The sequence below is a fragment of the Cellvibrio sp. UBA7671 genome (assembly GCA_002483145.1).
GTDB classification, from domain to species: Bacteria; Pseudomonadota; Gammaproteobacteria; order Pseudomonadales; family Cellvibrionaceae; genus Cellvibrio; species Cellvibrio fibrivorans.
In genome coordinates, this window is the sequence record DLHJ01000013.1 from 115343 (window position 1) to 173013 (window position 57671).

At 47.7% G+C, this 57671-nt stretch carries 47 protein-coding genes (2 of these 47 running past the window's edge); 21 read left to right on the plus strand and 26 right to left on the minus strand.

The genetic code is table 11. The annotated features are described in order from the left end of the window. The 9 genes from B4E62_RS11055 to glnA all read right to left on the minus strand — a co-directional run. Positions 1-765 carry the 5' portion of an efflux RND transporter periplasmic adaptor subunit gene (locus tag B4E62_RS11055; RefSeq protein WP_331352103.1) on the minus strand. The gene continues 486 nt to the left of window position 1, outside the view, so 765 of the gene's 1251 nt are visible here — the first part of the coding sequence; the start codon lies at positions 763-765; its stop codon lies beyond the left edge, outside the window. 185 nt (positions 766-950) lie between these two features. Continuing rightward, complete coding sequence (locus B4E62_RS11060; RefSeq protein WP_331352104.1) at positions 951-1988, minus strand: metal-dependent hydrolase; 1038 nt, start codon at positions 1986-1988, stop codon at positions 951-953. Position 1989: 1 nt separating this feature from the next. Further along, positions 1990-3795: a DNA helicase RecQ gene (gene recQ / locus B4E62_RS11065; RefSeq protein WP_331352105.1), complete on the minus strand. Its 1806-nt coding sequence runs from the start codon at positions 3793-3795 to the stop codon at positions 1990-1992. A gap of 229 nt (positions 3796-4024) precedes the next feature. Further along, the gene (locus B4E62_RS11070) at positions 4025-5050 is read right to left on the minus strand and encodes an alpha/beta hydrolase (protein WP_331352106.1); all 1026 of its coding nucleotides are present in this window, start codon (positions 5048-5050) and stop codon (positions 4025-4027) included. A 183-nt stretch (positions 5051-5233) separates the two neighbouring features. Next, on the minus strand, positions 5234-6724 hold the full coding sequence (locus tag B4E62_RS11075; RefSeq protein WP_310074369.1) for a methyl-accepting chemotaxis protein: 1491 nt from the start codon (positions 6722-6724) through the stop codon (positions 5234-5236). A gap of 347 nt (positions 6725-7071) precedes the next feature. Then, positions 7072-8508 (minus strand): nitrogen regulation protein NR(I), encoded by a 1437-nt coding sequence (gene glnG / locus B4E62_RS11080; RefSeq protein WP_310074367.1) that lies wholly within the window; start codon positions 8506-8508, stop codon positions 7072-7074. Next, a complete protein-coding gene (gene glnL, locus B4E62_RS11085; protein ID WP_331352107.1) occupies positions 8495-9568 on the minus strand; it encodes a nitrogen regulation protein NR(II) in 1074 nt (357 codons plus the stop codon). The genes glnG and glnL overlap by 14 nt, the downstream gene beginning before the upstream one ends. Before the next feature lie 153 nt (positions 9569-9721). Beyond that, positions 9722-10264, minus strand: coding sequence for a DUF4124 domain-containing protein (locus B4E62_RS11090; RefSeq protein WP_331352108.1), 543 nt, complete (start codon positions 10262-10264; stop codon positions 9722-9724). A 135-nt stretch (positions 10265-10399) separates the two neighbouring features. Then, a complete protein-coding gene (gene glnA, locus B4E62_RS11095) occupies positions 10400-11800 on the minus strand; it encodes a type I glutamate--ammonia ligase (RefSeq protein ID WP_310074360.1) in 1401 nt (466 codons plus the stop codon). A gap of 582 nt (positions 11801-12382) precedes the next feature. Between glnA and B4E62_RS11100 the strand changes: the two genes are divergently transcribed. From B4E62_RS11100 to B4E62_RS11120, 5 genes are all read left to right on the plus strand, one after another. Continuing rightward, positions 12383-13591: a cation:proton antiporter gene (locus tag B4E62_RS11100; RefSeq protein WP_331352109.1), complete on the plus strand. Its 1209-nt coding sequence runs from the start codon at positions 12383-12385 to the stop codon at positions 13589-13591. Between the two features lie 208 nt (positions 13592-13799). Further along, positions 13800-15278 carry a tRNA uracil 4-sulfurtransferase ThiI gene (gene thiI, locus B4E62_RS11105; protein WP_310074352.1) on the plus strand — a complete coding sequence of 493 codons (1479 nt, stop codon included), beginning with the start codon at positions 13800-13802 and terminating at the stop codon, positions 15276-15278. Further along, positions 15275-16333 carry an acyltransferase gene (locus B4E62_RS11110; protein ID WP_331352110.1) on the plus strand — a complete coding sequence of 353 codons (1059 nt, stop codon included), beginning with the start codon at positions 15275-15277 and terminating at the stop codon, positions 16331-16333. The genes thiI and B4E62_RS11110 overlap by 4 nt, the downstream gene beginning before the upstream one ends. A 161-nt stretch (positions 16334-16494) precedes the next feature. After that, entirely contained in the window at positions 16495-18321 is a 1827-nt protein-coding gene (typA, locus tag B4E62_RS11115; protein WP_310074346.1) for a translational GTPase TypA, read from the plus strand. A gap of 112 nt (positions 18322-18433) precedes the next feature. Continuing rightward, a complete protein-coding gene (locus B4E62_RS11120) occupies positions 18434-19093 on the plus strand; it encodes a hypothetical protein (RefSeq protein WP_310074343.1) in 660 nt (219 codons plus the stop codon). Positions 19094-19141: 48 nt separating this feature from the next. Here B4E62_RS11120 and B4E62_RS11125 read toward each other — a convergent pair whose 3' ends face one another. The 3 genes from B4E62_RS11125 to hemH all read right to left on the minus strand — a co-directional run bounded on the left by B4E62_RS11125 (position 19142) and on the right by hemH (position 21908). Beyond that, positions 19142-19846: a PEP-CTERM sorting domain-containing protein gene (locus B4E62_RS11125; RefSeq protein ID WP_331352111.1), complete on the minus strand. Its 705-nt coding sequence runs from the start codon at positions 19844-19846 to the stop codon at positions 19142-19144. A gap of 289 nt (positions 19847-20135) precedes the next feature. Then, a complete protein-coding gene (locus tag B4E62_RS11130) occupies positions 20136-20681 on the minus strand; it encodes an outer membrane beta-barrel protein (protein WP_310074336.1) in 546 nt (181 codons plus the stop codon). Positions 20682-20888: 207 nt separating this feature from the next. Then, entirely contained in the window at positions 20889-21908 is a 1020-nt protein-coding gene (gene hemH, locus B4E62_RS11135; RefSeq protein ID WP_331352112.1) for a ferrochelatase, read from the minus strand. 157 nt (positions 21909-22065) lie between these two features. Between hemH and B4E62_RS11140 the strand changes: the two genes are divergently transcribed. Then, positions 22066-22446, plus strand: a complete 381-nt coding sequence (locus B4E62_RS11140; RefSeq protein ID WP_331352113.1) for a DUF393 domain-containing protein — start codon at positions 22066-22068, stop codon at positions 22444-22446. After that, positions 22443-22727 carry a DUF6482 family protein gene (locus B4E62_RS11145; RefSeq protein WP_331352114.1) on the plus strand — a complete coding sequence of 95 codons (285 nt, stop codon included), beginning with the start codon at positions 22443-22445 and terminating at the stop codon, positions 22725-22727. The genes B4E62_RS11140 and B4E62_RS11145 overlap by 4 nt, the downstream gene beginning before the upstream one ends. A 7-nt stretch (positions 22728-22734) precedes the next feature. On the opposite strand, the gene B4E62_RS11150 is transcribed toward B4E62_RS11145, so the two are convergent. The 3 genes from B4E62_RS11150 to B4E62_RS11160 form a co-directional block, all read right to left on the minus strand. Then, positions 22735-23145 (minus strand): gamma-glutamylcyclotransferase family protein, encoded by a 411-nt coding sequence (locus B4E62_RS11150; RefSeq protein ID WP_331352115.1) that lies wholly within the window; start codon positions 23143-23145, stop codon positions 22735-22737. A gap of 19 nt (positions 23146-23164) precedes the next feature. Next, positions 23165-24289 carry a PQQ-dependent sugar dehydrogenase gene (locus B4E62_RS11155; RefSeq protein ID WP_331352116.1) on the minus strand — a complete coding sequence of 375 codons (1125 nt, stop codon included), beginning with the start codon at positions 24287-24289 and terminating at the stop codon, positions 23165-23167. A 73-nt stretch (positions 24290-24362) separates the two neighbouring features. Further along, complete coding sequence (locus tag B4E62_RS11160) at positions 24363-25088, minus strand: YafY family protein (RefSeq protein WP_310074321.1); 726 nt, start codon at positions 25086-25088, stop codon at positions 24363-24365. A 241-nt stretch (positions 25089-25329) separates the two neighbouring features. Here B4E62_RS11160 and pip point away from each other — a divergent pair, with 241 nt between their 5' ends. From pip to B4E62_RS11180, 4 genes are all read left to right on the plus strand, one after another. Then, positions 25330-26301, plus strand: a complete 972-nt coding sequence (gene pip / locus B4E62_RS11165) for a prolyl aminopeptidase (RefSeq protein WP_331352117.1) — start codon at positions 25330-25332, stop codon at positions 26299-26301. Positions 26302-26533: 232 nt separating this feature from the next. Further along, positions 26534-27718 (plus strand): AraC family transcriptional regulator, encoded by a 1185-nt coding sequence (locus B4E62_RS11170; protein ID WP_331352118.1) that lies wholly within the window; start codon positions 26534-26536, stop codon positions 27716-27718. 32 nt (positions 27719-27750) lie between these two features. Continuing rightward, entirely contained in the window at positions 27751-28191 is a 441-nt protein-coding gene (dtd, locus tag B4E62_RS11175) for a D-aminoacyl-tRNA deacylase (protein ID WP_331352119.1), read from the plus strand. Between the two features lie 47 nt (positions 28192-28238). Next, on the plus strand, positions 28239-28658 hold the full coding sequence (locus B4E62_RS11180; RefSeq protein WP_331352120.1) for a GNAT family N-acetyltransferase: 420 nt from the start codon (positions 28239-28241) through the stop codon (positions 28656-28658). Between the two features lie 40 nt (positions 28659-28698). On the opposite strand, the gene B4E62_RS11185 is transcribed toward B4E62_RS11180, so the two are convergent. From B4E62_RS11185 to B4E62_RS11210, 6 genes are all read right to left on the minus strand, one after another. Then, a complete protein-coding gene (locus tag B4E62_RS11185; RefSeq protein WP_331352121.1) occupies positions 28699-29967 on the minus strand; it encodes a mechanosensitive ion channel family protein in 1269 nt (422 codons plus the stop codon). 145 nt (positions 29968-30112) lie between these two features. After that, positions 30113-30907 carry a gluconate 5-dehydrogenase gene (locus B4E62_RS11190; protein ID WP_331352122.1) on the minus strand — a complete coding sequence of 265 codons (795 nt, stop codon included), beginning with the start codon at positions 30905-30907 and terminating at the stop codon, positions 30113-30115. Between the two features lie 88 nt (positions 30908-30995). Next, a complete protein-coding gene (gene kduI, locus B4E62_RS11195) occupies positions 30996-31835 on the minus strand; it encodes a 5-dehydro-4-deoxy-D-glucuronate isomerase (RefSeq protein ID WP_331352123.1) in 840 nt (279 codons plus the stop codon). Between the two features lie 114 nt (positions 31836-31949). After that, on the minus strand, positions 31950-34457 hold the full coding sequence (locus B4E62_RS11200) for a glycoside hydrolase family 88 protein (protein WP_331352124.1): 2508 nt from the start codon (positions 34455-34457) through the stop codon (positions 31950-31952). A 118-nt stretch (positions 34458-34575) separates the two neighbouring features. Then, the gene (locus B4E62_RS11205; protein ID WP_331352125.1) at positions 34576-37293 is read right to left on the minus strand and encodes a TonB-dependent receptor; all 2718 of its coding nucleotides are present in this window, start codon (positions 37291-37293) and stop codon (positions 34576-34578) included. A 301-nt stretch (positions 37294-37594) separates the two neighbouring features. After that, a complete protein-coding gene (locus B4E62_RS11210) occupies positions 37595-39058 on the minus strand; it encodes a glycoside hydrolase family 28 protein (protein WP_331352126.1) in 1464 nt (487 codons plus the stop codon). 701 nt (positions 39059-39759) lie between these two features. Between B4E62_RS11210 and B4E62_RS11215 the strand changes: the two genes are divergently transcribed. The 5 genes from B4E62_RS11215 to B4E62_RS11235 all read left to right on the plus strand — a co-directional run bounded on the left by B4E62_RS11215 (position 39760) and on the right by B4E62_RS11235 (position 44997). Next, positions 39760-41280: an altronate dehydratase family protein gene (locus B4E62_RS11215; protein ID WP_331352127.1), complete on the plus strand. Its 1521-nt coding sequence runs from the start codon at positions 39760-39762 to the stop codon at positions 41278-41280. Between the two features lie 343 nt (positions 41281-41623). Further along, the gene (locus B4E62_RS11220; protein ID WP_331352128.1) at positions 41624-42781 is read left to right on the plus strand and encodes a Re/Si-specific NAD(P)(+) transhydrogenase subunit alpha; all 1158 of its coding nucleotides are present in this window, start codon (positions 41624-41626) and stop codon (positions 42779-42781) included. 13 nt (positions 42782-42794) lie between these two features. Then, positions 42795-43094 (plus strand): proton-translocating transhydrogenase family protein, encoded by a 300-nt coding sequence (locus tag B4E62_RS11225; RefSeq protein WP_310074280.1) that lies wholly within the window; start codon positions 42795-42797, stop codon positions 43092-43094. Between the two features lie 2 nt (positions 43095-43096). Further along, on the plus strand, positions 43097-44503 hold the full coding sequence (locus B4E62_RS11230; protein ID WP_331352129.1) for an NAD(P)(+) transhydrogenase (Re/Si-specific) subunit beta: 1407 nt from the start codon (positions 43097-43099) through the stop codon (positions 44501-44503). Positions 44504-44601: 98 nt separating this feature from the next. Next, positions 44602-44997 (plus strand): VOC family protein, encoded by a 396-nt coding sequence (locus B4E62_RS11235; RefSeq protein ID WP_310074274.1) that lies wholly within the window; start codon positions 44602-44604, stop codon positions 44995-44997. 166 nt (positions 44998-45163) lie between these two features. Here the strand turns inward: B4E62_RS11235 and B4E62_RS11240 are convergent, their stop codons facing one another. Beyond that, the gene (locus B4E62_RS11240) at positions 45164-46105 is read right to left on the minus strand and encodes a sugar kinase (protein WP_331352130.1); all 942 of its coding nucleotides are present in this window, start codon (positions 46103-46105) and stop codon (positions 45164-45166) included. A 293-nt stretch (positions 46106-46398) separates the two neighbouring features. Here B4E62_RS11240 and B4E62_RS11245 point away from each other — a divergent pair, with 293 nt between their 5' ends. Together B4E62_RS11245 and B4E62_RS11250 are read left to right on the plus strand one after the other, a co-directional pair. Then, the gene (locus B4E62_RS11245) at positions 46399-47874 is read left to right on the plus strand and encodes a mannitol dehydrogenase family protein (RefSeq protein WP_331352131.1); all 1476 of its coding nucleotides are present in this window, start codon (positions 46399-46401) and stop codon (positions 47872-47874) included. A gap of 159 nt (positions 47875-48033) precedes the next feature. Next, on the plus strand, positions 48034-49137 hold the full coding sequence (locus tag B4E62_RS11250) for a pectinesterase family protein (RefSeq protein ID WP_331352132.1): 1104 nt from the start codon (positions 48034-48036) through the stop codon (positions 49135-49137). Between the two features lie 30 nt (positions 49138-49167). Here the strand turns inward: B4E62_RS11250 and B4E62_RS11255 are convergent, their stop codons facing one another. The 4 genes from B4E62_RS11255 to B4E62_RS11270 form a co-directional block, all read right to left on the minus strand. Further along, positions 49168-49695 (minus strand): hypothetical protein, encoded by a 528-nt coding sequence (locus B4E62_RS11255; protein ID WP_331352133.1) that lies wholly within the window; start codon positions 49693-49695, stop codon positions 49168-49170. Between the two features lie 128 nt (positions 49696-49823). Further along, the gene (locus tag B4E62_RS11260; protein WP_331352134.1) at positions 49824-52319 is read right to left on the minus strand and encodes an FtsX-like permease family protein; all 2496 of its coding nucleotides are present in this window, start codon (positions 52317-52319) and stop codon (positions 49824-49826) included. 24 nt (positions 52320-52343) lie between these two features. Further along, entirely contained in the window at positions 52344-53027 is a 684-nt protein-coding gene (locus tag B4E62_RS11265; RefSeq protein ID WP_331352135.1) for an ABC transporter ATP-binding protein, read from the minus strand. A 32-nt stretch (positions 53028-53059) separates the two neighbouring features. Continuing rightward, the gene (locus tag B4E62_RS11270) at positions 53060-54310 is read right to left on the minus strand and encodes an efflux RND transporter periplasmic adaptor subunit (RefSeq protein ID WP_331352136.1); all 1251 of its coding nucleotides are present in this window, start codon (positions 54308-54310) and stop codon (positions 53060-53062) included. A gap of 291 nt (positions 54311-54601) precedes the next feature. Here B4E62_RS11270 and B4E62_RS11275 point away from each other — a divergent pair, with 291 nt between their 5' ends. From B4E62_RS11275 to B4E62_RS11285, 3 genes are all read left to right on the plus strand, one after another. Beyond that, positions 54602-55999: a sigma-54 dependent transcriptional regulator gene (locus B4E62_RS11275; RefSeq protein ID WP_331352137.1), complete on the plus strand. Its 1398-nt coding sequence runs from the start codon at positions 54602-54604 to the stop codon at positions 55997-55999. Continuing rightward, entirely contained in the window at positions 55989-57368 is a 1380-nt protein-coding gene (locus B4E62_RS11280) for a sensor histidine kinase (RefSeq protein ID WP_331352138.1), read from the plus strand. Before B4E62_RS11275 ends, B4E62_RS11280 begins: the two co-directional genes overlap by 11 nt. Positions 57369-57574: 206 nt before the next feature. Continuing rightward, positions 57575-57671 carry the 5' portion of a PEP-CTERM sorting domain-containing protein gene (locus B4E62_RS11285; RefSeq protein ID WP_331352139.1) on the plus strand. It continues 527 nt past the right edge of the window, so 97 of the gene's 624 nt are visible here — the first part of the coding sequence; it begins with the start codon at positions 57575-57577; its stop codon lies beyond the right edge, outside the window.

Consider the following 57671-nt stretch of genomic DNA (forward strand, 5'->3'; position numbering starts at 1 on the left):
CATCATTACCCGCTGGCCGGACACCAGTGGCAATTCCAACACAACGCTGTCCATACTCGCTTCAATGCGTAAATCATTTACCTGCTGCTGGATAATCGCCACGCGCTGTTTGTGTTGGTTCAAACGCGCCTTGTGCGCATTGCGCTGCGCAATTAACGACTCTTCCATTTTTCCGAGCTGTTGTTGGTGCGTGTGCAAACGCTGTTGGGATTGATCCATGGCGAGGCGGGTGCGGTTGTAATCCAAACGCGATACAGCGCCGGTTTTAATCAGATCAGCGCGCGCCGTAAACTCCAGCTGGCTGGTTTCATAATCGAGTTGTGCATTGAGCAGATCGGATTTTTGTTGTTGCAGGCTGGATGCCAAGGCAACATCGGCTGCGGTAAGCTCTGCTTCCAGCGCCGCTAATTCCCATTGCGCTTCCGCGAGTTGCTGAATCAATCGTGGATTATTTAACTCCACAATCAAATCACCTTTTTTCACGCTGTGCCCGGGTTTCACTGCACGTTTTACCAGTGTGCCTTCCACACTCGCCGAGAGCCACTCGATGTTGTCTGGCACCAACACACCCGTGCCGCGCACCGACACGGTAAATTTTCCGCGTTTGACTTCATCAAACACCAGGGTATTGGCATCGACACTCATATCGGCCTGAGCGAGATACCACAAATAGTAAATGGCAGAGATAACAATCAGCGCCGCTAACGCCAGTAGCAAATTGCGTTTACGCAGGCGCGGCTTTTTTCGCTCGATACTGACGTCCATTGCTGTTCCGTTTCTAATATTGATAAAACGGATAGAGCAGCTTCCATGCCATTTTTTAAGTGACTGTTTTTTCTACATTATTTATTTTTTGTCGCGGAGCAATCCCGAAATCGGGAGGCGAGCCTGTAACACCAATCCCGATTTCGGGACTCGGAATCATTCAAATGAACGATATAAAAAATATGTTATTTACTTCCTAAAAATTCCACGAGTGATTGATCAGTTTTACCTAACAACCGTTGTGGAAACCATTGCAAACTCTGCTCGCTCTTAATGGCAGGAATACGTTGTTCAGGTGTGATAAAAATTATTCTTTCATTATTTTTATCGATGCTGTGTTTGGCAACATCAAAGGTAAAGGTGTAATAGGGTTCAACCCCCATGCGTAAATCCGCGATACTGATCACCCCGTTTTGTTGTTCCATTTTGAAATAACCGTGACTAAACCAGGCGATGCGGTTAACTTCCCAATTGCTCCTGACCACTTGGTAAATTTCCTGACCACGTGGGTATTCCACAAAACGGATTCCGGTATCGCTATCGAGCAGCGAATAAAAACCTTCGGCATAGCCTTTGGGGGTAATAGCCACAACACGCCATAACAAACTATTAAAAGGCGCTGCTGTCACCAGTCGTTGTTGCACTGACAAACCTTGCGCTGCGAGGGATTTATCGGCGAGCGTGCCAACATAAAATTGCATCGCAAGACCCCACAGTAAATACACACTGCTAGCTGCAAGGCCAAATGTGTTCCAGCGCAATCCGGCTAGTTGTTTGCGCGCAAGCGCTATGCCCGTGCCGATTAACAGCGGTAAGGTATAGAGCGGATCGATGACAAATACGCTGCCAATCCCAAAGGGATAATCACTAAACGGCAGTGCGAGTTGGGTGCCGTAAATCGTCATGGTATCAAGTAGCGGGTGAGTAACTAGTACCAGCCATACGGCGAGCCACCAGTATTTAAATAAATGCATTTCACGCGCGAGCTTCGCGGTAATCCATGCAAACAAAGGCGCGACCAAGGTGAGGTAAAACAGCGCGTGGCTTTCTGTGCGATGTAGTGTCATATCGCGTATTGGATCGCCGTGATTAATCAGCACATCCAGATCGGGCAAGGTGCCGACTACCGCGCCCATGACTGCCGCTTTCCAGAGCGCTGTTTTGCGCCCCATCACCGCAACACCAACAGCGGCACCTAGCGCAATTTGTGAAAGTGAGTCCATTTTATTCCTCGTATTCCGCGGCGCGAATTACTGCTAAAAACTCATCGCCAAAACGTTTTAATTTGCTATCGCCAACGCCGGTAATACTGCGCAATTGTTCCGGGGTAAGCGGGCGGAACTCCAGCATTTCGCGCAAAGTGGCATCGTGAAAAATAACGTAGGGAGGTACACCCTGTTCTTCGGCGAGGCGTTTGCGACAGGAGCGCAATGCATTCCATAAGCCTTGATCTTCCGCTTCGATATTCTGGCCAAGGTTTGCACGGCGCGGTGTATTGGCAACGGCCTTAAGCTCGCGACGCAAACTGATTTTTTCTTCACCGCGCAAGTACGTACGGCAGGATTCATTTAATACCAAGCCGCCAAAACCATCGACATTCACATCGAGCAAGCCGCGTGCAACCAATTGGCGGAAAATCGATTTCCACTCATCTGCACTTACATTTTTGCCGATGCCGTAAGTGGTTAATTTGTGATGATCAAACGACAGGATTTTTTCATTGTTGCTGCCGCGCAACACATCGATTACATGCCCAGCGCCAAAACGCTGGCCGGTACGATACACACAGGAGAGTGCCATTTGCACTGCCTCGGTCGCATCCCACGTCTGCGGCGGCGAAATGCAGCAGTCGCAATTACCGCAGGGCTGCGCGAGCGTATCGCCAAAATAGCGCAATAAACTCTGGCGACGGCAACTGGTAATTTCACACAAGCCGAGCATCGCATTTAAACGCTGCTGTTCATTGCGTTTAAATTCTTCACTGCCTTCGCTCTGCGCCATCATCTGCCGCAGTTTTACGACGTCTTCCAAACCATAAAGCAGTAACGTTGTGGCCGGTTCACCATCGCGCCCTGCGCGACCGGTTTCCTGATAATAGGCTTCAATACTTTTAGGCAGATCCAAGTGCACGACAAAACGTACATCGGGTTTATCGATGCCCATCCCAAACGCGATAGTCGCCACCATAATAATGTTGTCTTCGCGTAAAAACCGCTCCTGGTTTTTTTGGCGCACATTGGCAGGCAAGCCAGCGTGATAGGGCAGCGCGGTAAAATTTTCACTGCTCAACCACTCGGAGATCTGCTCCACTTTATTGCGCGACAGGCAATACACAATGCCGGAATTGCCCGCTTGCTCCTCGCGCAAGAAACGCATCAACTGGATTTTGGGATTATTCTTTTGCGCGATACGGTATTGGATGTTCGGGCGATCAAAACCATTGATAAATTGCTGCGCATTTTCAAGTTGCAGGCGCGCGATAATTTCATCGCGCGTGCGCACATCCGCGGTTGCCGTTAAGGCAATGCGCGGCACCTGTGGAAATTCGCGGTGCAGCAATTCCAGCTTTAAATAATCGGAGCGGAAATCGTGCCCCCATTGCGATACGCAGTGGGCTTCATCAATCGCAAACAGGGAAATTTTTATTTGGTGAAATAGTTCTAGGGTGCGCGGCTGGATCAATCGCTCGGGCGCAACGTAGAGCATATCCAATTCGCCACGCTGCAAAGCTAATTCGGTTTGCCACATTTCTTGCGGTGAAAGCGACGAATTTAAAAACCCGGCGCGCACCCCCAATTCACGCAGCGCACTCACTTGGTCTTGCATAAGCGCAATCAATGGCGATACCACAATGCCTACACCCTCGCGCACCAGTGCAGGAATTTGGTAACACAGGGATTTACCGCCGCCGGTCGGCATCAGCACCAATACATCGTCACCGGCAACCAGGGCATCAATCACTGCCGCTTGCGGGCCGCGAAATTCGTGGTAGCCGAAGACAGTATTTAAAATGGAGAGGGGAGTTTTCATTTAATTGTGCAATCCTTTTGCGCAGAATCCCAACACAGATTTAAGTATGTTAAAACAGTATTAATTGGCATTGCTAACCTTTGATCGAAATGATGCGTACATTCATCAAAAGAGCGATTTTTCAGTAAATTGATGAATATATCCATCAATTTATGGGAGGAATTTAGCAGAAAAAAGTGCAGCCTGAAAAAGCTCAGCCGCACTGGAAGATCCCTGCAGGCGGGTTGGCCTAGTTTTTCAGGGTTTTATTAAGGAAGCTGATGATGTCATCCATGGGCCAGAGTGCGTCTTTATTGAAACAGCTGCCCGCCCAGTTGCAGCCATTGTCCAGATAGGCGTGGGTTTTGTTGGGGTAGACCTTGTATTCCACCGGTTGCTTGCCCGCTTTGAGTAGATCCACATAGTGCTGCGCCGCTTGGGGCGGGGTGGTGGCATCCAGGCTGCCCACGTGCACAAATTGCGGTGGCAGTTGGTATTCGCTCGCCTTGGGGACGAAATAAATTGGCGATACCGCTTTGTAGCGCTCAGGGTTGTCATTCACATTAAACGTATTGCTAAACAGACCGCGCGCCTCGGCATTGCCGAATTTCCAAAAGACGTTATTGGGCGATTCAAACCCGCCTTTGGCAGCTTCATACAGATCAAAGGCGCCGTAGCTCACCACAGCTGCCTGTACTTTTAATCCATCTTCTTGTGCGATTTGTTCTGCGGTTTTGCCCGCGGGCAGATAGCTGGGTTTAAAACCCAAACTGTCACCGGCAAAACCATCGCTTTCCAGTTGTCGGCCGCGCGTAAGAATCATCGTAGTGAGATGGCCGCCCGCGCTATCGCCGGTAATTGCCACACGGGTTGGGTCACCGCTGTATTGCGCAATATTCTCTTTCACCCAGAGCAGACCACCGAACACATCTTCAATAATCTGGTTCATGGTCACACTGTTGTTTTGGTCGCCGAGCAAACGATAGTTCATATTGGCGACCACAAATTCGCCCTCGCGCGCGACCTTGGTGGCCATGTCATTCATGATCGAATTGTTATTCACCAGCCAACCGCCGCCATGATAAATCACCAGCACCGGGTAGGATTTTTTACCGGTTTGCGGTACATAAATATCGAGTGTGAGAGGGAAGTTATCGGGGTTGGCGAATTGGATTGCCTTATGGACTTTGACCTCGGGCGCCGCGCCATCGGCTTGTGCGAACAGCGTGCAGCAGCTCAGGGTCAGGGTGATTAACAGCGTGATAGTTGTGCGCATGGAGATCTCTCTGTAGTAGTGAGTTATTGTGATGTGGAGTTTTGTTGTAATCAGAGCATAGATGCCGCGAGCCTGCGGCGGAAGTGATAAGCGTCAGCAGTTTTGATGTTGCTGTGTAGGATGGAAAATTCGGAGCATAAAAAAACGGCGCACAGGGCGCCGTTTGTACCACAAGGAATCGAGTTAAACTTTAAAGCTGTCTATCTGCTTTTTCAGCTCGCTGGTTTCGTTAATTAATTGACTACCGCTGTGGTTGACCACTTGCGCATTTTCCACCACGTTTTCCGACAGACCGTGAATGGCGGTAATGTTTTTACTCACTTCATTGGCAACCGAACTTTGCTGATGTGATGCGGTAGCGATTTGATGGTTCATATCGTTAATGATGCCGATATTTGCGCGGATTTTATCGAGTGCACCACCCACTTTAGATGCGGTATCGATAGTTTCACGCGCTGAGGCTGTACTGGTATTCATTGCCTGATGTGCTTCATCGGCAGCGCGTTGCAGCTGCACAATAATCGATTCAATTTCTTCGGTAGATGAACGGGTTTTTTGTGCGAGTGAGCGCACTTCGTCAGCAACCACAGCAAATCCACGCCCTTGTTCACCTGCGCGCGCCGCTTCAATCGCGGCGTTAAGGGCGAGCAAATTCGTTTGTTCAGCGATGGTGCGGATCACTTCCATTACCGAGCCGATATTGACCGAGTTATTTTTCAGCACCTGGATTTTTTGCGCTGTGGATTCAATCTGCCCGGTGAGTCGATTCACATTTTCCAGTGAAAGGTTAACGATGGCATTACCTTCTTCCGCCAGGATACTGGTTGCACTGGTGCGCTCGGCGGTATCACCCGCATGGCGCGCAATTTCATTGGCCGATGCAGACAATTCTTCCACTGCAGTGGCAACCAATTCAATTTCACGCAATTGTTGTGAGGTGGAATTCACCGTGCTTTCGGTGGCGCTGCTCATCTTGTTGACGTTGGTGCGAACCTTGTCGTTAACCTGAATTACATTGCGAATAATATCGGCAATATGCTCCATCACCAGATTAAAATTGTGTGCGAGCGCCGCGATTTCATTTTGACTATCCGTGGGCAGACGACGGGTTAAATCACCACCCCCACCTGCAATGGTAGCAAGCGAGCGGGTCACTTCATCAACCGGCCCCAAGACCAGGCTGCGTATCAACAAATATACTGTGATTAAGCTGGCAGCGAGCAATGCCAACACGGTTAGCACACTGGTTTCGATTTGGTCAGCCAGAGTGTCACTTAATTCCTGAGTGGAAAAACTGATGTCATAGCTGCCGATGGTGCTGCCGTTATAGACGATCGGGATCGCAGTGCGGGAGATCTGATTTTCGCTGCGATCATCATCCGCTGCCTTGGCAAGCGACTGACCGCGATGGTCAACCACATTCACCGAGGTAACCAGCGACGTATTTACCAGCGACTTGGCTATAGCTTCAATCTGTTGGAAATCGTAGGCGAAAACCGCTTCCAAAATTGAACTGTTAGTCAGGGCGATCATGGCTGAGGTCTCTGCCTCCAGCTTTTTTTCTTGTGCACTCGATGCGATCTTGTAATTGGTGAATGCCACGATTACCGCAATCGCCACCATGGCAATAGTCAACACCATCATCAATTTGGTGAGTAAGGATTTCTGTACCATGTTTCCCCCGAAAATATTCGGCTATTAGACTTATTTGGAGTTCCCAGTGTTATTGGCGGCAAATCGGCACCAATCTTGAGGATTGATGTAACCAGATACTTGGGCGATTGCCTTTTATGGCGGTATACAGACGATTATTAAGTGAGCTGTAGTAATGAGCCGGTGATACCAACGGCTGTTGTATACCAGTTAGCAGAGTATAGACACAGCTTTGGAAAGCTGCGCGAAGAAGAAAAGAAGATCTAAAAAGATGTTTTTAATGCCAGGGAGAATATAGTAAGAAATACGGGGGATGAGCCGCCGGTATAAACCGGAACTGGCTCACCCCAAGCCGAGCGTTTCAGCGATTAATCATCGCTGTCGCCATCGGGATCATTGCCACCAGCCATACCCAACTCCTTGAGCTTGCGGGTGAGCGTGTTGCGCCCCCAACCCAGCAAGTTCGCAGCATCGCGTTTGCGGCCAGCGGTGTATTTCAAGGCAGTTTCTATCAATGCGCGCTCGAAGGTGGGCACTGCCTCGCTCAACAACTGGTGTTGGCCGCGAGTTAACGCCTGGTCAGCCCAATGGCGTAGGGCTTTTTCCCAATCGTCCGCCGGGGTGCTGGTCTCTTTGTTTTCGAGCAGCTCCGGGGGCAGGTCTTCAATATGTACTTCGCGCCCGGATGCCATCACCGTGATCCAGCGACAGGTGTTCTCCAACTGACGCACATTGCCCGGCCACTGCAGGGTACAAAAATATTCCTCGGTTTCCGGCAGCAGGACTTTCGGATCAACATTCAACTCGGTCGCCGCTTTGTGCAAGAAGAAGCGCGCCAGCTTGGGGATGTCTTCACGGCGGTTGGCCAGCTTGGGGATATGGATACGGATAACATTCAGGCGATGGAACAAGTCTTCGCGGAAACGGTTATCAGCTACCAGAGTTTCGAGATTTTGGTGAGTTGCAGCGATGATGCGTACATCGACTTTCACCGGTGTGTGGCCACCAACGCGATAGAACTCGCCATCGGCCAACACGCGCAAAAGACGGGTTTGCGTTTCAGCAGGCATATCACCGATTTCGTCGAGGAACAGTGATCCACCGTTGGCCTGCTCGAAACGTCCCTGACGCTGTGCGGCCGCACCGGTAAACGCACCTTTTTCGTGGCCGAAAAGTTCGGACTCCATTAAATCTTTGGGAATCGCCGCCATATTGAGCGCGATAAACGGCTCGTTGCGGCGCGGGCTGTGACGATGCAGGGCACGCGCCACCAGCTCTTTACCGGTACCCGACTGACCGTTAATCAGCACGGTGATGTTGGATTGCGACAAACGGCCAATCGCGCGAAATACTTCCTGCATCGCCGGCGCTTCGCCGATGATTTCGGTATTGGTCTCCAGCGCAGTCTCGGCACCGTGTTCAGTTTTTTGCTCTTGCGCATGGGCGAGTGCGCGCTGGGTTACCGCGACAGCATCATCCACATCGAAGGGTTTGGGCAGGTATTCGAACGCACCGCCTTGATAAGCCGCCACCGCGCTATCAAGATCCGAATGGGCGGTCATGATGATAATCGGAATCTGCGGATGGGTATTGTGCAGATTGCCAAGCAAGGTCAGACCGTCAGTACCCGGCATACGGATATCGCTGATGATGGCATCGGGCGTATCGCGGTTGAGCTGGCTCATGGCGCTATCGCCCGAGTCAAACACGCGGGTTTCAATGTTCGCGCCTTGCAGGGCTTTTTCCAGCACCCAGCGGATCGAGCGATCATCATCAATAATCCAGACTTTATTAGACTTCTGCATGTTGTGCTTCCATTGGTAAGTAGAGTGAGAAACGGGTTTTGCCCGGCTCACTTTGGCACTCGATGAGGCCGTGATGTTGATGGATTAGGTGTTGTGAAATGGTCAAACCAAGCCCCGTACCTTCGGCGCGGCCTGAGATCATCGGGTAGAAAATGTTTTCAATCATATCGGTGGGGATGCCGGGACCGTTGTCGATAATATCAATCCGGCAGACCAGCGAATGATGCTTGCGGCCAATGGTGTATTGGCGATGAATACGGGTACGCAGCTGGATCACACCATTGAGCACATTGGCTTCTACCAACGCTTGCATGGCATTGCGCACTATGTTGAGCAATGCCTGGATTAGCATCTCTTTGTCGCCTTGCATGGCGGGAATGCTGGGGTCGTAATCGCGCACAATCTTAATCGCATCGCTACTTTCGGCCTTGATGATATTGGCCACCCGCTCAATCGCCTCGTGAATATTGAGCGACTGCCATTTGGGCAACTGATTTGGGCCGAGCATGCGGTCAACCAGGTTGCGCAGGCGGTCCGCCTCATCAATGATGATGTTGGTGTATTCGGTCAAACCGGAATTGGGCAGCTCACGCGCCAGTAATTGCGCGGCGCCGCGAATCCCGCCTAGGGGATTTTTAATCTCGTGCGCCATACCGCGCACCAGATTGCGCGTGGTTTCGTGGGAGGTGGTGAGCATCTCTTCGCGACTGATTCGCAGTAAGCGGTCAATCGGCTGGATTTCAATAATCAGGCCGTCGTGGTCGCCAAAAGGGGTGACGGTGTAATCAACGGTGATGGAGCCGCCGCTAAGCAAACGCCACTCGGCATGGCGCTTGGTGTAATGATTGGCCTGCGCCGCCGCGAGTTTCAGCTGGCGGTCGGTCTCATCCGACTCATAGAAAAAGTAAGTGATTGGCTCGCCGGTATTACTCTCGCAACTCATGGCGAGCAGAGCTTCGGCGGCAGGGTTCATATGGCACAGCAGCAGGTCGGTATCCACCAAAATAATGGCGGTGCTCAAGCTATCCAATATGGGTTTGTAAATATCGCGCGGACTCACCAGCTACTGCTCTCCTGAACGCCTCGACAATGGGCATAGGCAGTGCTGCAAAAACCAAACCAAGTTAGAAATACCCCAGATTCGGTAGTTTTAGTTGCTGCACTCGTCCATTTTGGGGATTTTCAGGAAAATGATAGCACCAATTTGGTGCGTCTATTTTGGTGTGGGCTTTGAAAGGGCATTGTTATGAATGTTTGGGCGAATAATGTTCACGATGATAGGGGCAGATGTGCCCAATGATCGACCATTTTCATCTATAGCTTCCACGACTACTGTATGGGTGCCACGCGGAACATCCTTGACGATGATGTTATTCATGGTTGTCTCTTCCAGCAATTCACCGTTCATAAAGTACACCAGCAGGTGCCCTTGTTGGAGTTCCGGAGTGAGATTGATGGCTATAGCCAGATCGCGTTGACCAACGGGAATCGTGACATCATTGCGCGGGCTGATAATGGTTATTTGGTAATTAAGTGCGGCAGGCTGGGCATTCACTGGGTCGACAGCTACGGATTGAGGTAAACCCTGAGGTTGGGCGCCTGGCACAGTATTGATCTCGCGCAACTCCAGCTTTTCAGCTTTTTCGGTGCTGGGTTTGTCGGTGTATTTGATGTTGCCATCTTTATCGACGGTCTTGTACACATCAGCTGCACTCACTTGTGCTAAAAACACTATCACCATCAACACACTGCGCATTACCTGTCCCCTATTACCCGATCGGTTTTCCCTAGAGTACTCTTGCGCCCCACAAAGAAAAAGCCCGCGCCGTTTCCGGTGCGGGCTTTTTCACAGATTAACCGGACCTAAGCCCGTTTAGCCTGCCAGCAGGACTTACACGCTGTAGTAGAGTTCGAATTCTACTGGGTGCGGAGTCATGTTGATGCGTTGGATCTCTTGTTTCTTCAGGTCGATGTAAGCATCGATGAAGTCTTTAGAGAACACGCCGCCAGCCAACAGGAAGTCATGGTCTGCTTCCAGGTTAGCCAGTGCTTCTTCCAGAGAAGAACACACTTGTGGGATTTCGGCTTCTTCTTCCGGCTCCAGATCGTACAGATCTTTGGTCGCTGCTTCGCCCGGATGGATCTTGTTCAGAACACCGTCGATACCCGCCATCAGCAATGAAGCGAAGCACAGGTATGGGTTAGCAGTTGGATCAGGGAAACGGGTTTCGATACGCTTGGCTTTCTCACCAACAGTGTAAGGAATACGGATAGAAGCAGAGCGGTTACGTGCAGAGTAAGCCAGCATTACTGGAGCTTCAAAGCCTGGAACCAAACGCTTGTATGAGTTGGTAGACGCGTTACAGAAAGCGTTCAACGCTTTAGCGTGCTTGATGATACCGCCAACATAGTACAGGGCAGTTTCAGACAAACCAGCGTAAGCGTCGCCAGCGAATTGGTTTTTGCCGTTCTTGGAGAAAGACTGGTGAACGTGCATACCTGAACCGTTATCACCGATCAGAGGCTTCGGCATAAAGGTAGCGGTTTTACCGTATTGGTGCGCAACGTTGTGTACGCAGTACTTGAGGATCTGTACTTCGTCCGCTTTCTTAACCAGGGTGTTAGCGCCTACGCCGATTTCACATTGGCCAGCGTTAGCAACTTCATGGTGATGGATTTCGATTTCCAGGCCCATAGCTTCCATCGCGTTACACATAGCACCACGGATGTCGTGCAGTGAGTCGATTGGAGCAACCGGGAAGTAACCGCCTTTTACACGTGGAGCGTGGCCGTGTTTGCCTTCAACGTCGTCACCTGATTGCCATGCAGCTTCTTCAGATTTGATCTTGTAGAAAGCGCCGCCCATACCTGAGTGGAAATGAACGCTATCGAAAATGAAGAATTCTGGCTCTGGACCAAACAGGGCAACGTCGCCCAGACCAGTTGATTTCAGGTACTCTTCAGCGCGCAGGCCGATAGAGCGTGGGTCGCGGTCGTAACCTTGCATGGTTGCAGGCTCAACGATGTTGCAACGCACGTTGATGGTCGCTTCGTCGTAGAAAGGATCCAAAACGGCAGTTGAATCGTCCGGCATCAGGATCATGTCGGAATCGTTAATACCTTTCCAGCCAGCGATAGAAGAACCATCGAACATTTTGCCATCAACGAAGAAGCTGTCGTTAACCACGCTTGATGGGAAAGTTACATGCTGCTCTTTACCTTTGAAATCGGTGAAGCGCAAATCAATCCAGCGAGCTTCGTGTTCTTTGATCAGGTCTAAAGTCTTAGACATTGAATGCCTCCAAGTTGTAATAGCCCGAAGGCTACGGATTGTGAAAGTTGTTATTGCGGCCGGTAAACAATCCAGAAGGGCGGTTTACCTGAAAATTTTCCCCACTTCATCCGGGCTCGCGACTCATTTCGGTGAGCGGGGCAAGACTAGGGTGTCAGAAAAGGGGCAAAATATATGCCATTTAAGGAAAATAGCAATAAGCGTTTAAAAATAAGGCTTTCCAGTGATAAGGAGAACTCGTAAAAAAAGACATTGCACCAAATTTGTGCGTATAATTTTCAATTTGCACCAAAATAATTCAAAATATATCGGTTTACCGCTATGCCTTTTACCTCTTAGCAAAACGAGCGCTAGTGTGCCAGCAGCATGCGCCAAATTGCATCACTTTTATGGCCGATTCCATGTAAATCCTTAAGGCGTCCATAGACCGCGATGGGAGTTAGTATTTTGCCTAAATTTACCATAGCGAATATCTATAAGGTTCGGATCGAATGGCGCAAAAAATCACTGTAGTTTGCGCCCTTCGTCAAATCGGCGATGATAAAAAACACAAAATACATATAAGAAGTAAGGGCTTAAAAAATGCACATGACAACAACCGAAATTTTTCTGATTGCAATGGTGATCATTTTCACCATTCCTTACTTGATTTGGCGTCTCGGCCGGACGGATTATTGGGCGCCACTGGTAGTCGTACAAATCATTATGGGCATTGTGCTTGGCCCGGGTGTGCTGGGTAAGGCGTTTCCCGAGTACTACACCTTTGTATTCAACCCGGACGTGATCAAATCACTCAACGGTATCGCCTGGTGGGCGGTGATGATTTTTGTGTGGATCGCCGGTATTGAGCTGGACCTGAAAAAAGCTTGGGAATACAAGCGCGAAAGCGGAATCACCGCCGGTTTGGCACTGGGTACGCCGCTGCTGTTTGGCTGCGGCGCCGCGCTGGTGATGATGTCCTTCAGTGACGGCTGGATGGGGCCGAAAGGCATGACCTGGCAGTTTATTCTCGGTGTGGGCATGGCCTGTGCGGTAACGGCATTGCCGATTTTGATCTTGTTGATGGAGAAGCTGGACATCCTGCGCCAGCCAATTGGCCAGCGGATCTTGCGCTATGCCAGCCTCGACGATATCGCTATCTGGGGCGTATTAGCGCTGATTCTGCTGGATTGGGAACGCGTTGGTCGCCAGGGCATGTTCCTGATGGGCTTCGCCGTGGCCGCCTATTTGTTCCGCAAATTGATGGTGGCCATTCAAGAAAAAGACCGCTGGTATGCCGGGTTTATCTGGTTGGCCGTAATAGGTTTAGCGGCAGATTGGGCTGGCCTGCACTTTATGGTGGGTGCCTTCCTGGCCGGTGCAGTGATGGATGCCGACTGGTTTAACCAGGAAGATATGGACAAGCTGCGCTACTTCATTCTGCTGACCGTTATGCCGGTATTTTTCCTCAGTACCGGCCTGCGTACCAACTGGGATGTGGGCGGCTCAACGGTATTTATCGCCGCAGCAATCCTCCTGGTCGCGTCGGTCTCAGGCAAGCTTGTGGGCGTTCACGCCGCCGGCAAAATCCTGAAATGGCAAAAGGGCGAGGCATCCGTCATCGGCTGGCTGTTACAGACCAAGGCGCTGATTATGATCATCTTCGCCAACGTGCTGCTCGATAAACAAATCATCACCAGCGAGACCTTCACCGCGCTGCTGATTATGGCGGTCGCCAGTACCATGCTCACGGTGCCGGTGGTATCACCCAAGCTGCAAAAAATCAAAGAGCTGATCTTCCGCTCCAAATAATGCAGATCCCCCGCCCCAAACAAAACCCCTGGCTCGTGAGCCGGGGGTTTTGCATGTAGCAATAGAGCAATAGCCGATCCTCTCGCCTTGGTGTGGCGATAACCTATACTGACACTTAATTCCACGCAGTTTTCATTGCGGGCTTGCTTTATAATCGCCGCCTTTTTATCCAGCCAGCATCCGCTGCATCTTGTCAGGCGCACTTCCCATGCATGTTGTTGTTAAAGTCTTTTCCGAAATCATCATTAAAAGCACCCCGGTCCGGAAGCGCTTTATCAAGCAATTGCGCGATAACCTACGCCTGTTGCTGGGGAGTTTAGGGGTAGATATCGATGTGCAGCGCGATTGGGAAAAAATTGAAATCCGTTGCCCAAATGCCGATGCTGAAATCGCCGCGCAGATCGCCGAGGTGCTGGCGCATACCCCAGGCATAGCTAACTTCGCCGTCTTACACGACTATCCACTCGGTGACCTGGACTCCATCTTTCAGCACACCCTGACCCACTGGCGCGACGCGCTTGCAGGCAAAACCTTTTGTGTGCGTGTCAAGCGAGTAGGTAAGCATCCCTATAGTTCGGTCGATGTTGAGCAATATGTCGGCGGTGGATTGCTACAGCATTCAGAGGCCAAGGGTGTAAGCCTGCATAAACCCGATGTCACCGTGCACCTTGAAATTAAAGGTGAGCGCCTCTGGGTGCTTACCAGCAAAACCCAAGGCATGTGCGGTTATCCGCTCGGTGCGCAAGACCCGGTACTGTCATTGATTTCCGGTGGATTTGATTCAACGGTTTCGACTTATCTGTGCATCAAACGGGGCCTGCGCGCGCACTACTGTTTTTTTAATCTCGGTGGACGCGCCCATGAAATTGGCGTAAAAGAAGTGGCCTATTATCTATGGAATAAATACGGCGCATCGCATCGCGTTAAATTTGTCACGGTGCCGTTTGAAGAAGTGGTGAAAGAAATTCTGGAGAAAGTAGACAACCCTTACATGGGTGTCACACTCAAGCGCATGATGCTGCGCGCGGCAGAAAAAGTGGCCGAGTCGCTGGAAATTCCCGCACTGGTCACCGGCGAAAGTGTAGCGCAGGTATCGAGCCAGACTCTCGTCAATTTAAATGCAATTGATCGCGCAATCGATATGTTAGTGCTGCGTCCACTCGCCACTATGGACAAGGGCGACATCATTGATCTCTCACGCAAAATCGGCACCGAAAGTTTTGCTGCGAGCATGCCGGAATATTGCGGCGTAATCTCTGTGAACCCGACCACTCGTGCCAAGTTGCCCAAGCTCGAATATGAAGAAAGTAAGTTCGACATGACCATTCTGGAGCGCGCAATTGCCGAGCGCCGCGCACAAAATATTGATGAAATTGTCGATGAGTTGGATGCAGATTTATCGGTGCCGGTAGTGGGCGAAGTCAACGCGCCCGATGTGATTATCGATATTCGCCATCCGGACGAGCAAGAAGCCAGCCCACTGAAAGTGGTTGGCGTGGAAGTGCGTACAATTCCGTTTTATTCGCTCAACCACAACTTTGCCAATCTCGATATGAGCCGCCAATATTATCTCTACTGCCAAAAAGGCGTGATGAGCCAATTGCATGCGGCAAATTTGAAGGATGCGGGAAAGTTGAATGTCGGCGTATATCGTCCAGAACCCAAGAGTGCCTGCGCTATTTCATGAGTCTACCAACGGCCACCCTACAGAGGGAGCGACTCGCTGAATTTGATTACCTGCGCGGCATGGCAATTGCCATGATTGTGTTGGGGCATTCGATTTTTCTTGCTCAACCGGTATTCCCGGCGCTACTGGAAAATTTATTGCGCGGCGGCACTGGCTTGTTTGTGTTTATTTCCGGATTTTTCTTTCATCGTGTTTTTTATCCGCGTTTTGATTACACGCAATTTATCACCAAAAAAGCCAAGTCCCTGCTGATCCCGTTTCTAGTCACTTCCCTATTCGCCTTATCGATTCGCATGCTCGGTTGGTGGCAAGACGGTCTCAGCTGGCAACAAAATTTACTTAATGTGTGGTACACACTGCGCAATGGCTATGTGCTTTATCCGCACTGGTATATTCCGTTTATTTTTATCACGTTTTTGTGTTCGCCATTGCACCTTGCTTATATTCGCGCAGGTTTATCGGCGCAAATTTTGTTGCTTGTCACTTTTTCTTTAATTGCGTTATTGATTCATCGTCCACAATCCAATTCCAACTTTTTACAATCGCTTATTTATTTCACACCTTATTATTTACTCGGGATTTTATTTTCGCAGTATGACGAGCAGTTGCGCCGCTGGCATTGGCCATTGCTCAGTGTGAGTGTATTTGTTATCGCCACCACTGCGCTGGTGCAAACCTACGTTCTGGTTCACGTTGGTAACTATCACAAAGCTGCATTTACCTATGAAGGCTGTGATTTGCAATTTATCCAAGTCCTGTTCGGCTGCATCGCCATGCTCGCATTGTGCCGCCATATCCGCCCCTGGCTACAGCAACATCTATGCTGGCTGGCGGAATTGAGCTTCCCGATTTTTTTTATCCACCCGCTGCTGACGATTGCGCTGGAAAATCTGGTGGCACTGGAGGCAATAAAACCGTTTTTTCCGGTCGCCAGTTTGGCGACCAGCTTGCTGGTGTTCAGCGTGGTGTTTTTGGTGCAGTTTTATGGATCGGCAGGGGTTGCAGTGGCAATCAAACACTTCGCCGGCAGCCGTAGCCGCTGGTTGATTGGCTAAAATCCCCCGCTCGACACCTCAAACCGCACCCCGGTAGCCCAAAAAATCACCAATTAATCCCTCGTAGTCATATCCGTGCAACACCTTCATAGGTATAATGCGCGCCTTTTTACGCTTCCCCTTTTGCCTCAGACAGGCGCATACCCAAGAGAAATCCCACAGTGACAGATCAATCAGCTATCGAAAAACTGCGCAATATCGCCATCATCGCCCACGTTGACCACGGTAAAACCTCCATGGTTGACCAGTTGTTGCGTCAATCCGGCACCCTCGACCGTCGCGATGAGAGCGCGGAATTAATCATGGATAGCAATGACCAGGAGCGCGAGCGCGGCATTACCATCCTGGCCAAGAACACTGCGATCAAGTGGAACGATTATCGAATCAATATCGTGGATACCCCCGGCCACGCCGACTTCGGCGGTGAAGTAGAGCGTGTATTGTCGATGGTTGATTCGGTATTGCTGATCGTTGATGCGGTTGGTGGCCCAATGCCACAAACCCGTTTCGTGACATCAAAAGCGTTTGAACAAGGGTTGAACCCGATTGTGGTTATCAACAAGATTGACCGCCCGGGCGCACGTCCTGAGTGGGTTGTTGACCAGGTATTTGATTTGTTCGACCGTTTGGGTGCGACTGAAGAGCAGCTCGACTTCCCCATCATTTATGCCTCTGCGCTGAATGGTGTTGCCGGCCTGTCACCCGATGACATCGCTGACGATATGACCCCATTGTTCCAAATGATTGTCGATCGAGTGAAGGCGCCACAGGTTGACCTGGATGGCCCATTCCAGATGCAAATCTCGGCGTTGGATTACAGTAGCTATGTAGGTGTTATCGGGATCGGCCGTATCACCCGCGGCAGCCTGTCGCCCAACCAGCAAATCGTGGTGGTTGATCACCAAGGCAACACCCGTAAAGCGAAAGTATTGCAAGTCATGGGCTATCACGGCTTGCAACGTATCGAGACTGACAAAGCCTATGCGGGCGATATCGTCTGTATTACCGGTGTGGATAAACTCGGCATCTCCGATACCCTTTGTAGCCCGGATTGCATCGAAGCCTTGCCAGCCCTGTCGATCGACGAGCCAACCGTAAGCATGACCTTCCAGGTAAACGATTCTCCATTTGCCGGTAAAGAAGGCAAGTACGTGACCAGCCGTAACATCAAAGACCGCCTGGATCAGGAATTGATTGCCAACGTGGCACTGCGCGTTCAGCAAGGTGAAACGCCGGATAAATTTATCGTGTCTGGTCGCGGTGAATTGCATCTGTCAGTACTCATCGAAAATATGCGTCGCGAAGGTTACGAACTGGGCGTTTCACGTCCTGAAGTAGTACAAAAAATCGTTGATGGCGTAATCCACGAGCCGTTCGAGCAAGTGGTTATCGACGTTGAAGAAAAAGACCAAGGTAAAGTGATGGAAGAGCTCGGCCTGCGCAAAGGCGAGTTGAACAACATGGAGCCGGATGGCAAAGGCCGTATCAAGTTGGAATTTCTCTGCCCATCGCGCGGTTTGATCGGTTTCCGTGGCCAATTCCTGACCATGACTTCCGGTTCAGGCATCATGACCAGTATTTTTGATCACTACGGCCCGGTAAAAGAAGGCGAAGTGGCCAAGCGTCAAAACGGCGTATTGATCTCTATGGTGAAGGGCAAAACTCTCGCCTATGGCCTGCACCCGCTGCAAGAGCGTGGCCGTTTGTTCTACGGCGCTGGTGTTGAAGTTTATGAAGGTCAAGTAGTGGGGATTCACTCGCGCAACAATGATCTGGTTGTAAACCCAACCAAAGCTAAACAATTGACCAACGTTCGTGCTTCCGGTACTGATGACGCGCTGACCCTGTCACCGCCAATCCGTCACACACTGGAACAAGCGCTGGAATTTATTGAAGATGATGAGTTGGTAGAAGTAACACCACTTAGCATCCGCGTGCGCAAAAAACTGCTTACTGAAAACGAGCGTAAGCGCGGCAAAAAAGCGTAACGATTAGTTTTCGCTATGTGATGAGAAATCCCCGAAGTGAAAACAACGGGGATTTTTTTTGCCTATCTTCGGCATCCGTGCTGGTTTACCTGCCTATTATCGGACAACATTAATGAGCATTAAACAATCCATCTTCGCCGCGCTCAAAAAAAATCTCTTACCCGGCTTAGTATTGCAGTTATTTGCCGCCAGCATTTTAGTTATTTACTTTTTTGTTCCCGCCTCCAGACCGCTATTCACTTTATTTGGTGAATTAAAACAAACCTACGGCTTTGGTTATTCTTTTATCGCCACGGCTTTGTTCGGCGGACTCATTCCCTTTTTATATTTACTGCTAACAAAAAGCCTCGCCCCCAATCGCAACGTTGTAGGCCTACTGTTTTTTTATATTGTCTTTTGGGGGTTAAAAGGTATGGAGGTGGATTTTTTCTATCGTCTGCAGGCCGACTGGTTCGGCAACGGCAACGATATAAAAACCATCGCAACCAAAATGGCGATAGACCAATTCCTCTACAGCGCACTCTGGGCCGCACCGGGCATCACAATCGTGTATTTGTGGATGGAATCCAATTGGAATTTTACTGAAACAAAACAAGCGCTGACCAAAGAATTTTTCTGCGTAAAAATTCCCACGGTAATTTTATCGAATTGGCTGGTATGGATTCCGGCGGTGTGTGTCGTCTACGCCATGCCAGCGGAGTTGCAGATACCCCTGTTTAATCTTGTGTTATGTTTTTGGGTATTGTTGTTGGCGGTATTAAACAAAAAGTAGCATTACATCGCATTCGATTGCGCCGGGCGGCGCAATCGAATAACACCTTTACGCGCGGCGTTTTCTCGCTGCGCATAAACCTAATAAACCCAAGCCCATCAGCAGCAAACTGCCTGGCTCTGGTACTTCTTGCGCATCCACGGCGATACGGAAGATCAGGTATTCGTCGTGATTAAAACCAGGGGACGTTGGATTGGTATCACCATTACTGCTATACCATGACCAACGTGCAGCTGCATCAATCTCCGGGCGTAAACCCCATGGGCTTGCACCATTACCGTCACCTGCAGTAGTTGCAACCCAGCCACCGGAAGGGTTATTGCCCGCATTTGCCAACAACAATTGACTGGTCAGCTCAGCAAAATCACTGGTTGTTCCAGAGTAAGGGGCAAAACCATAACGGCCAGTGGCAGTCACTTGCCATTGTGGGTCGTTACTGTAAAAACGGTCGTTGTTCAATAAGTTAGTAAATTGCGCCAGGAAACCTTGGGCAACAGCAATATCCGATTGAGTAACAACATAAATAAAATTGTTAGTCGGCAGATCGAAAGCGTAGCTCTCGGTGGTGGTCCAGTCGCTATCGCTGCCTACAAAGTTAGTTGCTTGTGTCTCTGTGCCGTAGTAAAGCGCGTAGGAATTATCGACGGTAATATCTACCTCAAACGGAATTGCATTTGCTTGCAACGCAACACCACTAAAAAGTAAACCGCCTAATATGTTGGTAAAGAGTGAAGATCGATTCTTGAAACTCATGATTAATCCTTTGGGTAATTATTAAAACAAGGTTTGATTAAGGCATTGGTACTGCAGTTACTTCACCAAGAGCGTGTGCATAAAAACACCACGGCATTGTATGGCCAAGGGAGAATAAAAACATCTGTCGAGGATTTTTACAGGAAATTATCGGCTGGGGATCTGCATGGCAACGCGGTTGTCGTATAAATATGCACGAAACAAAAACGGGAATTGTATTGCACGATTACTAGTTGCTGCACAAATATAAACAGCCACTATTAATCGCGCAACAGTGTGTGAAATGCGATTAAAACGTATAAGTCGCACCAACAGAAATCATATTAAGGTCATCAACAGCATCGAGATCAAGCACTTCATATTCGGCTCTGATACCAAAAGATCCAAAGCTCAGTTTTGCGCCCGCGCCATAGGCAGTTGCCGATTCTGAATCATTAAAATCAATATCATCGATAATTGAATCCATATCCGTATCGGAATAACCCAATTTACCGAATAACCCCAGCGGGCCAACATTAAACCCAAGAACACCAAATAATTCTGATGACACAATTTCAGTATTCAGGTTCTCATTGCCAAATTTTCCGTACTCGCGATAATCGGCTTCAATCGCCAAATCCAAAAATGGTACTAACCCGAAGTTGTATCCAAAGAAAACCTTGTGGCCATTGTCCTCATCATCCAATTTGAACGATGTGTCGTCTCCAAAATCAGACTCAACCGAGGTTTGGCCGACACTACCACCAATGTAAAGCCCGGATTCAGATCCCGCCACAGCCACTAATGGCAAAGAGGTCAGCAGAAGGAACAATGGCGCCACAATTAACTTTTTCATAAAACACTCCTCTGGGCCGAACAGTTAATTAGGATAAGACAGGAATTATCTACAGCAAAAGTAAGATGCGTATTGGCGTAATGCACCTGTTAGATTACAGCCTAAACACTTACAGCGGGTTTGTCGATTGAGGTTTTGTGACGGGTGTGCAGTATCGGTCCTTAATTACTGCACAATAAGAATTTTTTTCATTCCACAAGGCGCCAACTAATGGCGACGGATTAAGTGTGCCAACGCATGAATATGATCGGCGCGGTCATTCAGCGCCGGTATGTATTGGTAGTGTTCACCGCCGGCATCCATAAATGTATGGCGATTTTCTACCGCCAACTCTTCCAAGGTCTCCAAGCAATCGGCGCTAAACGCGGGCGATAAAATTGCAATATTTTTAATACCTTCGGCGGGTAAGTTTTTCAGGGTTTCATCGGTATAGGGCTTCAGCCATTCGGCGTAACCGAAGCGCGACTGGAAACAGGCCATGTAATCATCTTTATTCAAACCTAATTTTTCCGCTACAAGACGTGTGGTTTTAATGCAGAGGCAGTAGTAGGGGTCACCCAATTCGAGATTGCGTTTGGGAGTGCCGTGATAAGAAAAAAGTATTTTTTGCGGTTTGCCATTTTTTTCAATGTGCTCGCGTACTGAATTCGCGAGTGCATCGATGTATAAAGGTTCGTCACAATAATTATTAATAAAATGCAATTCCGGCACCCAACGCCAATCCTTAAATTCTTTTGCAACAGCATCAAAGGTTGAGCCAGTAGTGGGCCCAGCGTATTGTGGATAAAGCGGAAGCACTACGATTTTACGCACACCTTCATTTTGCAGTTCGCGTAAGGCGCTCGCGATAGACGGATTGCCGTAGCGCATACCGAGCTTCACGCTGTAACCATCACCCAGTTGTGCCTGTATCGCCGCTTGCTGCTGTTTACTGATAGCCAGCAGCGGCGAACCTTCACTAGTCCACACACCCTGGTAAAGCTTGGCAGATTTTTTCGGGCGCACGCGCAAAATAATACCGTGCAAAATAAAAAACCAAACCAGCTTTGGAATTTCGATTACCCGCGGGTCTGATAAAAACTCACCCAGATAACGACGCAGGGCCGATGCTGTCGGTGCATCGGGTGTACCAAGGTTTGCCAGTAGCACTCCCACCTTGGCGGGTGGTTTATTGGCGGCGTGGAAGACCGGATCAATATCATAATTCAGGGCGCGGAATTGGCTCATGTAATTTCTCCGGGAGGGAAGTAGTCGGTAACAAAATGCCGCACAACATACTCGCTCACTGAATGAAAATCCAGCGTGCGGGATGGTGATCGCAATAGCAGAAGCGTGCGTACAAACTCATGGAAGCTGATTATCCAGCATATCGAGGATCAACCTTATGCCATTGCCCCAGCCGACTAATCGCGCTCAGCTCTATTATGACGGCCGATGCCCATTGTGCGCGCGGGAAATGGCTTTTTTACGCAAATTCAAACATGCGGGACTAACTCTGGTTGATATACATCAGCTATTACAACTCACCGACGAAGAACAAGAGCAGATGCTGCGCAACTTGCATTTGCAAATGCCCGACGGCAGTTGGCGTTTTGGCGTGGAAGCAAACGTAATTGCCTGGTCGTTTACCCCCATGGGATTTTTATGGAAGCCCTTGCGTTGGAAAATTTGGGCAGCTGTTGTCGATAAAATTTATCAGCGTTGGGCCGACCGCCGCTACTGTCGCAGCTATGCTTGCACTGTAACTCAAGGAGTTAAATCATGACCATCAGTACTCGTGCATTGATTTTTAGTTACAGCGACTGCGTACACTATTTGGCAGGAATTACCGACGAACCTGAAGGGAAGAGTGAGCTAGCTCGATTGCTGAAAGATGATGCGGGCAAGTTACGTAAATTTCCAAGCTTGTATCGCGCACAACTAGCATTGAAAGAAATGGGTTTTGAGCGTTGCTGGTTGGTAATGCACTCACCTTACGACGAAATGATTGGCAATGGTGCAGCGCAAAAAACCGAGCTACCTATGCCGCTTGCGGCGATAAATTAAGTTTGCCTTAAGGATTTAAAAAATCACCGCTGGAGATTTTTTCCAGCCCTGCGATGGGGTGCTGGTACGAATAAATCCATGCCATCAGCGAAGTGCCCTTATTAGTTATGACCGTTATTTGTTTACGCTGATACTCTTGATCAGGTTGCGATGGATAAGTACATTCTTCGTAAGCATCCAGCCGTTGAAGCTGTTCGTTGGAGCTTAATCGATATACCTCCCCAAGCACCCAGTCCGCTGAATCATCCAGCACTAACGCGGGATAATAACTCACCCGATAAAGGCTGCCTCTAACGTTTGCACTACCAACAAATTCCGCATTCGCCAAATAGGTTTGATGCGCGCCTGTTGTGCAAGCGCGCCGCAGGGTGCCGTAGACAAAAATATATTCAGTCTGCATGAAAATTGGGCGCAGCAAGCGGCGCCCCTACGGGTTTTTATTGTGGGGATAGTTGGTAAATCTTTGCTTTGCTTTCATCGGTGACCAAATACACCAAGCCATCGGGCCCTTGTACGACATGACGCAGGCGTTGATCCAATTCTTTGGCTAGCAAGCGTTCTTCTTTGGTAATTTTTTCGCCATCGACTACTAAACGCACAAACGTTTTATCTTTCAGGCTGGTGAGTAGAATATTATTTTTCCACTGCGGAAATTTGTCGCCCGTGTAAAAAATAAATCCAGCTGTGGCAATCGATGGCACCCATTTGTAATTGGGTTGTTCCATTCCTGCTTTGTGGGTGCCTTCGCCAATTTTTCCACCGCCGTAGTTTTCCCCGTAGGTAATCACTGGCCAACCGTAATTTTTTGCCGCGCGATCAATATTTAATTCATCTCCACCCTGGGGGCCGTGCTCGCCAGTCCACAACTCTTTAGTGATGGGGTTTATTGCAGCGCCTTGCATATTGCGATGTCCATAGGACCAAATCTCTGGCAACGCACCAGGTGTTTTTACGAAAGGATTATCCTTGGGCACAGTACCATCGGCATTAATGCGAACCACTTTACCTTGATGGTTATCGAGTGTTTGTGCTTTGTCTTTTTCACTGTAGCGATCGCCCAAGGTGATAAACAGGGTGCCGTCCGGTGCCCAGACCAAACGCGAACCAAAATGTGCACCCGAATCAATTTTTGGTTGCTGGCTAAATACACGCGTGACATTTCCAAGTTTATTGCCATTGAGCGTGGCAAAACTCACAGCAGTGCTATTGCCGCCCTTGCCCGGCTCTGAATAACTGAAATAGATTTTTTTGCTGCTGGTGAAATCCGGTGCGAGCACCACATCCAGTAACCCACCTTGACCCTGCGCATAAATTTCCGGCAGGCCTGCAAGAGGCTCACCCACTTTGCCGTCGGCACTCACAATGCGCATACGTCCACGACGCTCAGTGACCAGCATGCTGCCATCGGGTAAGAACGCCATGCCCCAAATATTTTCCAGACCTTCGGCGATGGTTTTAACCTGAATATTGCCTGTTTCTGTTTTTACTGAAAGTGTTTTTGCGTTTGCAAAGGGGGTGATTGCGGCGATACACAGAACGAGACTGAGCGTGCGAAGTTTCATATTGATCTCCTGAGAAGTTGGTTCAGGGTAACAAGGCGGTTGTGCAAGGGCAATTCAAGGTTTGTTAAGCAGGTTAACATTCGTGCGGCGCAGTTGCTTCCGGCTCCTGCGCGTATTTTTCTTTCATAAGGTGCAGAAAATGTTTGAGACTTTTGCTATCGCTGGTATCAAATTTTTCATCGGTCACCACAATCGACTGAATGCGGTCCAGGCGGAAGGTGCGATAGTCATCGCGCAGATGACACCAAGCCACCAGCGTCCACACCTTGCCCCAAAAAATCATGCCGAGAGGTTCGATGGTGCGCGAGCTGTGCTGTTCGTCGGCGCGCACATAATCGATCGCCACCCGCTGGCGCAAACGGATCGCCTCGCGCATCGGCTGGCTGTGGGCGGTGTAATACTTTTGCACTTCCTCCATATTTGGCACCAGCAGCGGCAAGCTCTCATCGCTGTGGCGCAAATGATCGGGTAATACGGAGAGAATTTTCTGGATCGCCTGATTAGCGTGGATAGCCATATCCGTATCACCCCAACTGCTAACCATGCGCGCACCGAGCAGCAGCGCCTCGACCTCTTCGCGGTCAAACATCAGGGGCGGCAACTGATAGCGGTGCGACAGGCGATACCCCACGCCCGCCTCCCCCTCAATCGGCACGCCGGACAAACTGAGCGATTGAATATCGCGGTAAATGGTTCGCTCGGAAACGCGCAGGTGCTCACTCATCTGCTTGGCAGTGAGCACGGTGCGACGGTTGCGCAACAGTGTGGTGAGTTGAAACAGGCGTTCGGCGCGATGCATAAAAGACTCGGGAGCAGGAAGGAGGGTGCGCTATGCTAACCAGCGTCCCTGACAGTTTATGTCAGTAAGCGATTAAATGTTAAACGGCCTTTCAGCATGTACGCCCTAAATACCGGTCAATTTGTGCTAAAGGTCTGTTTTTCGCTGCAAAAAGTGATCGCTTACGATAGTTGCTGTGCTACCTTTATTGGACGTTATCCCGCGCGCATCCCCATGTGATTGACCCGAACAAGGCGAGTTTATGCAGATTTTTTATCCCGAGATAAAACCCTACCAGCGTCACCAAATTGCCGTAGAGCCTCCCCACGAACTGTATGTCGATGAATCCGGCAACCCAGATGGCATCCCCGTGCTGTTTGTCCACGGTGGGCCAGGCGCAGGTTGCGGCAAGTATGACCGCCGCTTTTTTGATCCGGAAGTCTATCGCATTGTCCTGTTTGACCAGCGCGGCGCAGGCCGTTCGCGCCCGCATGCGGAACTGGAAGGCAACACCACGCAAAAACTGGTGGAAGATATTGAAGTAATCCGCACTACACTCGGCATCGATAAATGGGTGTTATTCGGTGGCTCATGGGGCTCAACGCTTAGCCTGGTCTACGCCCAAACCTATCCCGAGCGCGTGCTGGGTTTAATTTTGCGCGGCATTTTCCTCTGTCGCCGCGAAGACCTGCTCTGGTTTTATCAGGAGGGCGCCAGCCGCTTGTTCCCTGATTATTGGGATGACTTTGTTGCGCAAATTCCCGAAGCGGAACGCAGCGATATGATTGGCGCTTACTATCGCCAACTAATCGGCGACAACCAAATCCAGCAAATGACTGCGGCAAAAATCTGGTCGGGCTGGGAAGGGCGCACCGCTACCCTCAAACCCTGCCAGGATGTTGTGGATTCCTTTACCGAGCCACATCGCGCACTCTCACTCGCGCGCATTGAAGCCCACTATTTTGTGAACGATGCCTTTCTTGGGCACAACCAGATTTTGCGCGATGCCCATAAACTTGCCGGAATTCCCGGCACCATTGTGCATGGCCGCTACGATGTGATCTGCCCGCTCGATAACGCCTACGCATTGCACAAAGCCTGGCCTGGATCAGAACTGCAGATTATCCGCGAAGCGGGCCACGCCTCGCGCGAGCCGGGCATAGTGGATGCATTGATCCGTGCCACCGATGACTTAGCCAAAAGTTTGCTGCACACCGGTGATCAATTGGCCTAATCATCCTGGTAACCAAAACGGTAACAACGGAGCCGCTGGGCTCCGTTGTTATTTTTGCAGCGGCGTTTTATAGCCGCTTTTTGTACTAGACAATTCGATGTTATGATCCAGACCGCAGACTCAAGATCTGCCACTATCGCACTTGCGTACAGTGATAATAAACACCTTACTGACGATCAGGCTGAGTAGATAATTAATAAGATGCCGTACAGCCGCAGCGGAGCAGTGACCTATGTATGACGTCATTTTTAACACCCATGATGTAGTGCTGTTAATGACAGCCTATCAATGTATTTTATTTGCACTCTTGTTGCTTACAATCAAGCGCGACAAATATATCCGCAATGTTTTTCTCGCCTTTTTTTTGCTACAGCAAGCCGCTATTCCCTTGGATATCTTAATCAGCTTCGGCGCCGAGTTCCGCCATATCGCGATTAAGTGGTCCCCGGATTTATTTTACGTATTTGGTTTTGGTTACTGGCTAGAAGGCCCTCTGCTACTCTGGTATACCCGCTCGCTGATCTACAAAGACTATCGTTTGCGTTTAAGAGACATTATTTATTTGCTGCCGTTTATCGCCTACGCGGGCTATCAATTAATTTTTTATTACAGCTTGGATGTGACCGATAAAGTCAGCATCCAGGAAGAGTACGATTTATCTGTCGCGCCACAAATCATGAATTACGTTACCCTGTTCCGCGAACTCTTCCGTGTGGCATTGGGGATCATTTGCCTGATTGAAATCAAACGCTACACCCAACACATCCGTACCAATTTTTCAGACATCGATAAAATCGACTTAACCTGGTTAAAAATTCTGGTGATCGGGTTTTTGGCGATTCGTTTTTGGGCAGTATTGGTCGCAGCCATGATTATTCTTGCCATTAGCTTTGGCATCAGTACCAATTTTGAAATCATGGGTTTGATTGGCAACTACACAACCTTCTTTATGGTAAGTGTGTTGATCTTCTTTGGCCTGGGGCACTCCAGTGTATTTGAAGGATTGGAGCAACGGCAAACGCCTAACGAAGAGCCCGCAAAAGATGAGCCAGAGCAGGCTAAAGAAAAAATAACCCCCGAACTGATCGCGCAAATTACGCAGTATATGGAAACCGAAAAGCCGTATCTAACCCCGGCACTAACGCTGGAAAAACTGGCGATACAAATGCGCATTCCCGCGCGGCTATTATCCAATATTATTAATCGTCATTTTAATTGTCATTTTTTTGAGTTTATTAACTCCTATCGTATCGATGAAGCCAAGCACATGCTGTCCAACCAGAATCAATCGGACAAAACGGTGCTCGATATCATGTTGGATGTTGGCTTTAATAGTAAGGCTACCTTCAATACTCTGTTTAAGAAAAAAGTGGGCATGACCCCGAGCGAATACCGTAAGTCGGTGAATACGCTTTAATTTTATTGAGTAAGTTTTATGCTAGGTACTTTATGTTAGGTCTCATACAGCGCGTCAAAAAAGCATCTGTTACTGTCAATGAAGAAATCACCGGCGAAATCCAACAGGGCATTTTATTACTGCTCGGTATCCAAAAAAATGATACCGAAGAAACCGCCAACAAACTGATCGATAAAATCCTTGCCTACCGGATTTTTTCCGATGAAAACAACAAAATGAATTGTAATGTCCAGCAGATCGACGGCGGTGTTCTGGTCGTCTCACAATTCACCCTCGCCGCCGACACCAAAAAAGGCCTGCGCCCCAGCTTCTCTTCCGCTGCACCACCCGCACAAGCTGAAGCGCTCTACGATTATTTTGTGGCACAGATGCGCAGCAAACACTCGCAGGTTGCCACTGGGATTTTCGCGGCGGATATGCAGGTGAGTTTAGTGAACGACGGGCCAGTGACGTTTATGTTGGAGATGGAATAGAACATCTCCCAACCTATAAAGTTTACTTTTAATCACGGAACCGATTTATGCAAATTCAATTAGCAAACACACCCGAAGAAAAAATCGCATGTTTTGCAGTCATGTCTGAACTGCGCCCACACCTGTCACTTGACGCTTTCATGGCACTTGTTGAGCGAATGCGCAAGACTCATGGCTATGAGTTGGCTTATCTGGATGATAACGGCATTAAAGCGGTGGCGGGAGTTCGTATTGCAGAATGGCTATACACGGGTAAATATCTGGAAATAGACGATCTGATTACAACGGCGACAGAACGATCGAAGGGTTATGGCGCCGTATTGTTTGATTGGGTTGCAAACTACGCACGCGAACACAACTGTATTCAGGTGCGGTTGGTATCCGGCGTGCAAAGAATTGATGCACACCGGTTTTATATCAACATGGGAATGAAATTCGAAGCTAAATATTTTTCGTTGAATCTGTAATAAATTATCCTGAGCAATCATCTATCGATTTAAGATAAATCTATGTATCAGTGCGCGCACCCATATTCTGCATATCGTAGCCTGAGGGTGCTTGATAAACCCGCAAACCAAATTCTGGCACTATGGCAAAAATGTGATCAAAAATATCCGCTTGGATTGCCTCGTAATTAGCCCAGCCAGTGTCATTCGAAAATGCATAAATCTCCAGCGGGATGCCGTTCGCATCTGGTGCAAGTTGGCGCACGATTTGCGACATGTTGGGATGAATGGATTTGTGCTGCTTCAAATACATGCGCAAATACGCGCGAAATGTCCCAAGGTTAGTCAAGCGGCGGCCGTTCACAGGCGAGCTTAAATCGATCTTGGTTTGATTATTTTCAATTTCTATCTCGGTAAGTTTTTGCTCGATGTAATCGCTGAGTAACGCAGCGCGACGCAAACGTTTGATATCCTCCGGCTGCAAAAATGTTACGCTGGTAGCATCAATATGAATGGCACGTTTAATCCGTCGTCCGCCCGATTCGGTCATGCCGCGCCAATTTTTAAACGAATCGGAAATCAATGCATAGGCGGGAATCGTGGTAATGGTGTTATCCCAGTTGCGAACCTTCACCGTCGTCAGGCTGATGTCAATTACTTCGCCGTCGGCGCCAAATTTAGGCATCTCGAGCCAATCGCCCACTGCCAGCATTTCATTCGCAGAAAGCTGAATGCCTGCAACAAATCCGAGAATGGTGTCCTTGAATACCAACAGTAGTACCGCAGTCATTGCGCCTAAACCGCTGAATAATAAAACTGGCGATTTGCCGATTAACAGCGAGAGTGAAAAAATAATTGCGATAAGTGCTGCAATCAGTTTGACACTTTGAAAAATTCCACGGATAGGTAAATTTCGTTTTTGACTAGCAGGCCGAAAAATATCTTCCAGAAAATTCAGCAGCGAAAAGAGTGATAAGAGCAAGTAAAACAAAATCCACAAATGTGCAACCGTACTCACCAGGCTAAATATGTCAGAATCTTTGGGTAGCCAAATGCGCGCCTGCACCAAAAACACAAAACCCTGAAACACCAATGCAATGCGGCTGAGTAACTTGTGTTGGTAGAGCGCCAGGCTCCAGGGGATTTGTGATTTATGCGCACTGCGTTTAAACCAGCGTAAGATTACTGAGTGCAGTAAAAAATGCAGCACCAGCGCCGTCACTAAAAAAATTCCCGCCACTATCAGCGCGTAAGCCCATTCACTGTATTCCCAGTTATTGGTTTTAAGCCACTGTACAATGTGCACTTTCAGTGTTTCTCCAAGCTGCATGGTGGTTCCTCTGGCGGTGTGGATAGTGCGGTCGCCGGAGTATAACAGAGCATAAAAAATATCAGTCATCACGCCGCTAACTAACCGGCAGCCATAAAAAAACCCAGCACGAGGCGGGGTTTGGATGCAAGGGAATGTTAGTCAATCACGCCTCATTGCTCGGCTTGCCAATCGTGGCCAATATCCCACCATCCACATACACAATTTGCCCGGTCACAAAATCACTAGCTTTCGAAGCAAGGAAAATCGTAGCGCCTTGCAAATCATCCGGGTCACCCCATTTGCCTGCGGGGGTGCGATTGATGATGAAATCATTGAACGGATGACCGTCTATGCGAATCGCTTCAGTTTGGCTGGTGGCGAAATAGCCGGGGCCAATGCCGTTGACTTGCACACTGTATTTTGCCCATTCGGTGGCCATGTTTTTGGTGAGCATTTTCAAGCCGCCTTTTGCGGCGGCGTAAGCGCCGACAGAATTACGGCCTAATTCGCTCATCATCGAACAGATGTTAATAATTTTTCCCTGCCGACGTTCAACCATTTTGCGTGCGATGGGGCGGGTCATGGTAAATACACCGGTCAAATCGATTTTGATCACTTCTTCAAAATCTTCCAGAGTCATTTCTAATAAAGGTGTGCGTTTGATGATGCCAGCGTTATTCACCAGAATATCAATTGGGCCGTGGTCTTTTTCGATTTGATCGACAGCAGCGATAACCTGCGCTTCATCAGTCACATTAAATTTATAACCAAAGGCTTTAAAACCTTTTTCGCGATATTCGTTTACCGCGATGTCGATTTTTTCTTGTGAAGAGTTGCCGTTGATAATTAAAGTGGCGCCCGCACTTGCGAGGCCGCTGGCCATGGCCATGCCCAAGCCATGGGTCGCGCCGGTGACCAGTGCAATTTTTCCGGTTAAATCAAAGAGTGGGTGATTCATGTTTTTATCTCTATCGAGAAAGAAGATATTTGTCTAAACAGCTACCCGTATTTCGTTAGGCTCCATACGGGCTACAGGTAAAAAATAATTATTTCAATTCGCTCGGCTTATGGAAATCCATATCGGTGTAATCCATATTCTCACCTGCCATGCCCCAAATAAAGGTGTAGTTGGCGGTGCCGACACCTGAGTGCATTGACCATGGTGGCGATACTACGGCTTGCTCATTGCCCACCCAAATATGACGAGTTTCATTCGCTGGACCCATAAAATGGCACACCGCATGAGTGTCAGGAATATTGAAATAAAAATAGGCTTCCATACGGCGGCTGTGGGTGTGCATTGGCATGGTATTCCAGATGCTGCCGGGTTTTAATTCGGTCATGCCCATTTGCAGTTGGCAAGTATCGAGTACGGTGCTAATCATCAATTGATAAATGTCGCGCTCGTTACAAGTGTCGCCGGCGCCCATATGCAGTACTTTGCTATTCTCCTTGTTCACTTTTTTGGTCGGATGACTGGTGTGCGCAGGTGTGGAGTTCAAATAAAACTTGGCGGGATTGGTTGCATCATCACTGCTAAAAAAAACTGCTTTGGCTCCGCGACCAATGTAGATGGCTTCTTTATTGCCTATCTCATAGACTTCGCCATCAACAGATACCTTGCCGCTGCCGCCAATATTAATTGCACCTAATTCACGGCGATCCAAAAAGAAATCCATCTTGAGTTGATCGTAGGTTTCCAGTTGTACGGATTTGCTAACCGGCATAACGCCGCCCACCATCAAGCGCTCGTAATGGGTATAAGTGAATTGCACTTCATCGGCCACAAAAACGCTTTCTACTAAAAAGTGTTTGCGCAATTTTTCGGTGTCGTAGTGTTTGTAGTCGTCGAGGTGGACGGCAAAACGCTCTTCAAGGACTTTCATAATAAACCTTCTGTTTTCGGCTAGGCCATTGCAAAACGGCATTCATGGTTGATAACTAAACGGTGTTGTGTACGCAAGCCAGTGAAAAATTAACACTGGCTATGCGGAGCATTATTATTTTTTAAGTAATTTATACATTTCCACACCCGCCAGAATAAACGGGGTGTTGCCTTTTGCATCATTAGAGACAATGCGCTCGGTCATGTAATAGTCGTAGCTGCCGTCGCGGCCGAAACCTAAACCGGCAACCAAGCATTGATCATTCATGCTAACTTTTCCATCGGCATGCACAGTCACAAATTCATTGATCATGCCTTGGTAACTTTTTATCGCAACGTCGCGATAGAATTCCGGCAAGTAACCTTTGTTAACGCCCTTGATATAAAAATAGGTGAACATAGCACTAGCGGTTGATTCGCGATAGTTGGCGATGGCGCCGGGCTTGTCGATAATTTGCCACCAGGTACTTGTCTCAGCATCTTGGTAACGCAAAATATCGGCCGCTAATTCCACGCTGATATCGATTAAGGTTTTGCGCAGTTCAGTTTCTGATTCTGGAATAAAATCCAACACATCTACCAAGGCCATCGCATACCAGCCAATGCCGCGTGCCCAAAATTGCGATGCACGGCCATGTTCTTTATCTGCCCACAGAGCTTGTTTTGATTCATCCCATGCGTGGAAATACAAACCAGTTTGCGGATCGCGCAATTGATTACGTGCAATCACAAATTCATGCACTGCTTCTTTAAAACTTTCATGTTGTTGTTCGCCGGTTTCATAGAGCGATGCGTATTGCGCGAGAAAGGGCATGCCCATGTAAACACCGTCGAGCCACAACTGATTGGGGTAGGTTGCACGATGCCAGAATGCGCCTTCGCTGGTACGTGGATGACGCTTTAAATTTTCCCGCAAAAAATCTACCGCTTTGCGATATTTTTCTTGCTTGGTGCGCTGCTCCAGCAGAATGACCATTTGACCTGGTTTGGTTAAATCGATACTGAATAGATCCGGTTCAAACGTGTGAATATGGCCGTCGTCGCGGATATAACTACCCGTTACCGTTTCCAATGCTTTTTGATAGGCGGGATTAGGGCTGATGCTGTCCAATTCTTGCAGTGCATGAATTTGCATGCCCACCACATCGTATTCAAATTTGCCGGGGCGCTTGCGGTATTCATCCCAACCTTGATAGTGATAGTTCAGGGTTTTGCGTTCCAATTCTGAATCCGCCAAACCTTTAGCCCATTTCAATGCCGCTTCTGCATCAACCGGATTTTTCTTCGCATCAGCACTGAGTGTTGATTCAAAACGCACACGCGGTGCTTTGGTCAAGCGCCCCACTTCGCGGTCGAGATAGGCTTTAAAATCCGCTTCGGTTTTGATGCCATCCAATTCGTGTTCCCAGGCTGCGAGGAAATAATATTCCAGTTCGCCACCTTTATCTTTCATCACCGATACATAAGAATTTTCATCGGTGGTTTGTTCAGCGCGATCATCGCGGCGGAAAATAACCGCCATACCCAAATGATCATTCTCGCCACTTAAACTTTGTTTGCCCCAGCTTGCCACATAAGTCCAGGCGTAACCGCTAATATTCTGGTTTCCTTCAATAAGCGTGGTGCCTTTATGTTTTACTAAACCAATTGCGAGGTTAGGTAATTGTTGACTGGATTTGAGTTTGACATTGACCAAGCGACTGCCAGCATTCATAGAAAAATGCGCACCCAAATCCACTTTTTGATTGTTGATTTGCCAGCCGTTGTAATTGATTTTGAAACCGGAATAGAGATTACCATTGTTGGTGATAATCGCATCGCGTGTATCCACGAGCGAAACCAGATCAACACTTTTTCCATTCCAGAAACCAAAACCGCCCATGCCGAGCGATTTACCGACTTTTAAAACGTCCACTCCCCAATCAGCATTCAAGTGATAGGAATCGTAACCATCAAGCCCTACATTTTGCAAAACCACATCGCTGGTTTTTTTACCGAAGATATCAAAACCATTGCGCCAATCGAGATACACACGGTAGGCAACTTTATCCGATTCAATACCGGGGCCTTCGTAGCGAATCCAATAAGAGTGATCAGTGTATTGCGGTGGTGGCGTTACGCTTTGCACATTTTTAAAGGTGCCGCCGATATATTCTTTACCTTTCCACTCGCCGCCTTCTTTGATCGAAATTTCTGCTTGAGTTTGTTTTTTCAGTGCGGGTTTGGCGATCGCAGGATCACTGGAAATAGTGAAAGATTTAATTTCTGCTGGATTAAAATCTGCGGCCAACAACAGGCCATCGAGCGTGCCGTCGCCATCGCTATCAACTGTTTGGGAAGGCTGTGCAACATTGCCAGCAAGTACATTGAGGCTTTTAACGGCATCGCTTTGCGCGTTTATGCCGAGATCATAAAACGGAAAATAGATTGGCTCTTGCTGCAATGCAAAATTATTGGCATTGGTAATTTCTGCTGTCGCCAATTGATGGTTAACAGCTATGTGTTGCGCAACAGGTGTTGTAGCAGTGGTTTGTTGTTCGTCGGTTTTTTCTGGTGAGCAACCCGTTAATGCTGCCAGAAAAATACCACCATAAATCACTCTACTTTTAAACAATACACTCACGCTGCACACCTCTTGTCGTTCAATAAAAGTCACGCACTAATAATCAAATAGGGATGCCAGCAAGCTGGCATCCCTTTTTGTTTTACACACTTTCTACAAAATGACGATCAAACATTTATCAGTATTTGTACTGAACACCCAAGTTATATTGGATGCCGGTGTTGTGGTAGTAAGACAGACGTTGTTCGTTTTCTGAACCAACCCATTGATCGTCTACCTCATCGGTCAAGTTCAATGCTTCAAAAGTGAGTTTCAAATTATCGCTGAACTGATAACCGAAAGAGGCGTCCACGTTGGTGGTTTCATTGGTGCCTTCTTCATCATTGCCATCACGCCCAATTGGGGTGGTCAAATAACCGCTACGGCTTGCCAAAGAAACACGACCACTAAATACATCATTTTCCCAATAAAGCGTTGCACTGGTTGTTTCATCAGACAGGTTTATTAACGGCTTGGTTGCTTGCACCACACCAGCGGTATTCAAATAATCCAGGTCTGAATCCACACTGGTATAAGACCCAATGAAACCAAAGTTGCTCAAGAAACCGGGAAGGAAAGTAAAAGGTTGCTGATAACTGATCTCATAACCGTCCAAATCACCGCCTGGACCATTTGCAGGTGCAGAGAAATTCCATGGTAGATTTTCATTGCAGTTAGGACCATAACCGCCCAATGAGGCGCCTTGTGTATTACATGCATTCACGGCCGCTTCAATTGGTAAACCAGTTTCAGTATAGATTGGAGTAGAGCGTAAGGTTTGGATATGGCTTTCAATTTCTTTCTTGAACAACGTTACGCTAACCAAACCGCCTTCACCAAAATACCACTCAGCACCCAAGTCATAGCTTTTTGCTTTGGTTGGTTCAAGCAGAGGGTTTGCACCAGAAATATTCAGGTTGGTGCCGGCAACGCCCACACTAACAGCAGGAACAATTGAACCAAGGCCTGCACGTGAAATACCTTCCGAGTAACTTGCGCGAAGTACAACGTCTTCCATTGGTTCAACTTTTATATTGAGTGCAGGCAGCGTGTCTGAATAATTGTGTTCAACAGTAACGTAAGAGCGACTAGCCAGCGTGCCATTGAGCCAGCCACTGGATGTTTGATCGGTTTCAAAACGACGTACACCAATATCACCACTTACAGGCACTGAACCAATTTCAAAATTAAAATCGATTTGCGCAAATACGCCGGTTGTTTCTTCACCTACTTCATAGTTGCTGCCATAGTTTGGAACCAAGGCCAGATCAAATAGATTGTAGGATTCCATAATCAGCGCGCGGTTTGGGATTAACCAAGGCTGATCATCGCCAAGCCCAGAATCATATTCAGTAATAAAATCAGGATTGGATTGGATGTTAACGCCATTTGCACCTTCAGAGGCGTAAGCATATTGATCAGTGCTGAAACTGAAATCTTTATAATCAGTGCCAATTTTCAGTTTGATGCTATCGCTAACGTCGTACTCAAATGCAACAGTTGCGGCATCGTTTTCATTTACCGTTGTCTGTGGGCGTTGACGTACACCTGTGGCAGTCCAAGATGCTTTGTTGTACGCCGCAGTGCCGAAAGTCAACACAGGGCTGCTGTAATCGCGATAGTCGTAAGTAAAGCGTTGGTTGTTTGCTTGCATCAACAAGGTATTTTGAATCGGGTTATCGTAATCCGATTTAGTGCTACCTAGCATTGCTTTGAGGCGGAATGTATCGGTGAAGTCTTGCTTCAGAGTAATAGTGCCTTGCGAAAAATCGGTAGACATTTCGTCATAACGATTTTCAGAAAGTAGGCGAGCACCTTCAATATCAGCATATACGAGTGTATTACCTTCGATAGCATAGTCGAGTACGTTACTGGTTGCGTTTGCACCAGGGTTGAGTGAACCCTGCATAAACACTTCCTGGCGGTTTGCATCAAATTTCGCCCAGAGCCCATCAAGACTAATTTCGGTGGAATCAGTAGGGCGGAATTGCAGCGACAAACTTGAACCTAAACGCTCCATTTCATGCTGGTAGGAATCGTAACGAGGAATACGTGGACGAAATGCGGTATTTATTTCATTAGTTGGAGTGATTGTTGCGCCTTTATATTTTCCGAAGCTTTGCGCAGATGCATTAGTCCAGCGGACAGTACTCGAACCTTCGTCTTGCACACTACGTTCAGAATAAGAGAGAGAAAAAAGCGCACCAAATTTACCGTCGGCAAAAATATTACTAACAAGAAATGCGGCACCCGGATCACTTTCTTCAGAGAGATCGTTATAGCCCAATGATCCTGATGCTGTGAGCACAAAATCATCGTAATCAAATGGTTGAGCAGCCTTGAGGTCTACAGTTGCGCCCAAAGAACCCTCTTGCACTTCGGCGGAGTTGGTTTTACGCACGGTTAATGAGCTGAACAAATCAGATGAGAAGGTATTAAAGTCAAAGCCGCGACCACGGTTGTTACCGCCGACAGCGTCGGTGCCGCCTGTTGTAGAAATAGTTTCCATGCCATTCAGGCGCACAGTAGTGAATCCCGGGCCAAGACCACGTACGGTAATATTGCGCCCTTCGCCACCGGAGCGGGAAATTGCAACACCGGGTACACGTTGCAAAGATTCTGCAAGGTTGTTATCGGGAAATTCAGCGATATCCGATGCAACAATCGCATCGACAAAGCCGTTTTGATTCTTTTTGATATTCATTGCGTTCTGCAAACTATCGCGGAAGCTGCCGGTTACAACAACTTCCTCAACAGTGCCGTCGCCAGAGTCTTGCGTGTCTTGCGCGTAAACACTCATTGGCAGTGTGCAGGCTGCCATGGCTAATACGAGTGGATTGAGTTTGAACATTCTCATAGCTATTCCCCATCTTTTATTGTGATTAATTACATTTGAGCTAGCGGAGCTGGTGCTGTTCACCGCAATAACACGCGACGGCGAGCACTTTTTCACAAACATCACAGATTTTTTGCGCAACTGCAGCGGCAAATCCGTTGTAATTTGTAACCTGTGTAATCGACTTTTTGAGCTTAGTCGATATATATCAAGTGTCATGGTGGTCGCATGACTTAGCTATCATTAATCCTGTTTATATTTCAATTTGCTGTATCAATAAAAAAATAAAGCCCATTTTGATGTAAAGAAATTGCTTTCTTTATCAAATCGTAAATTCAACGCCTTTGATGGTTACGTTGGTGGCGGCAAAATTATCCAATTTCTCCAATACACCAATGGCATCAACTTCTTTAAAGTGGCAGTTGGTGAGATGCAAATTTTGGATGGGCGAGCGCGCATAACCGCGCACTTGGAAAACCTGCTTGGCTTTTTGGCAGATAAGATTACGTATATCGATATTGCGCACTGTCGGTGTAAATTTTCCAGCGTCGCCTTCTTCATAATCAAAGTCGATCACAATGGCTGTTTGCACTTCGCCAATCGTCACGTTGCGCACAAAGAGGTTCTCGATCAGGCCGCCGCGCACCGAATTGGTTTTAACGCGAATACCGCGCTCCAACTCCGGGCTGCTCATTTCGCAATTTTCCACAAACACATTGCGTACGCCGCCAGAAATTTCGCTGCCAATAACTACGCCGCCGTGACCGTTGCGCATTTTGCAATTGCTGATCAGGATATTTTCTGAAGGCGTTTTTAAACGACGACCGTCGGCATTGCGTCCCGATTTAATCGCGATGCAATCATCTCCTGTATCAAAAAAACAATTTTTGATCACCACATTTTTGCAGGATTCAGGATCACAACCGTCGGAGTTTGGCCCTATGCTGGCAAAGGTTACTGCATCGATAGTGACGTTTTCGCACAGCACCGGATTGAGCAACCAGAAGGGTGCGTTGGTGATGGTGATGCCTTCTATTAATACGTTGGTGCAGTTGTAGGGCTGGATAAACACCGGGCGAAGATAAGAGCCCTCAGCATAAATACGCTCTGCAACGGGAACATTATTTTCCATGTCCTGCATTAATTTATTGCGGGCTTCAGTCTGGGTTGGCACGCCGGCAATACCCCAATCAACGCTGCTGAAATTGCTACCTTTCCACGGCCACCACGTGGTGCGATTAGCTTGGCCATCGACAGTGCCTGCGCCAGTGACGGCGATGTTGGTTTGACCATAGGCGTAAATCAGCGGCGAGTAGCCCATGATCTCCATACCTTCCCAGCGGGTGAATACCGCCGGTAAGTAAGCGTTGGGATCAGTAATAAAAGCGATGGTCGCGTCTTTGGTGATATGCAGGTTTACATTGGATAACAGGTGGATGGTGCCGCAAAGGTATTTGCCCTGGGTGACCAACACTTTTCCGCCCCCCGCTTTATGGCAGGCAGTTATTGCAGCGGCAAAGGCTTTGGAGTTGTCATGCGCGCTATCACCCTTGGCGCCAAAGTCGCGTACATCAAAAATGCGGTCAGGAAATTCTGGGGCACGTACTTGCGTGCGAATCTGTTCTGCTTGGGCCCAGGCGTCAGTTGCCTTGGTAGCTATCGTGGTCGATGTTCGGGAACTGGCACAACCTGCGAGCGTGCCCAGCGCACAGCAGCTCACCACACTGTTGAGAGTGTTGCTAATAAAGGCACGGCGGCTTGGCTGTAATAGGCAAAAATCTGTCACCGGTGTTAGCTCTCATGTTGTCTGCCACTGATGTAGCTTTTTCTTAATTAGCTAATAGATGTGATCTCTTGGCTGGGGATTGATGACTTACTGCCATCTGTTACTGCCAAGAAGATACATATCCTCATATAGAGTGAAAATCATTCTGTATGTCATGTTGGATAAAATCAACCTGTGCTCCAAAAAAACACCTAAAAAATCAAATTCTGAGTATTTTTTTCCCACATTATCAAATGTATACGTTTACATTTAATCAATCATTGATTTGTAAACGTTTTCATATGTGTATCGATAAAAATTATTTAAAAAATAATTGATTTAGTGAAAAGAATATTTGTCCTAATTTGTCGCGAAATTAATGGTTTTCTTCACTTATAAGACAAGATGATTTTGTGTAACAGGCTAAATTGATCTTTCGATGCCTATGAAATCGGTTACATTCGCTATTTTCAGGGTTTTGGGGCTGTTGCCGAGGTGAAAATTCAGGGGTAGATTTGATCCCGGTATTGACCGAATACCATTGCCGATTTTGAGGCGCCGCAAGGCGCCTTTTTTTTCGGGACAGTTTTCAGGGAGAGAAAAGTGCGCCTAAATCAGCGCACCTATGAGGAGTAATTGGCGTAGCGAACTACACTCATTAAGAGATAGTGGCAAACGGCATAAATCCATTTATCGGTTAACGAATCGAGAGAGAGATCAGCGTGAGCAGCATTATCGTTTTGCATGACAGTGATAACGTCGGTATTTGTAAAGTATCACTCCCCGCTGGTGTTTTATTTGCAGAAAAAGATGTCACCCTCCTGCGTGACATCCCCGCCATGCATAAAGTTGCTGTGCGCAACATCGCCAAGGGCGACGCCATTCTTAAATACGGCCAGACCATCGGCTTTGCCGGCCAGGATATTCCGGCGGGCGAGCATGTTCATGTGCACAACTGTGTCATGGGCGATCTGGAAAAAGACTATGGTTTTTGTGAAGAAGCCAAGCCCACCGAATTTGTCCCTGCCGATAAGCGCGCAACCTTCCAAGGTTACAGGCGTATCAACGGTAAGGTTGGTACGCGCAATTATGTTGGCATCCTCACTACCGTGAATTGCTCCGCGACTGTGGCCAAGGCTATTGCCCAGCACTTCACCTACTCCGGCGAATTGGAAAACTATCCGCATATCGACGGCGTCGTCGCCATGACCCATGACAGCGGTTGCGGTATGCGCTCCGACGGCGATGGTTATGAAACCCTGCGTCGCACCTTTAATGGCTACGCGCGCCACCCAAATTTTGGCGGCGTGATGATGGTCGGCCTCGGCTGCGAAACCATGCAGATTCAACGGGTGATGGAAGAGTGTGGCCTCTCCAATTCCAAAACCTTTACTGCCTATACAATTCAAGATGTGGGCGGCACTCGCCTCGCAATTGAAAAAGGTATCGAAACCCTGCGCGCCATGTTGCTGCTGGTAAATGAATGTCAGCGCGAAACTGTTCCCGCGAGTGAATTGATTATTGGTTTGCAATGCGGCGGTTCCGATGCGCTCTCCGGTGTGACTGCGAACCCTGCACTCGGTATTGCGGGTGATATTCTCGTGCGTCACGGCGGCACAGTGATTTTGTCGGAGACGCCGGAAATTTTTGGTGCGGAACATTTGTTGACGCGCCGCGCTGAATCGCCTGAGGTCGCCCAAAAACTATTGGATCGTATCAGCTGGTGGGAAGATTACACCGCGCGCAATGATTTTGAATTAAACAATAATCCTTCGCCGGGCAATAAGGCTGGCGGACTCACCACGATTATTGAAAAATCCCTCGGTGCGCAAGCAAAAAGTGGCTCAACCAATTTGCGCGATGTTTTTCTCTACGGTGAAGACATTACCACAAAAGGTTTTGTATTTATGGATAGCCCGGGTTACGACCCGGTATCTGCCACCGGTCAGGTTGCATCGGGTGCGCAAATTTTGTGTTTCACCACCGGTCGTGGTTCTGCCTTTGGCTGCAAACCGGCGCCGAGTATTAAATTGGCGACCAACAGTAAAATCTATAACCACATGCAAGAGGATATGGATTTGAACTGCGGCAAAGTGTCCGATGGTGAAATCAGCTTGGAGGAATCCGGCCAGGAAATTTTTGAAGAAATTCTGGCAGTTGCTTCCGGCAAGCCAACCAAAAGTGAATTGCTCGGCTATGGCGATAATGAATTTATTCCGTGGAAAATTGGTGCGGTGGTTTAACTTTAATCTCGCCGCGCCATGGACTTTGTTATTTATTCTGAGACCGTCTGAGCCATGGATGGCGAAGATGAGCCTACATGGATGTATTTACGGCGTGTCTCAGAATAAATAACGGAGTTCATAAGCCATCCACGATCTAACGAATATAAAAAACAAACCGAGGCCAGTCAAAGAATTGGCCCGTCCAAAAACTTGGTGAGAGCCAAGTCATATAAAAAGAAATTCACTAGAAAGCAAATTACGGCAGCTCCATTCACATTGATGAAAACATTGATGCGACTTTTTATTAGCAAAAAATAGCTATTGCCAAAAATTTGCCACTATTACAGAGGGCGACAAAAAAATGAAAATCGTTATTCCAAAAGAAAGGCGCGCGCATGAGCGCCGCGTTGCCGCAACACCCGATACCGTAAAAAAATTCATTGCATTGGGCTTTGAAGTTGCGATCGAAAAAGATGCCGGTATCGCCAGCCGAATTACCAATGAATCCTATCAAGAAGCGGGCGCAACACTCAGCGATGATCTTGCAGGTTTATTGGGCTCTGCGGATATCGTCTTAAAAGTCCAACGTCCCCTTTTAGCTGGTGAGGGTGACGTGAACGAACTGGCGCCGATAAAGCGCGGTGCAGTATTAATTGCAATGCTGTCGCCCTATTCCGATCCTGCGGCCATTGCGCAATACGCCGATGCAGGCATCACCACCATGACGCTCGAATTTGTGCCGCGTATTACGCGCGCGCAATCCATGGATGTATTGAGTTCACAATCCAACCTGGCCGGTTATCGAGCTGTATTGGAAGCGATCAATGTGTACGACCGCGCAATGCCGATGATGATGACGGCGGCAGGCACTATTGCTCCCGCACGTGTGATGGTGCTCGGCGCCGGTGTTGCCGGTTTGCAGGCGATCGCAACAGCAAAACGTTTGGGAGCAATCGTATCGGCAACCGATGTGCGCGCAGCATCTAAAGAACAAGTCGAAAGCCTCGGCGGAAAATTTGTGATGGTGGAAAGCGAAGAAGTAAAAAACGCTGAAACTGCCGGTGGTTACGCCAAAGAAATGAGCGATGACTACAAGCTTCGTCAGGCAGAGTTGGTTGCCGAAACCTTAAAGAAACAAGATATCGCTATTTGCACTGCATTAATTCCCGGTCGCAAAGCGCCGACCTTAATTAATGACGATATGGTGCACAGCATGCGCCCAGGCTCGGTGATTGTTGATCTCGCTGCTGAGCAGGGTGGTAACTGCACACTCACCAAGCCGGGCGAAGTCGTTGAAGTGAATGGTGTAACGATTATTGGTCTATTTAATATTCCCAGTCGTTTGTCTGCTGATGCCAGCGCGCTCTACGCCAAAAATGTATTGAATTTTTTAACTCCGATGATGAATGCCGATAAACAATTCAGTGTGAATTGGCAGGATGAAATTATTTCCGCGACGGTGCTCACGCGCGACGGCGCCATCGTTCATCCTAATTTCAAACCGGCCAGCGCCGCTTAATCGGGAGTTAATTATGGAAACCAATTTTGTTTCGCAGTTATCCATTTTTGTATTGGCCATTTTCGTTGGCTACTACGTTGTGTGGAGTGTAACCCCTGCATTGCATACGCCGCTTATGGCGGTAACCAATGCCATTTCGAGTGTGATTATTGTCGGCGCATTAATTGCCGTTGGCCCAGAAGGCATGAGCTTATCCAAAGTGCTCGGCTTTTGCGCCATGGTCTTGGCATCGATTAATATTTTTGGCGGCTTTACTGTCACCCATCGCATGCTCGCCATGTATAAAAAGAAAAATAAAGTGGGAGAGAAATAATTATGTCGCCTCTCAATGAAAGTTTAACCTCGCTTGCGTACCTGGTCGCAGCGGTGTTGTTCATTATGGCATTGCGCGGTTTGTCATCGCCCGAGTCATCGCGCAAAGGCAATTTGTTTGGCATGTTGGGTATGCTGATCGCGGTGATCACTACCGTGTTAAGTCCCGCAGTAACATCGTATGGTTGGATTTTATCGGCGCTGGCGATTGGTGCGGTGATTGGTATTTTTATCGCACGCAAAATTGCGATGACTGCCATGCCGCAATTGGTTGCTGCTTTTCATAGTCTTGTTGGCATGGCGGCGGTATTGGTTGCAGGTGCAGCGTTTAGTAATCCGGCAGCCTTTGGAATTTTAAATGCAGCGGGCGAAATTTATATCGCCAGCCGAATCGAAATGGGCTTGGGTGTCGTCATAGGTGCAATTACTTTTTCTGGTTCTGTTATCGCGTTTACCAAGCTGCAAGGTTTGGTATCGGGCAAGCCGATTGTGTTTGGTGGGCAGCATTTCATTAATGCCATTCTTGGTGCCGCAATTCTCGGATTGATTGGATATTTTTGTGTTGATCAATCGCCCTGGGTTTTCTGGGGGATGACGGCACTGGCGTTTGTGATTGGTGTGCTGCTGATTATTCCTATTGGTGGGGCCGATATGCCGGTAGTAGTTTCCATGCTCAACTCTTACTCAGGTTGGGCGGCGGCGGGTATTGGTTTCACATTGCATAATGACGCATTGATTGTAACTGGTGCACTAGTCGGCTCGTCAGGCGCAATTCTCTCCTATATTATGTGCAAAGGCATGAATCGTTCGTTCTTTAATGTGATTCTCGGTGGTTTTGGTGCAGATACTTCTGCGGCTGCGGCAGCTGGTGATCAGGAAGAGCGTCCGGTAAAGCGCGGCAGTGCAGAAGATGCTGCATTTATTATGAAGAACGCCGGTTCAGTAATAATTGTCCCCGGTTACGGTATGGCAGTTGCCCAGGCGCAACATGCGCTGCGTGAAATGTGTGAAGAATTGAAAAAAGCCGGAGTAAAAATTAGCTACGCGATTCATCCGGTTGCCGGTCGTATGCCAGGGCATATGAATGTGTTGCTCGCTGAAGCGAATGTGCCCTATGACGAAGTATTTGAGTTGGATGATATCAACAACGAATTCCAAACTGCCGATGTGGCTTTTGTGATCGGCGCCAACGATGTAACCAATCCTGCCGCGAAAACCAATCCGCAAAGCCCGATTTTCGGTATGCCAATTTTGGAAGTGGAAAAAGCGCGCACAGTATTATTTGTGAAGCGCTCTATGGCCTCGGGTTATTCGGGTGTGGAAAACGAACTTTTTTACAAAGATAACACCATGATGTTGTTTGGCGATGCCAAAAAAATGGTGGAAACGATAGTAAAAAATATTGCGTAAGTGTATGGAGCTCCTACTGAGTGCCTCTTCTTAAGTTTAAGATCAGGCACTCCTTTTTAGGGCTTCAGTAAAAATTGTTTATTCAAATAGATACTTTTATGAAAATTGAACATTTTGCCATTAACGTAAAAGATCCCATCGCTATGGCGGCTTGGTATGTGGCACATATGGGTTTAACCATTGTGCGCAAACAGGATGGTGGTGCTAATACGCATTTTCTGGGAGACGACAGTGGCGATGTAATGTTGGAAATTTACAATAACCCGCCCGATCAGGTGCCTGATTACGCGAATATGAATCCGCTCTTGGTACATTTGGCGTTTGTGTGTGAAAACCCGATAGAGAAACGTACTGAACTGGAAGCGGTTGGTGCAAGTTTTGCGGAAGAGGTGCATATCAAAGATGGTTCACATCTGGTGATGATGCGTGACCCATGGGGTTTGGCAATCCAGCTGTGTAAGCGCGGTAATAAAATGTTGCGCTGTCAGCAGTAGATTTATAAAAGTTTTTTTGTGCTTCGAATACGTTTGCCGTTAATGCTTCTGTTTCAAAAACGCATAAACCCATCCATGGGGCTCACATTCGCCATCCATGGCTCAAGTGTTTTGAAACAGAAACATTAACGACAAACTGGCAGTGTGCAATTTTGCAGAGTGCGGCCTAAGCGCCAAGTTCTTTATCAAAAATAGCCTTATCAATAATCGCACCGCGGTGGCGAATGATAATGCCTGCGCAGCGAATACCCTGCTTGGCAGAATCTTCGAGTGATTTATTCATCAAGCGCCCGGCTAAATAACCGGCATTAAAGGTATCGCCTGCACCGGTAGTATCAATTACACCTTGCACCGGTGGAACAGGAACGCGGATTTCTGCATCGGGCGTGATAATAATCGCATCGTCAGCTCCTCGCTTTAATAGCAGCTCGCCGAGATTAAATGCGGCGTAGCGCTGCTTGCAGCCTTCAACGCTGTCGTCGCCCCAGAGCAGTTGTTCATCGTCGAGTGTCAGGAGAGCGATATCGGTATATTGCATAATCGACAGCATTGCCTGTTGCGCTTCAAATTTATCGCGCCATAAACGCGGGCGATAGTTGCTATCGAATGCAACTATCACATCTTGCTGGCGCAACTTGTGCAAACTGTTGTACAAAAACTCGCGCGATTTCTCGCCGATAATCGCCAGTGTAATTCCGCTCAGATAAACGCAATTGCAGTGAACCAGTTTTTGACAAAGTTGATCAGCAGCTTCTTGTGATGAAAACAGCTCGCGTGCCGGTGCCTCTTTGCGCCAGTAGAAAAATTCGCGCTCGCCATCAGGGGTGTTGCGAATGATGTATAGACCGGGTGAGCGACCGGAAAGTTGTTTAATCATGCCGGTGCCAATTTTTTCATTGGCCATACGTTGCATAATTTGTTCACTGTAAGGATCTTCACCGAGTTGGGTAACGTAATCGGTTTTTAAACCAAGGCGCGCCATATACACCGAGGTGTTATAGGTGTCGCCCGCAAAAGATAAGGCCATTGTTTCACGGCCATTGCTGTCGGCAGTGGGGAATGGAGCCAGCTCCACCATGACTTCGCCAATCGCTGCTATGTGTGCCATTTAAGTAATTCCAGGAGTTATTAAAAGCGTTAAATGATGTTTTATTTTGCCGAAAACACTGTGTTTTTGTAGTAAAAAAATAAAACCAAAATATAGCACTCTTAAGCCGTTAAAAATAGAAAATTATGGATTGCAAATCGATATACTGTACAAAATCGACAAGATGAGTAAGGTTGTTTTAATCATTATTCCGCAGTCGCGGTGAATTCAATTGAAGACTGAAAATCAAATTTTTTCGTTATAAATATTTGTGTGCCTGATGTTGGCGCAATCAACCTTTCTGGATTTTTCTAATGAATCGTTTAAACAAAAATGTAATTGCTGACTTACCGAAAGATATTATTCTGCCCAGCTATGATCGCAGCGCATTAAAGCCGGGCATTGTGCACTTGGGCATAGGTGCATTTCATCGCGCTCACCAGGCATTTTATACCGAGGCGGCATTGAATAAATTTGGTGGCAATTGGGGAATCATCGGTAGCAGTCTACGTTCGGCGAGTGTGCGCGATCAATTAGTACCACAGGATTGCCTCTACACCTTGGTTGAACGCTCCGGGGAAGGTGAAAAATTACAAATTATTGGCGCTGTGCTCGATACGCTTGTGGGGCCGGAAAACCCTGCAGCATTGGTTGCACAGATGGCCGCCAGCAATATAAAAATTGTCTCGCTGACCATTACCGAAAAAGGTTACTGCCACGATCCGGCAACCGGTAATTTAAATCTCGCTCACCCCGATATTATTCACGACCTTGAACATCTGGATGCACCGGCTTCTGCCATTGGTTTTCTTGTCGCCGCATTAAAACATCGTTTCGATAATAATCAAAAAGCATTTACGCTACTCAGCTGCGATAACCTGCCCAACAACGGCGAAGTATTGGAAAAAGTCGTTACCCAATTTGCCCAAAAAATTTCACCGGAATTTTCCGCCTGGATAAAAGCAAACGCTACTTTCCCTTGCACCATGATTGACCGTATTGTGCCAGCAACAACCGAGGATGACCGTCGCGATATTGAAGCTCGTATGGGAGTGCGCGATGAAGGAATGGTGGTATGCGAACCTTTTACGCAATGGGTAGTAGAAGATAAATTTGCCGATGGCCGCCCAGAGTGGGACAAGGTCGGTGTGTTGTTAGTTGAAGATGTGCGCGTGTTTGAGAAAATCAAATTGCGTTTATTAAACGGTGCGCACTCCACCATGGCCTACACAGGTTATCTTTCCGGCTTCCAATACATCAGCGAAGTTATGGAGCAACCAGCGTTCGTCAATCTGGTAAAAACCTATATGGCGCGCGAGGCGGGTGAAACTGTTGTCGCGCCAGCGGGTTTTGATATCGAGGCATACAAACAACAATTGCGCGAACGTTTCTCTAATAAGGCCTTGAAGCACCGCACCTGGCAAATCGCAATGGATGGTTCGCAAAAATTACCACAGCGGTTATTGGAAACCCTGCGCGAACAATTAGCGGGTAATGGCCATATCGATATTTTGTGCTTGGGTGTTGCAGCCTGGATTCGCTATGTATCAGGTGTTGATGAAAAAGGTGCGGTCATTGAAGTTTCAGATCCACTCGCTAAAGAATTGCGCGCGGCTTGCGATGCCAATCAAAGTAATCCTGCGGGCATGGTAAAGGCGGTAGTCGGAATACAAAAAGTATTTGGTGCTGATTTAATTAATGAAACGCGTTTTGTTGAAACGACCACACAGTGGTTGGAGCGCTTTTACGCTAAAGGTGTATTAGCATCGGTACAGGATGCATTTAATTAACACCTACTGTCGTCATACCCGCGCGCGGGTGTCCAGCTTTTAAAATGGATCCCCACTTCGCGAGGATGACGACTCCCTGCTCATCCTTTACTCCCATCTCTGCTTGGGAGCGTATACACTAAAATCATTTACAAATTCTTACTAAGCGGAGATTAATTAATGATCGCTCGCCTGTTGTTTCGAACCTATTGCATTATCCTCGCAACATTCATTATCTCCGGCTGCACCAATCAACCCAAGTCCACATACAATGCACTGGTGAGCCAGACCGCCAAACCTGCGGCTAACAGTTTTACCAGTATCCAGGCTGCACTCGATGCTGCACCCATCAACTCTCCGGTGCCCTACACCATATTTATCGCCGCTGGTGATTACTACGAAAAACTTAATGTCACTAAACCCAATATCCTGTTGCTGGGCGAAAGCGCAAATACAACTCGTATTTATTACGATGCCTATGCCGGAAAAACTTATGCAGAGGGGAAAACCTGGGGCACACCTGGCTCGGCAACAGTTACCATCCGTGCAACCAACATCCAAGTGCACCAACTGACTATCGAAAATACCTTTGATTTTTTAAGCAATGATGCACTGGCAAATGATGATGCAAAACGCGTAGCCAACAGCCAGGCAGTTGCATTATTTTTGGATGCAGGCAGCGACAAATTTTTAGCACGCGATGTCCGCTTATTAGGTTATCAAGATACCTTGTTCGTAAATTCCGGCCGCAGCTGGTTTGATAAAAGCTTTATCGCTGGCAATGTCGATTTTATTTTCGGTAAAGGCAATGCACTGTTTACTGATTCCGAAATCCGCACGCTCGGGCGCGGCAAGCCCAATAACCCGCATGGTTATCTCGTTGCCCCATCAACACAAATTGCCGATGAATTCGGGTTAACTTTTATCGATTGCAAACTCACCCGCACCGAAGCAGCTCCCGATAATTCCGTCCCGCTCGGCCGCCCCTGGCACCCCACCACCCAATTTGCCGATGGCCGCTACGCCGACCCTAACGCAATTGGCAAAGCAGTATTTATTAATACCTGGATGGATTCCCACATTACCCTCGATGGTTGGTATTCCATGAATGGCACCGCAAAAGACGGAACCAAAATTCCTTTCTTGCCGGAAGACGCACGTTTCTTTGAGTACAACAGCAGTGGCCCAGGCGCAGTGGTTAATAGCAAACGTCGTCAATTAAGTGGTGAAGAAGTAAAAAATTATACGCGCGAAAAAATATTGGGAGATTGGCGGCTGGATTAGATTAGGTCGCTACCTTTAAGAAGCTAGGTATCACCTTATTTTTTCTTCATTTGCAGGGCCTTGAAACTGCGTGTCATCCATAGGCAAACCATCTCTTTGTGTTGGGTCTCGCTCTACAAGCAACCAGAGTATTTTTAGTTGTGAGTTCTCCTTAATAAAAGTCTCTACCTCTTTCATCTGATCCTGGCATGGCCAGCAGTTTTCTGCCCAATACTGCACAAATACATATTTATAGCCCTTGGTTGCATCAAATGAAAATGCGCTATTGGGTGGAATAACTGCCGCAGCAAGTACGGTTTTTAATTGTCGAGTACCAGTTGTAGGTTTTTGCAGTGCCTGTGCCAGGCCATCTTTAAAATTAGTTGGTATGATTTTGCTGTGGTAAATACTAATTTGATCGGCGTTAAAAACTTCGAGCTCGGGCAACGCGTAGGCTTTCATATCATTTTTTTTAAGTGTTTCGTACATTGCAATTGGCGGTATACGTAATTCAATGCGTTCTGCTTTTGCCAAAAGCGGGAATAAAAAAAATAGAATAAAAATCCTGATGTTTTTCATGGGGTAGAAATTCCTGTTATCTCTATAGCGATAGGGAAAAAGACCCCACCTAAAAATGGTGGGGCTAAGACTTCCTGTCAATGCGGGGCTGAGGGATGGCTATGGTCGCCCCTTATTGGTTTAGGAATTTATTCGTCGCGTAGCACTTCGGCCGGGCGTAAATGACCAATGCTGAGCGAGTGAAGCGTGACAGTGAGCCACACTACCAATAAAGAAATCGCCAGTGCGGCAGCGCAGAATACGGGCAACCATAACGCCAATGAAAAGTGTTGATGAAAATTCTCCAACCAACTGCTAACCGCATAAAGTGCAATTGGCCAGGCAATCAAATTAGCAAGAATGGCAATTAAGGAAAAATCGCGATTTAACAAGTGAATAATTTGCGAATGTTTTGCTCCATGTAATTTACGTAGCGCAATTTCACGTGCGCGCTTTTGCGTATTGAGCGCAGTGATTCCATAAATTCCCAAAAGCCCAATCATCAGCGCGACTAGCGCAAACCCCGACATAAATAATTGCAGTCGCCGTTCATTGCGGTAGCGGTCTACAAGGGAGTTGGCAAATAGCCAGTGGTGCGGTGGTGTGCCTGCCGCGTTAGTCCAGAGGGATTTAATACTTTCAATTTCTTGCGGGCTCAGTTCATGATCAAAATTCATCGCGAATGGCATACCACCCACGCCAATAGAGTTGAGTGTCATATACATGCAATCCAAGGGGGCTTTTTTGTGGTCGCCTATATGGACGTTCTCAATGACACCAATAATCTTTGCTGAAGGTCCGATAGGCCTTCCTGGTTGTTTGAATACGTCAATGGTTTGGCCTAGCGCCTCTTGGGGCGATGAAAATCCCAGCGCTGCAATTGTTGCACGGCAGAGGATGGCGTCCATTGGGTCGTTCTGGTCCCTTGAGAAAGGTTTGTTCAAACTCGTGTTAATGTTTTCTTTTGTTCCGGCGATTAAGGCAATGCCATAGGTTTCAAAATAATCCGCATCAATTACCCAATCATAAATAACCTTTTTTTCACGCAGCTCGTCATTCACCATGGAGCTAATATCCATCGTATGTTCATTGCGTCCGGGAATATCGCCCATAGGCGATGCTGCTGCAATAAAGCCGGGCATCTTGGCTAATTCTTGCTTAAGGGGTTCGCGCTGAATTTTGCCGAGACTGGTGCTGCCCTGCCCGATAACCATAACAATTCCCTCCGTTTTATAACCCGGCTGATATTGATTGATCAATTTGAGTTGGCCGTGAATAGCCGCAAGGCCAATCACCAGGGACACTAACGCAATAAATTGAACCAGTAGCAATAAATTGCGCGTAATAATGGATGCAGGGGTTTCGGTTGAGCGATTCGCACGCAGAATAATAGCCGGATTCATTCTGGAAAAATAAATGGCGGGATAGCAGGCAATTAGTAGCGATACCAACAGCACCATGGCAGCGCAGATAAGTGCCAATACGGGGCTCACGAAAATTCCATCCACTAGTGGAAACTGCAACAGTCCAGCCAAGTGAGGCAGAAATAGTTCGCAAATAATCAGCGCCAACAAAAACGCTACAGCGACATACACTAAATTTTCCAGCCAGTACTGCGCCACTAACTGCGCAATACCCGCGCCCTGCATACGCCTCAGTGCAACTTCTTTTTGCCGTGCGACATATCCAGCCAATCCAAGGCTAATAAAATTTCCAATAGCGACGATCAAAATGACTATTCCAAGTAATGATAGGATCATTACGCGTGTGCGGTTACCATCACTTGTCTTGTCGTTCATGTGGCGGTCAGCAATCGGCATTAGGGAATACTTTACACGTCTATATTTATTTTCTTCCTCATCGGTAGATAGACTGAGCTCACCCGCTTTATTCAGTAGGGTCTCTATATCGCTTTTAGCGATGCTTATTTTCGCTTTTATATAAGTGTCGCGTATATAAGACGCTTGATCAGCTTGAATAGTTGGATATTGCAAACGGGGAAAAAAGATAGATGGCTGAATATGGCTGCGTGAGTTATCTATAGCGACTACCGCAATAATGCGCACCTGCTGCAATGCCGGTCGCTCACCTGAATGCTGTTGTGTCACTGTTGGTATGAGGCGGAATTGCAGTACTTTCCCCAAAGGATTGTCTTGGCCAAAAATCTGCTCTGCAATAGTCTGGCTAATAACGGCAACATCGGGATGCTGGGAAAAAGTGCTGATGTCACCGGCCAATACCTCTGGTTGGAAAATAGTTAAAAAATCAGGGTCAACTTGAGTAATGGGCATCGGCTTTGGCAGCGGTAAGGATTGTTTAGCGTCAATCAAACTGACTTCAGTATTGCTGCTTTCAACTTTTGTCATCCAGATCTGATCATTTAGGCTGGCGCGCAATTGCGGATAATGAATCTCGTTAATTCCATCCATTACATCCTGCCGGCTGCCAATCCGTGATTCGCTGCGCACTAAATAAATTTGATCGGCATCCTGCCAAAATGAATCCCAAGTTAGTTCACTGTAGTTAACAATAATCACCGTCAGCACTGCGGCCAATCCCAAACCCAGCCCAATAATTTTAATTGCGCTGTTAATTTTGTTCTTCACAAGATTGCGCAACGCAATAATCAAATAGTGTTTAAACATAACTCATCCTTATTTTTAAGCTTATCAAGCTGCCGCCAATTGGCTTTGCGCAACAATTTTTCCGTCAAACAAATTAATACGGCGCTGGGCGTAGCTGGCGTGTTCGTTGGAGTGAGTGACTATCACCACTGTGGCGCCTTCTTGGTTTAAGGTCTTGAGCAAGCGCATCACTTCTTGGCCGTGTACAGAATCCAGATTTCCCGTAGGTTCGTCGGCAAGAATTAATTTGGGGTTGGCGACCAGCGCGCGCGCAACTGCAACGCGCTGCTGCTGGCCGCCGGAGAGTTGGTTGGGCATGTGTTGCGCGCGGTGGGCAATTTCCATTTTTTCGATAACCGCTTGCACACGTGCTCGGCGCTCGGCCGCGGGAATTTTGTGGTAGAGCAGCGCCAGCTCGATATTTTCAAACACACTGAGTTCATCGATTAGATTAAAGCTCTGGAAAATAAAACCTATATTGTGTTTACGTAATTCACTTAATTTTGACTCGGAATGACGTGCAATATTATCGCCATTAAAAAAATAATCGCCTTGGTCCGGGTTGTCTAACATGCCCAGGATATTTAGCAGAGTCGATTTTCCACAACCCGATGGCCCCATGATGGCAACAAACTCACCTTGTTTGATCTCCAGGCTGATATTCCCCAGTGCTTTGGTTTCTATCGCTTCAGTGCGAAATATTTTGTCAATATTGTTAAGGCGTATCATGTTCTTCTCCCTGCTGTTTTTATATTGAATGTTTAGTAAATTTTCAGGAAATCAATATCGTTATAGGTGGTGTAGGGGCTAACAATGACACGCTCGTTTATATTCAAGCCTGCAAGCACTTCGATAAACTGGCTATTGCGCCGCCCCAGTTTTATATCGCGCCGATAGGCACGCTTGCCATCGGCCGATACAACAAAAATCCAATGTCCGCCCGTATCCTGAAAAAAAGAATTGTTGGGAATTAGTTGTGCAGGCTCATTAGCACCCATTTGCAAGCGTAACTGCAAGGTTTGACCGCGGCTGATATTGGCAGGCTGCGCGCTGGTAAACACCAAATCAACACGGAATTGTCCATCAATGACCTGCGGGTAAATTTTTTTTATGCGCAGTGGAAATTCTTGCTGATCCACTTTTGCCAGTGCAGTTTGGTCAACCCGGGTACGGTTCATATAAAACTCGTCCATCTGTGCCATTAGCTTGAAATGATCCGGGTCATCAATTTGGCCAAAACGTTCGCCGGGCATCAATGATTGCCCTGGCTCCAGATTAAATGCTGTCAGGCGGCCAGCAATAGGTGCCTTTACATTGAGGCTTGCTAAATTGGTGCGCGCAAAAGTTAAGTTGTTATTGAGCGATGTGACTGAATCGCGTAATTGCTTCATTTGCGCTGCTTGCAAGGCTTGGTCTACTTCGCGCGCTTCGCGGATTAATTGCTGGCGCTTTTTTAAATAGACCAGATTATCTTCAGTCTCTTTCAATTCTGCTGCGGAAATTAATTGCTGTTTTATTAGCGGGCGCATTCGCGCCAATCGTTGGCTCTCAATAGCTATTTGATGATCCAAATCATTCAAGTTGCGCTTATGTTCAAGATCGTTGCGCGCCAGATTTAATTCCTGAGTCTGCAATAAATTAATTTGCTCACTTACCTGCGCTTCGCGGGTGATGGATTCCAATTGCAGGCGGGTGTTGGAGATATCCACAATCGCCGCTCCCTCTTCAATCGTTGCTCCATCTTCCAAATGGATTTTTTCTACCCGTCCGCCTTCAATCGCATCAAGATAAAGCGTGCGGAAGGGCATCACCTCGCCGCGCAGTGGAATTACATCTTCAAAAATTCCCTGTTGAACTGACGCGATAACCAAATCCTTTACATCCACACGCAGTGTGCGCTCACTGCTTGGCGCGGCCATCACCCAGAGCGCGGCAAGCGCAGCAACCAGAAAGAGTGCGCTGATTACTTTGCGCCATTTCTGCCAAAAATTTATTTGTCTGGGTTTATCCATTGTCATTGGGGTCTTTTTATCAACTCGTTCGTTTTGTTGCGGCTTGATTAAAAAATATCGCGCTATCAACGGCTTATCGCTCTGGGTAGCCTTATCCACCGAGCAGCGCTGCTACTTATGTCGCAACAGCTATGCCATTTAATAAAAGCCAATAATTTCAATTGGTTATCGTTGTTTTGGTAGGTGCCTCGTGGCTTGATGTGTTCGATTTCGAACGCTTGTTGTTCGCAATCGAACGACATAAACTGCGATTACGCTCACTAGAAAACAATAATGCCAGGGATATTTCTCATGACAGTAATTGCTGGACATCTGTTAGTGCTCGATGACGATGAGGATATTTTGTTGTCGGCGCGCCTGTTGCTCAAACGCCAGATAAAAACCTTGAGCTGTTTAAATGACGCGGCCGAGCTGCCAGAGTTTTTAGCGCATCACATGGTTGATGTAGTATTGCTGGATATGAATTTTACCCTCGGCGATAACTCTGGTCGCGATGGTTTTGAATGGCTCGCCTATTTGCGAACACATTATCCGCAGATTGTGGTAGTGGTGATGACGGCTTATGCCGGTGTTGAATTGGCGGTCAATGCGATTAAGGCGGGTGCAACAGATTTTGTGATAAAACCCTGGAGCAATGAAAAATTAATTGCGACTCTGCACAGCGCTGTGGCGTTGGCACAGGCGCGCAATAAAAACCAATTATTGCAGGGTGAAAATGTCGCATTGCGCGGTTCGTTAGAGCATTTGTCGCAGATGCAAAAGCCGGCTTGTTTTATCGGCGAGACAACCAGCATGCGTGAGCTACTGCGCAAACTTAGCCTCTGCGCACCTACCGAAGCCAATGTTTTAATTTTGGGTGAAAATGGTTCCGGTAAAGAGTTACTCGCACGTGAGATTCACGCGCGCTCCAAACGCGCCGGCAATATTTTTATGGCTATTGATATGGGCGCAATTCCGGAAAATCTATTTGAATCGGAATTGTTTGGCTATAAAAAAGGGGCGTTTACCGGTGCAAATGAAAATCGCATGGGGAGATTGGTCGCCGCCAACGGCGGGACTTTATTCCTCGATGAAATCGCCAATCTTGCACTGCATCTGCAGGTAAAGTTGTTGCGTGTGCTGGAGCAACGCCAGGTAACACCAGTTGGCGATGAAAAACCCTTTGCATTAAATGTGCGTGTTATTGCCGCAACTAATGCTAGCTACGTGCACTTAACGGATGAGCGGCAATTTCGCCAGGATTTATTATATCGCCTGAATACCGTAGAACTTACTCTGCCGCCGCTGCGCGAACGCAAAGACGATATCCCATTGTTAGCCGATCATTTCCTTAGCGTTTATGCACAAAAATATCAACGCAAAAAGCCACTACTTAGCCACAAAGCGCTGGCCGCACTGCAGGAATATTCCTGGCCAGGCAATGTGCGTGCGCTAAATCATGCCATTGAGCGGGCGCTGGTGTTGAGTGATAAAGATACCTTGCAAGCGGAAGATTTTGCCCTCGCACCTGTGGCTGAAAATTCTCTATCTGATTCAGTACAAACTAACTGTTTAAATTTGGAAATATTAGAGCGCAATGCAGTTGAGAAGGCGCTAAAAAAACATGCGGGCAATATTTCACAAGCGGCGCGGGAATTGGGCTTAACGCGCATGGCGCTCTATCGCAGGATGGAAAAACATGATCTCTAACGCTGTGATGTCAATCAAGTCAGGATTGACGGATTTTCGTATCAATATACTGCTGCGGTTAGTGCTGATTCTTTGCACTATGTTGCTCTTGGCCGGTATTTATCACGCGGAACCATTTTTACTATTCAGTATGATTGGCATAGCGATATTATTGTCGGTACAGATTTATTTACTTTTTAGTTATATGCAATCCACCCAGAGCGAAATGGAAAATTTTTTTGACGCAGTGCGTTATGAAGACGGCGCACGCCGAATCAATACCCGCTTTAAACAAAGCCAAAACCTCAAAGTCCTGTGGGAGGAATTGCAAACGCAGTTACAACAGTTACGACAGAAAAATGAAGAACTGGTGCGCTATTACAGTTTGCTGCTGGAAAAAGTCCCTGTTGCGCTAGTGGTTGTTGAAGATAAGGGTGAAGGCGCAAAAATTGAATTGGTCAATGTGGCCGCGCAGCAATTATTTAAACGCAGCTACCTGGCGGCAGTCGATCAGTTGCAGGAATACGGCGCTCAACTGGCGCAGGACATCCAGCAAATAACGGCAGGCGAACAGCGCAGTTCCCATCTGTTGAGTGATCAAGTGTCTATAGCAGTGGCACTGTCGGCGGCAGCGATTCAATTACAAGGTGGAACCAAAAAAGTCATTAGTATTCAGCCTATCCAACGCGAACTGGATAGGCAGGAAATTCTCGCCTGGCAAAATTTGGTACAGGTATTTACCCACGAAATTATGAATTCAATGACGCCCGTCGCGTCACTGAGCAAAACGGCAGATGAATTATTGTTGACGCAATTAGATAACCATGGGAATACCGATGAGTCTTTGCAGGATGCGCAACAAGCGATCCATACGGTGGCGCGCCGCGCTGAACATTTAATGCAATTTGTGCAGGCTTATCGACGTATTGCCAATCCACCGCAACTAAATTGCGTGGATATAGTTGTGCAGGATTTACTGAAGAATGTATGCCGCTTGTTTCAGGTGCAGGCAGGTGAGCGGAAAATCACATTGGAGTGCAACGCAACTCCTGGACATCTTAAATTACATGGTGACCCTGCCCAAATTGAGCAGGCGCTAATCAATTTAGTGAAAAATTCAATGGACGCCTTATCTTCAATGAACAATGGCCGAATCTATTTACATGCTTACATTGGTCATGGCGGCAATTTATTAATCGATGTGATTGATAATGGAATAGGAATTCCAATAGACAAATTGGAACAAATTTTTGTGCCTTTTTACACCTCAAAACGAGATGGCACTGGTGTTGGGTTGTTTTTGGTGAAACAAATTATGCAGGCGCATCGCGGATCGGTTTGTGCACTATATGATGAAAAAGGTGGAAGTCTTTTGCGGTTGATGTTTTAGGCTTTGCGCTATTGTGCCCAAATGTGTGACATTTTGAGAGATTCTTTTGAATAAACGGAGATAGCGGCTGTATTGCTAAAAAGACTAGGTTAAGATTTAGTTGCCATCAAACGGAAGGCGCTCGTCGAAATCATTCGACGCATATATAGTTCAAGGAGAAATGGTGCAAAACAAATCAAATAACAGTGATACTTAAGGAGAAACCTTTGAAAATTTTAACTTCATTAGTGATATTTTGTTTATCGGCAGTGGCATTAAGCAGCAATGCAACGATCATTTGGGATGAAAGTATTAATGGTAGCT

Excerpts from the sequence above, each read along its gene's own strand:
- B4E62_RS11060 (WP_331352104.1), bottom strand. The coding sequence starts at position 1,988 with ATGGACTCACTTTCACAAATTGCGCTAGGTGCCGCTGTTGGTGTTGCG.
- recQ (WP_331352105.1), bottom strand. The coding sequence starts at position 3,795 with ATGAAAACTCCCCTCTCCATTTTAAATACTGTCTTCGGCTACCACGAA.
- B4E62_RS11070 (WP_331352106.1), bottom strand. The coding sequence starts at position 5,050 with ATGCGCACAACTATCACGCTGTTAATCACCCTGACCCTGAGCTGCTGC.
- B4E62_RS11075 (WP_310074369.1), bottom strand. The coding sequence starts at position 6,724 with ATGGTACAGAAATCCTTACTCACCAAATTGATGATGGTGTTGACTATT.
- glnG (WP_310074367.1), bottom strand. The coding sequence starts at position 8,508 with ATGCAGAAGTCTAATAAAGTCTGGATTATTGATGATGATCGCTCGATC.
- B4E62_RS11090 (WP_331352108.1), bottom strand. The coding sequence starts at position 10,264 with ATGCGCAGTGTGTTGATGGTGATAGTGTTTTTAGCACAAGTGAGTGCA.
- glnA (WP_310074360.1), bottom strand. The coding sequence starts at position 11,800 with ATGTCTAAGACTTTAGACCTGATCAAAGAACACGAAGCTCGCTGGATT.
- B4E62_RS11100 (WP_331352109.1), top strand. The coding sequence starts at position 12,383 with ATGCACATGACAACAACCGAAATTTTTCTGATTGCAATGGTGATCATT.
- thiI (WP_310074352.1), top strand. The coding sequence starts at position 13,800 with ATGCATGTTGTTGTTAAAGTCTTTTCCGAAATCATCATTAAAAGCACC.
- B4E62_RS11110 (WP_331352110.1), top strand. The coding sequence starts at position 15,275 with ATGAGTCTACCAACGGCCACCCTACAGAGGGAGCGACTCGCTGAATTT.
- B4E62_RS11120 (WP_310074343.1), top strand. The coding sequence starts at position 18,434 with ATGAGCATTAAACAATCCATCTTCGCCGCGCTCAAAAAAAATCTCTTA.
- B4E62_RS11125 (WP_331352111.1), bottom strand. The coding sequence starts at position 19,846 with ATGAGTTTCAAGAATCGATCTTCACTCTTTACCAACATATTAGGCGGT.
- B4E62_RS11130 (WP_310074336.1), bottom strand. The coding sequence starts at position 20,681 with ATGAAAAAGTTAATTGTGGCGCCATTGTTCCTTCTGCTGACCTCTTTG.
- hemH (WP_331352112.1), bottom strand. The coding sequence starts at position 21,908 with ATGAGCCAATTCCGCGCCCTGAATTATGATATTGATCCGGTCTTCCAC.
- B4E62_RS11140 (WP_331352113.1), top strand. The coding sequence starts at position 22,066 with ATGCCATTGCCCCAGCCGACTAATCGCGCTCAGCTCTATTATGACGGC.
- B4E62_RS11145 (WP_331352114.1), top strand. The coding sequence starts at position 22,443 with ATGACCATCAGTACTCGTGCATTGATTTTTAGTTACAGCGACTGCGTA.
- B4E62_RS11155 (WP_331352116.1), bottom strand. The coding sequence starts at position 24,289 with ATGAAACTTCGCACGCTCAGTCTCGTTCTGTGTATCGCCGCAATCACC.
- B4E62_RS11160 (WP_310074321.1), bottom strand. The coding sequence starts at position 25,088 with ATGCATCGCGCCGAACGCCTGTTTCAACTCACCACACTGTTGCGCAAC.
- pip (WP_331352117.1), top strand. The coding sequence starts at position 25,330 with ATGCAGATTTTTTATCCCGAGATAAAACCCTACCAGCGTCACCAAATT.
- B4E62_RS11170 (WP_331352118.1), top strand. The coding sequence starts at position 26,534 with ATGTATGACGTCATTTTTAACACCCATGATGTAGTGCTGTTAATGACA.
- dtd (WP_331352119.1), top strand. The coding sequence starts at position 27,751 with ATGTTAGGTCTCATACAGCGCGTCAAAAAAGCATCTGTTACTGTCAAT.
- B4E62_RS11180 (WP_331352120.1), top strand. The coding sequence starts at position 28,239 with ATGCAAATTCAATTAGCAAACACACCCGAAGAAAAAATCGCATGTTTT.
- B4E62_RS11185 (WP_331352121.1), bottom strand. The coding sequence starts at position 29,967 with ATGCAGCTTGGAGAAACACTGAAAGTGCACATTGTACAGTGGCTTAAA.
- B4E62_RS11190 (WP_331352122.1), bottom strand. The coding sequence starts at position 30,907 with ATGAATCACCCACTCTTTGATTTAACCGGAAAAATTGCACTGGTCACC.
- kduI (WP_331352123.1), bottom strand. The coding sequence starts at position 31,835 with ATGAAAGTCCTTGAAGAGCGTTTTGCCGTCCACCTCGACGACTACAAA.
- B4E62_RS11205 (WP_331352125.1), bottom strand. The coding sequence starts at position 37,293 with ATGAGAATGTTCAAACTCAATCCACTCGTATTAGCCATGGCAGCCTGC.
- B4E62_RS11220 (WP_331352128.1), top strand. The coding sequence starts at position 41,624 with ATGAAAATCGTTATTCCAAAAGAAAGGCGCGCGCATGAGCGCCGCGTT.
- B4E62_RS11225 (WP_310074280.1), top strand. The coding sequence starts at position 42,795 with ATGGAAACCAATTTTGTTTCGCAGTTATCCATTTTTGTATTGGCCATT.
- B4E62_RS11230 (WP_331352129.1), top strand. The coding sequence starts at position 43,097 with ATGTCGCCTCTCAATGAAAGTTTAACCTCGCTTGCGTACCTGGTCGCA.
- B4E62_RS11235 (WP_310074274.1), top strand. The coding sequence starts at position 44,602 with ATGAAAATTGAACATTTTGCCATTAACGTAAAAGATCCCATCGCTATG.
- B4E62_RS11240 (WP_331352130.1), bottom strand. The coding sequence starts at position 46,105 with ATGGCACACATAGCAGCGATTGGCGAAGTCATGGTGGAGCTGGCTCCA.
- B4E62_RS11245 (WP_331352131.1), top strand. The coding sequence starts at position 46,399 with ATGAATCGTTTAAACAAAAATGTAATTGCTGACTTACCGAAAGATATT.
- B4E62_RS11250 (WP_331352132.1), top strand. The coding sequence starts at position 48,034 with ATGATCGCTCGCCTGTTGTTTCGAACCTATTGCATTATCCTCGCAACA.
- B4E62_RS11255 (WP_331352133.1), bottom strand. The coding sequence starts at position 49,695 with ATGAAAAACATCAGGATTTTTATTCTATTTTTTTTATTCCCGCTTTTG.
- B4E62_RS11260 (WP_331352134.1), bottom strand. The coding sequence starts at position 52,319 with ATGTTTAAACACTATTTGATTATTGCGTTGCGCAATCTTGTGAAGAAC.
- B4E62_RS11265 (WP_331352135.1), bottom strand. The coding sequence starts at position 53,027 with ATGATACGCCTTAACAATATTGACAAAATATTTCGCACTGAAGCGATA.
- B4E62_RS11270 (WP_331352136.1), bottom strand. The coding sequence starts at position 54,310 with ATGGATAAACCCAGACAAATAAATTTTTGGCAGAAATGGCGCAAAGTA.
- B4E62_RS11275 (WP_331352137.1), top strand. The coding sequence starts at position 54,602 with ATGACAGTAATTGCTGGACATCTGTTAGTGCTCGATGACGATGAGGAT.
- B4E62_RS11280 (WP_331352138.1), top strand. The coding sequence starts at position 55,989 with ATGATCTCTAACGCTGTGATGTCAATCAAGTCAGGATTGACGGATTTT.